This is a genomic window from Embleya sp. L77 (assembly GCF_055557415.1).
In genome coordinates this window covers 6,002,679-6,059,071 of sequence record NZ_CM145709.1, presented here as the reverse complement: position 1 = coordinate 6,059,071, position 56,393 = coordinate 6,002,679, and the positions used below count along the sequence as shown (strand labels likewise).

Sequence of the window (56,393 nt, the reverse complement as noted above, 5' to 3'; positions counted from 1 at the left end):
CGTCGGTGGCCAGAAGCCGTTCAACGACCCCGCCCGGGCCAGCGAGCAGACCGCGTCGCTCAAGGCCAAGGACGTCGACCAGATCATGGGCGCCGCCTCCGCCGCGGGCAACCTCGGCGTGTTCAACGCGGCCAAGGCGGCCGGCGTGCAGGCGTACGGCGTCGACGTCAACCAGTGCTCGGCGGCGCCCGGCACGGTCGTGGACAACGTGATCAAGCGCACCGACATCGCGGTCGAGAAGGGCGTCGAGCAGATCTCCGGCGGCAAGCCCGGCGGCGTCACCTCGTACGGCCTCAAGGAGGGCGGCATCACGCTCACCGGCATGGAGCCCGGCGTGGAGACCTCGCAGTGCCTGATCGCCCAGCACCCGGACGTGCTCAAGACCGTGCTCGGTCTGCGCGACCAGATCGTCGCCGGCAGCGTCACCGTGGCCGACCCGGCCACCGCCAAGTAGCGCCCCGCCCGGCGACGTTCACCGCGTCGCCGGGCCGCCCGGCACCGGACCGGGCCCACGCTGCGCCGGTGTCGTGGTCCACAAAAGTCCACGGACGCCCACGGACGCCCTACAAAAGTCCACGGACGCCCTACAGAGGTCCACGAACGCCCACAGACCCGACCCCGGCGAACGCCCGCCCGCCCCAGCCCCCTTCGACCGGAGAGACGCCCGATGAACGATCAGCACGCCGCCGCCCCCGGTGACATCGCCGAGGTCGAGATGCGCGGCATCGTCCGGCGCTTCCCGGGCGTGCTGGCCAACGACCGGGTCGACCTGCGGGTCGCGTCCGGCGAGATCCACGCGGTGATGGGCGAGAACGGCGCGGGCAAGTCGACGCTGATGTCGATCCTGTACGGCCTGCAACGGCCCGACGCCGGCCGCATCCTGCTGCGCGGCACCGAGCATTCCTTCGGCTCGCCCGTGCAGGCGATCGCGGCCGGACTGGGCATGGTCCACCAGGGCTTCAAGCTCTTCCCGTCGCTGACCGTCACGGAGAACGTGGTCTACGGCAGCGAACCCACCCGGCGCGGCCTGGTGGATCGGGCCGCCGCGCGGGCCCGGGTCGCCGAACTGGTCGACACGCACGGCCTGCACGTGCCGCCGGACGCCCGGGTCGCGGACCTGCCGGTCGGGGTGCAGCAGCGGGTGGAGATCCTCAAGCTGCTCTACCGCGACGCGCGCGTGTTGATCCTGGACGAGCCCACCGCCGTGCTGACCCCGGCCGAGGCGGACCGCCTGCTGGACGTCATCCGCGGCCTGGCCCGCTCCGGCCGCACGATCCTGCTGGTCACCCACAAGCTGGGCGAGGTGATGGCGGTCAGCGACCGGGTCACCGTGCTGCGCGACGGCCGGGTCACCGCCCGGCTCGCCACCGCCGAGACCACGCCGGCCGAGATCGCGCTCGCGATGACCGGCCGCCGGATCGATCTGGACCGCACCCACCCGGCCGGCACCCCCGCCGCCGACGTGCTCGACGTGCGCGGCCTGACCGTGTCCGCCGGGCGCGGCGCCAAGCCGCTGGTCGAGGACGTGTCGCTGACCGTGCGCGCGGGCGAGATCGTCGGCGTCGCGGGCGTGGCCGGCAACGGGCAGAGCGAACTGGTCGAGGCGCTGGCCGGGTTGCGCCCGATCGCCGCGGGCCGGGTGCTCGTGGCCGGGCAGGACGTCGGCGGCGCCTCGGTACAGCGGCGCCGCGGCGCGGGCCTGGCCTACGTGCCCGAGGACCGGGCCACCGTCGGCGCCGCCCGCGACGCCTCGCTGGCCGACAACCTCGCGATGGGCTTCCACCGCACCCCGCCGCTGGCCGGCCGGGGCGGCTTCCTGCGGCGTACGGCGATCCGCGAGCACGCCGCGCGCGTGATCGAGCGCTTCGGAGTCAAGGCCGCGTCCTCCGCCGTGACCATCGGCACGCTGTCCGGCGGCAACCAGCAAAAGGCCATCCTCGGCCGGGAGATCACCCACGACGCGCCGCTGCTGCTGGTCGAGCAGCCCACCCGCGGCGTGGACATCGGCTCGATCGAGAACATCCACGCGCGGCTGGTCGAGTATCGCGACGCCGGCCACGGCGTGCTGCTGGTCTCCGCCGAGTTGAGCGAGATCCTCGCGCTGTCGGATCGCATCCTGGTGATGTACGAGGGCCGGATCGTCGCCGAACTGCCGCGCGCCGAGGCGGATGTGCACGCCATCGGCCTGGCCATGGCGGGCGGCAACCCGGCCCGTTCGGCCGCCGCGGCCGACCCCGATTCCGGCGCCGACGCCTCCCCCACCGCACCGACCACCGCCCACCAGGCCTGACGGGTTATCAGATATGACTGCCAGCAAGGCCGGTACGGCCACCGAGCATCCATCCGGTCCGGTCGCACGAGTGGCACTGCGGGTGCGCGGCGCCGTGTTCTCCCCGGTCACCGTGTCCATCGTGGCCGCGCTGATCCTGGGCGCGATCATCCTGGCCGGCACCGGCGCCGACCCGCTGACCGCGTACCGCTCGGTGCTCACCGGGGCGTTCGGCTCCGAGGGCATCGGCGACACGCTCGGCGAGTGCATCCCCATTGTCGGCCTCGCCCTGGCCCTGGCCATCCCGCTGCGCGCGGGCCTGGTCAACCTCGGCGGCGACGGCCAACTCGTGCTGGGCGGTCTGGCCGCCGTCTCGGTCGGCCTGTACTCGCCCTTCCCCAGTGCGATCACCGTGGTCCTGGCCCTGCTCGCGGGCATGCTCGCGGGTGGCCTGTGGGCCGCGCTCGCCGCCGTCCTGGAGACGCGCTGCGGCGTCCCGCTGCTGGTCAGCAGCCTGCTGCTGAGCTATCCGGCGATGTCGTTCGTGTCCTACATGGTGCGCTTCCCGCTGCTCCAGAAGGGCTCCGGGATCCCGCAGACCGAGCGGCTGCCCGAGGGCGTCAAGCTGCCCGAGTTCGCCGCCGGATCCGGCGCGGGCACCGGGGTCAGCGTGGGCATCGTGCTGATCGTGCTGGCCGCGGTGGTCTACTTCGTGGTCGACCATCGCACCGCCGCCGGCTACGAGGTGCGGATGACCGGCCTGGGCGCGCGCTTCGCCGGCTACGCCGGGGTGGACCGGTCCCGGCTCACCCTGCGGCTGATGTTCGCGTCCGGATCGCTGGCCGGCCTGGTCGGCGCGATCACCGTGCTCGGCTTCCCGTACCGCATGGTCGACGGCGCGCTGACCACGCCCGGCTACACCTGGACCGGCCTGCTCGCCGCGCTGCTGGCCGCCGCGTCCCCGCTGGGCACGGTCGCCGCCGGGTTCTTCTTCGCCGCGCTGACCATCGGCGGCTTCGGCATGGAGCAGGAGACCGCGGTGCCGCAGCAGCTCACCGCCGTGCTCCAGGCCGTGGTGATCCTCTTCCTCGCGGTCCGCGGCGGCGTGTTCCGCAAGGGCGGTTGGTCGCGCCGATTCGGCCGAGGACCCGACACCACGGCCCACCCACCGCCGGATCTCGAAGCCGGCGCCCTGGCGACCGGTGCCCCCACGACCGGCGGGCCCGACACCGGTGCCCCCACGACCGGCGGGCCCGCGACCGGCGCACTCGACACCCGCGCACTCGACACCGGCGTCGCCGGACCGCCCGCCCCCGCGCGCGGCGACGGAGGTAAGTGACCATGTCCTTCGACGCCGAACTGATCTTCTCCGCGCTGCGCGCGCTCACCCCGATCCTGTTCGCCGCCCTCGGCGGCGCGCTGTGCGAACGCGCCGGCGTGTTCAACGTGTCGCTGGAAGGCACCATGCTGATCGGCTGCTTCGCGGCCGTCACCGGCAGCTGGTTCGGCGGCAGCGTGTGGGTCGGCGTGATCTCGGCGGTGCTCGCCGCGATGGTCTTCTCCCTGCTGCTGGCGATCGGCGCGGTCACGCTGGGCGCGGACGCGGTGGTGTTGTGCATCGCGCTGAACCTGCTCGCCGTCGGGCTGACCGGCTTCCTCCTGCGTACCGTCTTCGGCAAGCAGGGCACCTTCGGCGACCCGGACCTCGAGGGCCTGCAACCGGTCGACATCCCCGGCCTGGAGTCGATGCCCTTCCTGGGCCGCGCGCTGTCCGGCCACTCCCCGCTGGTGTACCTGTCCTGGGTCGCCGTCGTGGTGATCGCCGTACTGCTGTCCCGGCACCCGTGGGGCGTGCGGCTGCGCGGCGTGGGCGAGGCCCCGGAGGCCGCCCAGTCGCTCGGCGTCAGCGTCGCCCGCTACCGCTATGCCGCGATCCTGACCTCGGGCGCCCTGTGCGGCCTGGCCGGCGCACAGCTCGCGCTCGGCAACGTGACGCTGTTCTCCGAGAACATGACCGCCGGTCGCGGCTGGATCGCGGTGGTCGCGGTGATGCTCGGACGCGCGCTGCCGATCGGCGTCCTGCTCGCGGGCATCCTGTTCGGCCTGGTCGAGGCGGTCGGCTTCCGCCTCCAGGGCGAAGGCATGCCGCAGCAGGCCGCCGACGCCGCGCCGTACGTGATGACCCTGGTCGCGCTGTTCCTGGCCACCCGCTCGCGCGCCCGCCGCGGCGCCGCGCCCCCGGGCCGGCTCACCGGCCGCATCCCCCGTCCTCGCCGATTCGCCCGCACCACCTCGGAGTCGCAGCCATGAGCAGCACCACCCGCCCGGCCATACTGCCGATCACCAAGATCCCCAGCAGCGGCCTGCCCGCGCACGCGCTGGTCGTCGGCGACCCGGCGCGCGCCGCACTGGTCGCCGAACGGCTGGACGACGCACGGCAGATCGGCGCCAACCGCGAGTACGTCAGCTACGCGGGCAGCTGGCGCGGCGTGCCGATCGTGGTGTCCTCGCACGGCGTGGGCGGCCCCGGCGCGGTGTGCCTGTTCGGTGAACTGGCCGAGGCGGGCGTGCGTACCTTCATCCGACTCGGCACCGCGGGCGCGATGGCGCGCGGCGTGGGTGACGGCGATCTGGTGGTGGCCACCGGTGCGGTCCGCGACGACGGGGTGACCCAGCAGTTGGTCCCGGCCGAGTTCCCGGCCTTCTCCACCCCCGAGGTGGTGCTCGCGCTGGACACCGCGGCCCGCGCGCACGCCGCGCCGCACCACCGGGGCATCGTGTGGACCCGGGCCGCGTTCATGCCGGGCGTGCTGGAGTTGCCGATGAAGCCGTACCAGGCGGCCGGGGTGCTCGCGATCGAGATGGAGCTGTCCGCGCTGCTGGTGTTCGCCGCGCTGGGCGGACACCGGGCCGGCGGCGTGCTGGTCGTGGACGGGATCGCGGCCGACGACCTGGTCGACGAGTCCGGCGGCTCGACATACGACCCGCACCGCCGGGTGGTCGCCGAGGGCGTCGAGCGCGGCGTCGTGGTGGCGCTGGACGCGCTGTACCGGCTGGCCCTGGACGAGGCCGGCGAGGCGGCGGAGCGGGCGTGATCGACCTGCTCGTCACCGGCGGCGCGGTGCTCACCGCGGACGCCTCCGACACGTACGTACCCGACGGCGCGGTGGCGATCGAGGCCGGCCGGATCGTCGCGGTCGGCTCGGCGACCGAGACGGCCGCCCGGTATCCGGGGGCACCGACCCTGGACGCGCGCGGGTGCCTGGTGTTGCCCGGCCTGGTCAACGCGCACGCGCACTCGGCGATGACGCTGTTCCGGGGCCGGGCCGACGACGTCGACCTCCAGGTGTTCCTGGAGCGGCTGGTGGCCGCCGAGAGCGCGGTGCTGACCGCCGAGGTCGTGCGTGTCGCGGTCCGCCTCGCCCTGGCCGAGTCGATCCGGGCGGGGGTGACCACCGCGATGGACATGTACTGGTTCCCCGAGGCGGGGCTCGCGGCCGCCGCCGAGGCGGGCTTTCGGCTGGTCACCGGGCCGACCTTCATGGACGTGCCCGGGCCGCCGGACGGGCTCGACTTCGCCGCGCGGCTGCGCCTGGCGCCAGCGTTGCTCGGCCGCTCGGCGGGTGACCGCGCGTCCGCCGGCACCGCGCCCGCCCGCTGCGTGACCCCGCACAGCACCTACACGCTGAACCCGGAGCAATTGCTCGCGGTCGGCGAACTGGCCCGCGAACACCACGCGTTGCTGCACATCCACGCGGCGGAGAACGCGGCCGAGGTGGCCACCGTGCGCGAGCGGTACGGCCGCCGTCCGGTGGAACTCCTGCACGATCTCGGGCTGTTGCGCCCGGGAACGCTGCTGGCGCACGCGGTCTGCCTTACCGACGAGGAGATCGCGCTGATCGCGGCGTCCGGCGCGGGTGTGGCGCACTGCCCGGTCTCCAACCTCAAGCTGGCCTCCGGCGTGGCCCGGCTGCCCGAACTGCTGGCCGCCGGCGTTCCGGTGGGCCTGGGCACCGACGGCGCGGTCAGTGCCAACGCGCTCGACCTGTTCGGCCCGATCCGCGCCGCCGCGACGCTGCACCGGGTCACCCCGGGCGGCACGCCCGATCCGACCCTGATCGGGGCCCGCACCGCGGTCCGGATGGCCACCGCGGACGGCGCCCGGGCGATCGGGATCGGCGCGCTGACCGGTTCGATCGAGGTCGGCAAGGCGGCCGACCTGGTCGTGCTGGACCTGAACCGGCCGCACCTGACGCCCCGGCACGACCCGTGGTCGATGCTCGCCTACGCGGCCGGCCCCGCCGACGTGCGGGACACGGTGATCGACGGCCGGGTCGTGATGCGCGATCGTCGACTGCTTACGATCGACGAAGGCGCGGCGATCGAGGACCTGAACGCACTGGCCGCCACGCTGCCGAACCCGTCCGGGCGACCGGGTAAGAGCCATGGGCTCTCGGACGAGTCGGAACGTCTCGACGTGAGTCGGAAGGTCTCGACATGAGTCAGGAGGTCTCGACATGAGTTCCACCACGCGCGGCTTCGTCGGTCGGCACACGGCCGCGGAACGCGACCCGCGATTGCCTCCGGGCCAGTACGACGCACGCCACGACTTCCCCGTGCTCTCCGCCGAGGTCACCCCCGAACTCGCGCCGGCCGACTGGTCGTTCCGGATCGACGGACTGGTCGACCGGCCGCGCGCGTGGGACTGGGAACAGGCGCACGAGTTGCCCCGCGAGACCTACGACGGGCCGATCCACTGCGTCACCTCGTGGTCCAAGCTGAGCACCGACTTCTCCGGCATCCCGCTGGACGCGTTCCTGGCCGAGGCGGGCCCGCAGTCCACGGCCACCCACGCGGTGGCCTACTCGCACACCGGGTACACCACCAACCTCACGCTCGCCGACCTGACCGGTGGCCGGGCCTGGATCGCGTTCGACTTCGAGGGCGCGCCGCTGACCCCCGCGCACGGCGGGCCCGCGCGGCTGCTGGTGCCGCACCTGTACTTCTGGAAGAGCGTCAAGTGGATCGCGGGCCTGCGCCTGCTCGACCACGACGAACCGGGCTTCTGGGAGGTCAACGGCTATCACCATCGTGGTGATCCGTGGGCGGAGGAGAGGTATTCCGGTGACTGAGGCGACGGTGTCGACGAGCGGACGCAGCGGACCGGTCGGGGCCGGCGGGCCGAACGGGGCCGGCGGGCCGCGCCGGCCGGGCCTGCCGCCGATTCCCGCCTTCGCCGCGCCCGGCCGCGCCGCGCCGAGTCTGCGCGGGAAGGTGGACTGGCAGGCGGCAACCGTGGTCGAGGTGCGCCGCGAGACGCCCAACGCGGTCACGGTACGGCTCGCGCTGCCGGTGTGGCACCCGCACGTCGCGGGCCAGCACTACATGCTGCGGCTGACCGCCGCCGACGGGTACACCGCGCAGCGGCACTACTCGGTCGGCTCGGCGCCGGACGACGAGGGGCACATCGAGTTCACCGTCGACCGTTTGCCCGGCGGTGAGGTGTCCGGCTTCGTGCACGACGTGGCCCGGGTCGGCGACGTCCTGGAGGTACGCGGCCCGCTCGGCGGGTTCTTCGCCTGGCCCGGCGACCGGCCGGCACTGCTGGTGGCCGGCGGTTCCGGACTGGTCCCGCTGATGGCGATGGTCCGGCACCGCCGCCGGCGCGGGTTGACCGTGCCGCTGCGCCTGGTGGCCTGCGCACGTACGCCGGAAGACCTGTTGTACGCGCGGGAGTTGGCCCCGCTGCCGGGCGAGGAGCACACCGTGCTGTACAGCCGGGCGGCGCCCGCCGGGTATCCGCATCCGGTGGGCCGGCTCGGCGCGGAGACGATCGCACCGCATGCCGCGGCGGTGCTCGCGGACGAGCGCTACGAGGTGTTCGTCTGCGGCTCGACCGGCTTCGCGGAGCATGCGGGGCGGTTGCTCACCGCGGCGGGGGTGCCGACCACACGCATCCGGGTGGAGCGGTTCGGCTGAGGGAATGCCGGCAGCGCGGGCGGGGGCTGCTGTCGTCTGGACGGGCCGGGCGGCCGGCGGTACGAACTTCCGTGCCACCGGCCGCTTTTCGCTGCCCACTCGGGCTCACGCCATCCGCTCGGGCTGAGGGCTCAGGACTCGGCGCTGAGGGCTGAGGATTCAGGGCTCGCGCAGGATCGGGCGGTCGCCGGTCAGGTCAAGACGGGCGAAGGTCGCCGTCTCCGGGTGGTCGCCCACGCCCCGGTCGTAGTACGGCTCGTCCGCGTCGGGCCGGCGCACGCCGATCGTCCACCAACCGGCCTCGCGCGCCGCGTCCAACTCCTCGACCAGGTCGGAGAGGAAGACCAGGCGTTCCGGTCGCGGCTCGCCGATCATCGCCGCGATCGTCCGGTACGAGTCGGCCACCCGCTTGGGGCCCGCGTTCTCGGTGTCGAAGTGGCCGGAGAACAGCGGCAACAACGAACCCTCCGGCGAACTGCCGAACCACGCGCGCTGCGCGGCGACCGAGCCGGACGAGAAGATGTACAGCCGATGCCCGGCCGCGTGCCAGGCGCGCAGCGCGGGGATCGCATCCGGGTAGAAGTGCGAGGTCAGTTCGCCGGACGCGAAGCCCTCGGCCCAGATCAGGCCCTGGAGGGCCTTGAGCGGGGTGACCTTCTCGTCCCGGTCGAGCCAGCCGTTGAGCGCCTCGACGATCCGCCTGGTGTCCGCGTCCGGCTCGCCGATCAGTGCGCGTACGCCGTCGGCCGCACGCACGACGTCCGGGTGGTCGCCGTGTTCGTCCAACCAACGGGCGAAGTGCGCACGGGAGTACGGGTAGAGCTGCTCCGTGATGAAGCCGGTGGCGCTGGTGGTGCCCTCGATGTCGACGACGACCGTCAGCGGTGTGGTGGTGCCGTCGCTCACGCCGCGTACCCGGCCCAGATCTCGTCGAAGTCCGGGAAGCGGGAGGAGATCGGGTCGCCGGTGAAGTCGCCGATCCAACCGTCCTCGTCGTGGAAGAACCGGATCGCGGCGACCGAGGGTTCGACGCCCATGTCGAACCAGTGGGTGATGCCCTTGGGCACCGAGAGCAGGTCGCCCGCCTCGCACAGCACGGCGTGCACGCGGCCGGCGATGTGCAGGTAGAAGATGCCCGCGCCCTCGACGAAGAAGCGCACCTCGTCGTCGTCGTGGGTGTGCTCGGTGAGGAACTTGGCCCGCGCCCCGGCGGCCTTGGCCGGCCACTCCGGGTCGTCCGAGGGCTGGAGCCGGATCACGTCGACCTGGATGTAGCCCTCGGCGGCGGTGATCCGGTCCACCTCGGTCCGGTACGCCGCGATCACCTCGTCCTGCGTCGCGCCGTCCGGCAGCTCCACGTCGGCCGTCCAGCGCTCGAACCGCACACCGATCGGCTCCAGCGCGGCGGCGATCTCGACGGGGTCGGAGGTACGCAGGATCTCCTCGGCGGCGTCGGTCTCTGGCCAAACGGTCAGCAAGGACATGACGTCCCTCCTTGGCAACTCAATCGGGGCGGACCCCCCAAGCAACGGATCACCCCCAAAACTACCGTCTCCCCCCAACCCACCCACCCCCAAGCCCACCCCCCGAGACACCCACCCCGCCACCCGGCCCGCGCAACCATCCAGCCCGTCCGGCGCCGGAGGACAACCCAGGCCGCGAGCCGGCGCTCAAAACCCACCGCACCAATCCAGCCCACCCGGCCACCCAGTGCTCCGGCCACCCAGCCGGTCCGGCACTTGAGGGGACGCGCCAGGCCGCAGGCCGACACCCACAACCCACCCAGCCATCCAGCCCACGCTGCGATCCAGCCCATCCGGCGCTTGAGGACTACCAGACGCCAAGTCAGCCCTACAGCCCACCCGAACAATCCAGCCCGTCCGGGGCGCGCGCTTGAGGACACACCAGGCCACCGGCCGGCACGCACAACCCACCCAACCACCGGACCCGCCCGGCCATCCAGCCCGTCCGGCGTTTGAGGACAATCCGGGCCGCAAGCCGAGCGCGTGCGTTCACAGCCGGCCCATCCGGCGTTTGAGGACGGCCCGGCAGGCCGCTCAGGCAACTACGCGGCCATCCGCCACCGCCTACGGCAAGTGCCCACCCGCACGCGCCGCAACAACCGCTTCGACCCGATTGTGCGCCCCCAATTTCCGCATCGCGGCCCGCAGGTAGCTCTTGACCGTCTCCGCCCCCAGCCCGAGCGCCTGCCCCACCTCCGCATTGGTCCGCCCCACCGCAACCAACGCCAGCACATCCGTCTCCCGAGGCGTCAACCGCACGCTCCGCACCCCGCGGCCCTCATCGGCAGGTTCGCCGGCGGCACTCGCACCCGCCGTCCGCGCCAACCGCCCGCAGACCTCCCGCAACCGCTCCCCCAGCCCGGGATCCGTCGCGGCCCCGGCCAGCGCCAGCAAATCCGCGTACGCCAGCCGAATCTCCAAGGCCGCCCATCCCGGCAACTCCGCCGCCTGCGCCATCCGTTGCTCGACCTCGCGGGCAACCGCGATCTCGCGCCCGGCGTCCCGCGCGGCGTCACAGGCCGAGGTCAGGATCCCGTCGCCGAAGTCCGACGGCCGCCGCAGCGCCCCGTACAGCACCGCCGCCACCCCGCGCCCCGCGAGCACCGGCACCGCGAACACCGCACGCACGCCCTCCGTGGTGACCGCGCGGTCGTACTCGTGGCTGATCGCCGACGCCGCGACGTAGTCGACCACCCGAACCGGCCGCCGCGTGGTGATCGCCTTGCCGCCGACCCCGGTCCCCGCCACCACCGTGAGCCCCGCGAGCACGCGCGTCGAGGTCCCGCTCAGATACGAGATCACCAGCCGATCCCCCGCGCCGGGACACGGGCCGGCGAAGGCGACGTCCACCCCGGTCCGCGCCCGAAACCGCTCGACCGCCCGACCCACCGAATCGCCGACCGAGCCCGCGTACCCGCTCATGCTTCCTCCGTACGTCCGGCCTGCACCGGTCTGCACCCGGCCTGGGACCGGCCCGGGACCGACCCGCGTTCGACCCGCCACGAGCCCCACGCCCCCGGCGCAAGGGCAACGTACTGCCGAGCCCCGCATCGCATCACCCCCATTCGGGGGTACACCACTCGCCGCCCCCACCCACCCCCGCCTACCGTCCCCGACAACAACGCAGAACCACAGAAACCGTCGCACCACAGCCCCACAGCCCCACAGCCCCACAGCCGCAAGGCACCAAGCACCAAGCACCAAGACGCCACAGCACCCCAGCAGCCCAACACCGCAACACCACCCCTCGCGCCCACGGCACCCCCCATCCCGACCAGGCAGGTGACCCGCGATGACCGCTCCCCCGCCCCCGCCCCCGCAGCCCTCGGACGCCCCCGCCCCGAATCGCCTCGCCACCCGCCAGGGCGAACGTACGCCGCCGCTCCCGAACGAGACCATCGGCGCCAACCTGGCCCGGATCGCCGTCACGTACCCCGACCACGACGCCCTCGTCGAGTGCGCGAGCGGCCGGCGCTGGACGTACGCCGAGTTCGACGCCGCCGTCGACGACCTCGCCCGCGCCCTGATCGGCATCGGCATCGAGACGGGCGACCGGGTCGGCATCTGGTCGCCCAACTGCGCCGAGTGGACCCTCGTCCAGTACGCCTCCGCCCGGGTGGGCGCGATCCTGGTCAACCTCAACCCGGCCTACCGGGTGCACGAGATCCAATACGCGCTGGCCCAATCCGGCACCAGGCTGCTGGTCGCCGCGTCGCGCATCAAGACCAGCGACTATCCGGCGATGGTCACCGAGGTCCGCCCCGCCTGCCCGGACCTGGAGCGCGTCGTACACATCGACACCCCGGACTGGCCGGCCCTGCTCGCCGAAGGCGCCACGGTCTCGGTGGAGCGGTTGCGCGCCCGCGAGGCCACGCTGCGTCCCGAGGATCCGATCAACATCCAGTACACCTCCGGCACCACCGGCTTCCCCAAGGGCGCCACCCTCTCGCACCGCAACATCCTGGGCAACGGCTTCCAGGTCGCCGAGATCCAGGGCTGGACGGCGGCCGACCGGGTGTGCCTGCCGGTGCCCTTCTACCACTGCTTCGGCATGGTGATGGGCAATCTCGGCGCAAGCAGCCACGGCGCGTGCATGGTGATCCCCGCCGCCCTGTTCGACCCGGCCGCCACGCTGCGCGCCGTGCACGAGGAGCGCTGCACGGTCCTGTACGGCGTCCCGACGATGTTCATCGCCGAACTCGCGCTGCCCGACCTCGAGGCGGGCAAGTACGACCTGTCCACGCTGCGCACCGGCGTGATGGCGGGCTCACCGTGCCCGGTCGAGGTGATGAAGCGGGTGATCGACCGGATGGGCATGACCGAGGTGACCATCTGCTACGGCATGACCGAGACCTCGCCGGTGTCCACCCAGACCCGCCGCGACGACTCGCTGGAACGCCGCGTGGGCACGGTCGGCCGAGTGCACCCGCACCTGGAGATCAAGGTGATCGACCCGACCACCGGCGCAACCGTGCCCGAGGGCACCCCCGGCGAGTTCTGCACCCGGGGCTACTCGGTGATGCTCGGCTACTGGCGCGATCCCGAGCGCACCGCCGAGGTGATCGACGCGGACGGCTGGATGCACACCGGCGACCTGGCCACGATGGACGCCGACGGCTACGTCTCGATCGTCGGCCGGATCAAGGACATGGTGATCCGTGGCGGCGAGAACGTCTATCCGCGCGAGATCGAGGAATTCCTGTACGGCCACCCCGACATCGAGGACGTCCAGGTCGTCGGCGTGCCCGACGAACGCTACGGCGAGGAACTGATGGCCTGGATCAAACTCCGCCCCGGCGCCCCCGAACTCACCGCAACCCGACTCCGCGAGTTCTGCACCGGCCGCCTGGCCCACTACAAAATCCCGCGCTACGTACACCTCGTGGACACGTTCCCCATGACGGTGACCGGCAAAATCCGCAAAATCGAGATGCGCGAACGCTCCATCCAACTCCTGCACCAACAACCGACCTGACCACCTCCCCGGCACCAACCTTCCGGCGACGCCGGGCAGGCGAAGGCGAGAGTCGGCGACGCAAGACAAGCGCGCAGAGCGCGTCGGCGGAGCCGGTCGGCGGCACGGCTCGGCGAAGGTCCCGACCTCCCCCGCGCCCACCCTCAACGCAGCCGCTCGACCGCCTCGCCGATCAGATGCGGGTTCCGCGCATAGTGACCGTCGTACGCAGCACACGTGTCGCGATACGCGGCCACGATCCGCGCCGCCTCGACAAGGTCGCAGGTCCCGTGGCCGACCACCTCGCGGTACACCACCGCAGCCGCGTCCAGGTGCCACGAGTCCGCGCCGAGCCGGGCCAACAGGACCTGTGGCCGTTCCCGCAGCGGACCGTACCGGGCGATCCACGGAGCGAGCCGCAGTACAGCCAGGTGATATCCACTCGCGCCGACCCCCGCCGCTGCCGCAAGGGTCGGCGCGAGTGCACGAAGCAGTCGTGCCTCCAGATCCGTCCCGGGCAACTCCGGGTACTCCTTGTGGAACTCGCGAAGATCCACACGGACCGCGAGCAAGTCTGCGGTGAACGGCCGGCCTCCATGGCTGGGATCACCTGCCATGAAGGTCTCCCGCAACAACGGCACGCCCAGCGAGGTGTTCTCCGCAAGCAGGACCGCGTCGTAGAGGTCCTTGCCCTGCGGATGGATGTCGTCGACCAGCCACAACAGCTTCCACGCCAGGGACTGTTCCGGTGTGGCCCCGAGCAGCAGGTGCGACCCGCTCGCGTCCGAGCGGGGAATCTCGGTCGGCTCGGGTTCGGAGGGCAGATGTTCACCGAACACGAAGTCCAGTTGCACCGTTCCCGCCGGCACGCCCTCGGCCCGCCACGGCAGCACCAGTCGCCGCCCCGGCACCCGATCGTAGGTCCAGATCTCGTCGCTCAACGCGAGTGTCGACACGACTCGCACGTCCTCGGGTCCGCCCCCGACTCCGGACAACCGCTCGGCCCGCCGCGCGATGTCGGCGAACATCCGCTCGGTCCGGCCGTCGCTGACGCTCCATCCGCTCGACGTCACCACGAAGTCCAGGTCACCGGGCTCGCGGGCGGCCGACCCGTACCACGCCTTCAGCAACACACTGCCGCGCAAGACGAGATCGTCCACCCAGCAGGACCCGGCAACCGCCTCCAGCACATGGTCCACGGCCGCCCGGCGTGCCCGATGCCAACGTGCCTCCGCGGCCGCGTCCTCGAATCGAGGCTCACCGGCGCGCACCGCCCGCGCGTAGTGCGTGAGTGCGGGGTCGAACACGGGATTCTGCGCGATCCCGGCGCCGGGTACGACGGCGAGCGAGCGCGGCAGTTCCAGGTGCGCCCGACGGGCCTCGCTCGGCGTGGCCTGCGGCAGGCGCTCGCCGACGGGCCAGGGTCCGCGCGGGAAGGCGGCCCAGGCGGCGTCCGTTTCGGCGGCGTCCGAAACTGCGGCGACCGATCGGCGAGGTGGCACGGCGGCAGCGGGCATGGTCCGATCATCCCGTGTTGTGGGCCCTGCACGTGAGCCGAAACGCGCACCGGCCCTGAGGCCACACGGCCGGCATCAGCCGGTACCGCCCGACTGCCCGCCCACCGGCCCGTCCGTCAGCCTGCTCGCCGGCCCGCCGCCGGCGAGGACGACGGCGGGTCCGCCATACCGTCGGCGTGGCACGGCAGTTCGTCGCCGACGGTTCGATCCGGTACCGGCCGTCCGTCAGGATGAACCAGCCCCATCAAGGGGAGTCCGCACCCCAGGTCGGACCGCCGACACCGGACGCAGCACGAACCGAAAGCGCACCATCCGGCGAGTCTCCCAGGCCCGCAGCCCCCGTCACCCGGGCGCCCCGGTGCCGAAATGCCGGACGCCGAACGTCGGATGCGGAATGCCGAACGCAGGATGCCGTCGACGGCCGCCCGAGCGCACCCTCTCATCGACTTCCGCCGACCCCGGCACCGCCCCTGCCCTCAAAAACGGCTGGCTCCCCCGCGACGCCACCGGCCTATGGGTGATCAACAGCATCACCCACATCACCCACGCCGGCCGCCCCCTCCTGATCGCCGTCCTCTCCGACAACCAAATCTCCGTGCCCGACGGCATAACCCAACTCGAAACAGCAGCCCGGGCAACCGCCGTGGCGGTCGCCAACGCCGCGAATGCCGCGAACTGGGGCCGCCGACCCGCACATCGGCGAGACAATCGCGGTCAGTGCGTCAGTGCGTTCGCGATGGCTGCCACCTCGGCCAGTACGTGGGGCGGATCCTGTTCCAGATCCAGGGCGTGCTGAGTGATCACCGTGCCTGCGCCGCGGACGACGTGTACGGTCTCCGTTTCGTTGCCCTTGGCATAGACGAGATGACCGGCCGGAAGTTCCAGTGCGGTGCAGTAGGCAAGCATCTGATAGAGGTCGGCACCCGGAAAACGTTTGACGTTGTCGGCTTTGTATTTGGCATCGACCACGGCACGAGGCCGGTCCGACCCGTCGTACCAAAGCAGGTCGGGGCGCAGCCCGACCATGCCTCGCTCGTCCAGGCACTCGTTGCGGCACTGGACTTCGATGCGCCCCCCGCGCCCGGCCAAAACGCGGGCCAGGGCCGCGCAGACGAAGTCCTCGAAAACCTTGTCCATGTTGAACAGGAAGCCGGTGACCCGCACGTTTCCCGAGGTGTGTTCCACCGAGGTGTCCCGCAGGATCAATTCGCTCAGGCGCAGCGCGTGGTGATATCGCGCGTTGAGCCGGGTCGGTTGCCACGTGGGATGCGCCAGGCCCGGCGTGTGCGGTGACACCTGCATCAACCGCGCCCGCTGCCGCTGTAGGCGGCGACGCACGGTGTCCGGTACGCCCGGCAGTCGGACCAGCCGCTCCACCGCCGCCCGCAACAATCGGTTCTCCGGGATGTCGACGTCGCACTCGTCGTAGCCGACCTCGACGGGTACCGACGCGCCGTAGCGGTGCCGAATCTGCTCCGCTTCGCGGATGCGCCCTCGGACCACCCAGGCGGTTTCCTCGCTGTGGTGATAGCCCCGGAGCAACCCGTGGGCGAGCGCCCGCTCGGTATGCCGGACGAAGGCATGCGACAACGCGGGCAGCAGCGTGGTGTGTTCCGCGAGATCGGCGTCATCGGCCCGCCACCCCTTGGGGTCGAGGGCGTAGCCCAACAGGAAGAAGAGCCGCTTGATCTGCACCTTCGGGACGATGCGCAGGACCACCGTGCTCACACCCGGCGCCGCGACGGTGATCACGCCGACCCGGCTGCCGGCCTTGAGCCGCCAGATTCCCGACAGGTACGGGTCCGGGGAGGCGGAGACGATACCGCTGCCGGCGAGTGCCCTCCCGACCGCGTCTTCCAGTCGGTGTTCCGTCGCCGGCGCGTATTCCCGCAGTTCGATCTCGATGGTCACGATGCGGTGTCGCCCGCGCCGGCCTGTTGCGTGGAGGTGCGACGGGCGATGGCTCGGCGCAGGGCGGGCAGGCCGTAGCGGGCTTCGACGTCGAGGTCCTCGCCGTAGTGGTGCTCCGCCAACAGCGGCAGAATCTTGGTGCGCCAGGTGCGTTCCAGGCCGCCGTCGCGGTAGACGCCCGGCTTCATCAGGTAGGCGGGGCCGATCCGGAAATCCTCGCTCATGATCCGGGAGTTGAGCTCGTCCAGCAGGGCGGCCGGTTCGCTGTCCCGGCCTTCCGCGGCCAACCAGCGGCGCAGCAGCCCCTCGGTGGGCTCGATCCGCGGAGACAGTTCGATGAAGGCGAAGCGCCGACGCATCGCGGCGTCCACCAGGGCGATCGAGCGGTCGGTCGTGTTCATCGTGCCGATGACAAAGATGTTCGGTGGCAGTGCGAAGTCTTCCGCGGAGTAGGTCAGTCGCACCGACCGGTTCCGGTACTCCAGGAGGAAATACAACTCGCCGAACACCTTGGCGAGATTCGCACGGTTGAGTTCGTCGATGATCAGGAAGTACGGGACGTGCCGATTTCCCTCGCGCGAGGCCAGGTCGGCGAGTTCCCGCAGCGGGCCGGCGGTCAGCCGGAAGGCGACCTCACCGGTCCGCGGGTCCTCGCGAGGGCGGAATCCTTCGAAGAAGTCCTCGTAGGAGTAGGAGGGGTGGAACTGGACCAACTTGACCTGTTCCCGGCCGCCACCCAGGAACTCGGCGATCCGCTGGGCAAGGTGGGTCTTGCCGGTGCCGGGCGGACCGTGGAGCACCACCTGGCGCTCGTCCCACAGCAGATCGCGGACCTCGCTCAGCCAGCCGACGTCGTGAACGAGGAGATCCCGAGCGAGGTCCTCGGTGGGGTCGGGCAGCGCCAACTCGCGGCGCACGGGCAGCGCCGAGACCACGACACTGGGGTCACGCTCGGCTTCCTCCAGGTCGTCGGCGACTTCCTCGTCACTGAGGCCGAGTGCGTTGAGTTCCCCGGCGACACTGCTCATGTCGATGACATCGTGCTGGCCGGACAACTTTTGCTGGATCTCCTCGGGGAGCTGCGCATAATCGAATCCCCGGTCCTGCCACTCCACCGGTCGACGCAGATTGGATCGGCCGTCCTCGGAAGCCAATTGCTCGGCCGGCCCGGTGACTTCGCCGAGGTAGAGTTTCCCCCCGGAAAGCGTGCACACGGTGTCGCCGGGTTTCATCCGGGACAGGAAGGCGTGGAATTCCTCGACCAGGTCCGCCTTTTGACTATAGGTCGCGGTCGAGTCGTAATCCTCTTCGACGTAACCGCGCAAGGTCTCCTTGCTGATTCCCTGCGCCACTCCGGGCCGCAGGCGCGCGGCCTGCAAGGAGACCCGCCCCTCCGGCAACCACATTCGTTGCACCAGGTCTTCGCCCGATACGTTCGCGCCACGCACCAGCCAGGGCCGATTGGGGCCCATCCAGACGCCGGCCATGAAGTCGGAGAGCGGGCGCCCGTCGGCGGTCTCCCACGACGTCCACCCGTTCGTGTTGCGCCCCTTCAGGATGTCGCCGGCTGCACTCGGCGAACCGCACACGATGTCCTCGGTCGCCTCGTACCAACCCGGCCAGCGCTCGGAAGGCCTCAATTTCCCGTCGGCGATGAGCTCCTCCCGCCTTCGGTAGGAGGACGCGGCGCGCGTCTTCATCGATGGGACCGCCTCCGCACGCGCCGGTGACCCCGCGAGTACCAGGAACTGCTGGCTGCCGTTGCTGCCCCGGCTGGCCAGCAATCGCCCACGGGCAAGCGGTCCGCCATTCGGCAGGCTCAGCTGGAAGTCGGGATAGTCATCGGACATCGCATCTCCTTGGGACATCGACCGGCTGGCCATTATGGGCGCCGGGTCGGACAGCCCGTGCTCGATCGCTCCGACGGAGCCCGGCTCCTGAGGCTGCCCGGTGTTCACGCATCGCGGCGGGTGAAGGTCACGGTTGCCAGGAGTAGGGCCGCCGCCGTGTAGCCGGCGAGGAGGGTGGTGCCGGGCCAGGGGGCTATGGGGAGTCGGTCGAGGTTGTGGGTGGTGGTGATGGCCAGGCCGGCGGTCATGGGTGGGAGCTTTTCGAGGCGGTCGTGCCAGGTGGGGTCGGTGATGGTTTGTACGAGGAGGGGGAGGATGTAGAGGAGGGTCAGGAGCACGGTGACGGCGCCGGCCGTGTCGCGGATCGTGATGGTGACGCCGAGGGACAGCAGGGCGATCAGGATCAGGTAGAGGACGGTGCCTGCGGCTGCGCGCAGGGTCGGGCCGTCGGTCGGGGACAGGGTGGGGTAGCCGTGTTCGGGAGTGAAGCCGTTGCCGGCCAGGATCGTGCGCCCCGCCCACAGCGACCCGAGCACCGCGAGCGTGCCCGCGACCGCGACCATCGCCACCAGCAGCAGTGCCTTGCCCGCGAGCAGCGTGCAGCGGCGTGGAAGCGCGGTCAGGGACGTGTGGATCATCCCGGTGCCGTATTCGTTGCCGATCATTGACACCGCGAGCAGGACGACCGCGATCTGGCCGACCCGAATGCCGATCAGGCTGTCCTTGGTGGTGTCCTCGAAGCAGCCGGTCGGCGTCGGGCAGTGCGAGGTGTGCATGGCCGAGGTGCTCAGCACGCTCACCAGCACGGTGACCGTGATCAGGCCGAGCAGCAGCCAGGCGGTCGAGCGCACCGTGCGCAGCTTGGTCCATTCGGCGTGCACGGCGTTTCTCATGTGTCCCGCCGGTGCAACCGCCATCCGGCGAAGACCAGGGCCACCACCGCGTAGCCGCACAGCACGCCCAGCCCGGTCCACGGCCCGATCGTGCTGTCGTAGCGGTCGAACGTGCGCTGGATGGCGAACCCGGCCGCGGGGGTGAGCCGTTCCAGCCAGGTCGCGGTGGAGACCGACAGGCCGCTGCCGATGATGCGCGGGAGCAGGAGCAGCGCGAGTACCACGGCGATCGCGGGTGCGGCTCGGCGCAGGATCGTACCGATCGCCAGTGCGAGCATCGCAACCAGCGCGAGCAACGCGGCCGTCCCGATCAACGCACGCAGCACGTTCGGGTCGGAAAGGCCGGCCGGTATGCGGTCCTTCGAACGTTCCACCGGGCCGGTGATCAGGAACGCGCCGAAGGTGCCGAGCAGTCCGACGACGAACGTGGCGGCGCCGAGCACGATCGCCTTGGCGGCGAGCACCCGCCCTCGACGGGGCACGGCGGCGAACGTGGTGCGGATCGTGTCCCGGTGGAATTCGGCGGTGATCGACAACACCCCGAGCGCCACCACCGCGATCATGCCGATCAGTACGCCGCCCAGGATCGTCTGGGTGCCGTCGTCGCCGAACCGGTCCAGGCCGATGTCGCCGGTGCCGATCACCGTGAACGTGCCATTGGTCTCGGTAAAGCCCGGCGGCGGGCCGGCGTCGGGGCGGTCGACGGCCGGGCCGGAGGGGCCCGTCGAGCCGTCCGGTCCGACCCGGTTGCGCCAGGGCCCGGTCGGCTGTTGCGGCTGCGCGGGCGTCAGGCTCACGTGGTCGAAGGTGGCCTTGCCGGTGGTGGTCTGCCCGGAGATGCCCTCGCTGCCGAACTGCCGCTCGACCTCGACGGCGTCCGGCGAACCGACGTACAGCCCGATCCGGGCGGTCTGCGGGAGCTTGCCCGGATCGACCCGGCCGACCCGGCGCCAGGCGGTGCCGTCGCTCGACTCGTACGCGGTGATCGTCCCACCGGCCCGGACCAGCTTGAGCCAGCGCGGGGCGGGTCCTCCGCCACCCGCCTGGTCGCGGCCGTATCCGCTCTGCAACCGGACCCCGTGGTCGGGGGTGACCACCACCGCCGCGTACGCCGCGCCGCGCGCGTCGCTCGCCCGGATCATCAGGCCCGCCTTGGCCCGACCGGCGCTGCGTTCCTGCGTCGTCACGCGCGCGACCAGCTCGCCGTCGCCGGTCAGCTCGCGCTCGACGAACTGCCCGCCGTCCATGAAGTGCTCGGCCAGGTCGACCTTGCCGCCCGCACCATCGCTCGCCACCTCCCGGCTGCCACCGGTGCCGCTCGCGATCAGCAAACCGACCAGCACGGTCAGCACGGCCGCCGAGACCAGCGTGAGCAGCCAGCGGCGGACCGACCTGAGCTTGGTCCACTCGGCGAGCAGCAACCGGCCGAACGTGTCCCGCCCGCCGGTCAGCGTGCTGCGGTACGGCGTGGTCGTGGGGACGCTCATGCCCGCTCCTCGACGTTGCCGGGGGCGCGGAAGTCGACCGCGTCCCGGGTGAGTTCCATATAGGCCTCTTCGAGCGAGGCGCGGTGCTCGGCGATCCCGGAGAACGGCACGCCGTGCTCGGTGAGCAGCCCGATGATGCGCTCGGCGGACAGACCGGTGACGGTCAGCGCGTCGCGCTCGGTCGCGGCGACGGTCGCGCCGACGCCGGTCAGCACGGTCATCGCCTCGCGGCGCTGTGCGGTACGGAGCACGATCCGGCCGCCGGACGCGACCGCGAGCAGTTCGCCGATGCTCGTGTCGGCGATCAGCCGGCCGCGACCGATCACCACGAGGTGGTCGGCGCTGTCCTCCAGTTCGCTCATCAAGTGGCTGGACACCAGCACCGCGCGCCCCTCCGCGGCCAGCGAGCGCAGCAGCCCCCGGATCCACACCACGCCCTCGGGGTCGAGGCCGTTGACCGGTTCGTCGAGCATCAGCATCGGCGGGTCGCCGAGCAGCGCGCCGGCTATGCCAAGGCGCTGCCGCATGCCGAGCGAGAAGCCACCCGCGGGCCGGCGGGCCGCCGACGTCAGGCCCACGGTCTCCAGTACGTCGTCCACCCGGCGTGCGGGCAGGCCGTTGGAGTGCGCCATCCACAACAGGTGGTCGCGGGCCGGGCGGGCCGGGTGTAGCGCCGCCGCGTCCAGCAGCGATCCCAGTTCGCGCAGTGGCGTGCGCAGCGTGCGGTACGGCCGGCCGCCGACCAGCGCTGTGCCGTCGTCGGGGCGATCCAGGCCGAGGACGATCCGCATCGTCGTGGACTTGCCGGCGCCGTTGGGTCCGACGAAGCCGGTGACCTGGCCCGGCTCGACGGTGAACGACAGCCCGTCGACGGCGGTATGCGGACCGTAGCTCTTGCGCAGGCCGCGCACTTCGATGGTTGCTTCCATGTCCGAGAGGCTATGAATTCGGCCGGCCTCGGGGCATCACGCATGCGAGCCAACTTGGTTTCCCCGTGCGGGGGGGGGGAAGCTACGGCCGACCTCCCCGATACGGGGGAGGCGGATTCCCCGGCCCGGGGGAAGCGGGCCCGGTGGCCCGACCGAGACAATGGCGCCATGAAGCACAGCGATCCGGTCCCGGGCCGCGCCCCCGAACCCGGTCGGTGGCGCGGCAGATCGCTGTGGCGCCCGAAACCGTGGCAAACACAAGGGTGGCGCGCACGGGCGTGGCGACCACGAGAGTGGCGACTAGGACCGTGGCGCAGGGAACCGCTGTGGTGTTCCTTCGGGGCCGGGGTGGCGCTCGGCCTGTTCTCGCTGCCCGAGACGGTGGTGCGCACCGCACTTCGTTCCGGCCAGGCGGCGGGCATGTTGTCGGTTGCGCTGATCCTGGGCCTGTGCGCGACGGTGCCGTTGGTGTTCGCGCCGCGCCGCCCGGCGACGGTCGCGATGACGGTGACCGCGGCGGCGGTGCCCACCGGGGTGCTCTACCAGGGTGTCCCGATCGCCGCGTCGATCGCGATGCTCGCCGCGTGGGTGGCGCTGGTGCGGATACGGGTGCGCGGCGCCCGCGCCCGCACCGCCGAGCGGGACGCCTCTCGGCACGCGATCGAGAGCACCCTGCTGGAGTTCACCGCGCGCGGCGAACGAGCCAGGATCGCCCGTGAGTTGCACGACGTGGTCGCCCACCACATCTCGATGATCTCGGTGCAGGCCGAGACCGCCCGCCTGACCACTCCGGGCATGCCCGAGCAGGGCGCCGAACGGCTGCTCGCAATCGGCGACACGGCCCGCACCGCGCTGACCGAGATGCGCCGCCTGCTCGGGGTGCTGCGCGAGGACGCGGGCGCCGAGCGGACCCGCCAGCCGCAGCCGGGCCTCCAGCAACTGCTCGATCTGATCGACGAGTCCCGGGACTTCGCCGGCGCGGGCATGCGGCTGATCGTGCGCGGGCGGATCGCCGTGCTCGACCCGGGCGTCGAGCTGGCGGCCTACCGCATCGTCCAGGAGTCGTTGACCAACGCTCGCCGCCACGCACCCGGAGCCGCCGTGGACGTACTGCTCGACTACTCCGACGAAGACCTGCTGCTGGTGCGCGTACGCGACAACGGGCCCGGCCCGCACACCGATCCGCGCGCCGGCACCGGTCCGGGCGGGCACGGCCTGCTGGGCATGCGTGAGCGCGCGGCGAGCGTGGGCGGCGAGGTGCGCGCCGGGGCCACGCCGATGGGCGGCTTCGTGGTCGAGGCCACGCTCCCGGCCCCCCGAGTCGCGGGCACGGGTGGACCGGCGGACACCGGCGGCATACCCGGCGCCCGGGGCACGGCCGGCAGCGCGGGGCTTGCCTGCTCCGGGAGCACGGGATGAACGGGCAGGCGACGTTGCGGATCGTGGTGGCCGACGACCAGGAGGTGGTCCGGGCCGGCTTCGCCGCACTCCTCGACACCCAACCGGACTTCACCGTGGTCGGCACCGCCGCGGACGGTGCGGAGGCGATCCTGCACTGCCGCGAGCAGCGCCCCGACGTCGTGGTGATGGACGTGCGCATGCCGGTGATGGACGGCATCGAGGCGACCCGCCGCATCCGCGCCGGCGGCGTCGACGGCGAGCCGCCCCGGATCCTCATGCTGACCACGTTCGACCTCGACGAGCACGTCTACGACGCACTGGTCGCGGGCGCGGGCGGCTTCCTGATCAAGGACGTGACCGCCGAACGCCTCTTCGACGCGGTCCGCGTGGTGGCGGCCGGCGAGGCACTCCTCGCGCCGAGCGTCACCCGGCGACTGATCGGCGAATTCACCCGCCTGCGACCACGCCCGGCCCCACCCGGTCTGGCCGACCTCACCCCACGGGAGGTGGACGTACTGCGCCTGGTCGCCGAGGGCCTGTCGAACGCCGAGATCGCCACGCGGCTGGTGGTCGGCGAGGAAACGATCAAGTCACACGTAAGCCGAGTACTACGCCGACTCGGCCTGCGCGACCGAGTCCAGGCAGTGGTGATCGCCTACGAATCAGGCCTGGTCGTCCCACGCACGGGCAGCCACTGACCCCCCGGCGCCTGGCACCTCGGCCCCGCCCCACGTCGAACCCGACTCGGCGATGCCGGCGTCGACGGGGCCGTCGACACCGACGAAGCGAAGCGGCCGTGGCGGCCGTGGCGACGGAACGGAGACGGCAGCGGCAGCGGCGGGCGCATGGGCGGCGGCCACCGTGCGGTGGCGAGCCGGTGGTGGCCGGCAACAGCGGCTGCGGCACTCCCGTGGCGGGAGCGACGACGACAGTGGCGTGGTGGCGGCAGCGGCAGTGACGGAACCGCGGCGGCGGTGCGGATGACCGGGACGGCCGTGGCGACGAAGCGGCGGTGGCGGGAGCAGTGGCCGTAACGACGCCGGTGGCGCCGGCGGCAATGACGCAGCAGCGGCAACGACGGTAGCCATGGCGGCGGGACGGCGACGGGCCGTGGCGACGGCAGCGGCAGTGGCCGTGGCGGCGCTGGTGGCGCCGGTGACAATGACGCAGCAGCGGCAACGACGGTAGCCGTAGCGGCGTCGGCAATGGCCGCTGTGGTGGCAACGGCGGTGGCGGTGGCGGGACGGCGACGGTCGTTGCGGCCGTGGCGGCGGCAGCGGCGGTAACCGTGGTGGCGCCGGTGGCGCCGGTGACAATGACGCAGCAGCGGCAACGACGATAGCCATGGCGGCATGGGCAATGGCCGCTGTGGTGGCAACGGCGGCGGTGGCGGGAGGGCGGCGGCCGTGGCGCCAACGGCAGTCACCGGCGACACCGGTAGCAGTGGCGGCAGTGGCGGCAGCGACAGCAGCGGTTGCGGCAGGTTGCGGCAGCTGCGTCGGCGGCGGGCGGAGACGGGATGCCGCGGCGGGGGGGCGGGAGAGGTAGCGGCGGAGCGGCGGGATCCGGCGAGTCCGAGTGCGTCTCCGGCGCCCACCGGGAGATCATCGAAGGATGAATACGACAGTGCACCTCGCCCAGCAGGCCGAGGCGGACGAATTGCTCGGGCGCAGTGCGTTGGCGGCGCTGGTCGGCATGCTCCTGGATCAGCAGATCCCGATGGAATGGGCCTTCGCCGGCCCCTACACGATCGCCCAACGCCTGGGCCGCACCGACCTGGACGCGCACGAGATCGCCGAGTACGACCCGGACGGGTTCGCCGAACTCCTGTCCACCAAGCCCGCCGTGCACCGCTATCCCGGGTCGATGGCGAACCGCGTGCAGCAGTTGTGCCGGTATCTGGTCGAGCACTACGACGGCGAGGCAAGCGCGGTGTGGGCCGACGCGACGACCGGCACGGAGTTGCTCAAGCGGCTCCAGGAGTTGCCCGGCTTCGGGAAACAGAAGGCGCAGATCTTCCTGGCCCTGCTCGGCAAGCAGTACGGCGTGACTCCGGACGGTTGGCGCGAGGCGGCCGGCGGCTACGGCGAGGTCGGCTCGCACAGGTCGGTCGCCGACATCACCGGCCCCGAGTCGCTGGCCAAGGTCCGCGCGCACAAGCAGGAGGCCAAGCGCGCGGCCAAGGCCGCCAAGGCCACAAAGGAATCCTGACCGACCCGATGTCACGGCCGGCCCCCCTCCACCGGTCGCCCCGGCCGCAACACCACGCCGAGCCGTGGGCGGCAAACCCCTCACCGCCACCGAGATGGGCCGCCCACAAACCCACACCCCCGCACCCCCGCACCCCCGCACCAACACGCGCCCACAGCCGACCACACACATCCGGCTCCGAACCGGACCCGCAACGAGCCCGCAGCCGATAACCCTCCCGACCCCGAAGTCGGACCCTGCACGCAGCCCCGTACCGGGCTCTGAAACGGCCCCGCCACCGCCGACGGCCCCGGCCTCTGACCCTGTGCCGCAAGCCCTCACAACCCGGCATCGCCCCCGCCATCACACCCGAATCCCGCACCAAACCCTCTAGCTAAAGCCCCTGCCGCCCCGCCACTCCCCCACCCCGGTCGCGAACTCCGCACCGCAAACCATCGCAACCCGCGTCACCCTGCCCTCGCGCCGCCGAATCCCGCACCGGACCCTCCAAAGCCCCGGCCGCCCCGCCGCTCCCCACCGCCCGGGTCGCGCACTCACACCGCAAGCCGACACAACCCCGTCGCCACCCCGCCTCCGGGCGGCGCCGAAGCCCCAGCCGCCCCGCCACTCCCCCGCCCCGGTCGCGAACTCCACACCCCAAGCCGACACAACCCGGCCCCGCCCCCGCAGCCGTCGCCGCACCCCGCGCTGAGCCCCCCCCCGTTACCTTTTCCGTGGCCCTGAAACGGGGCTCCTGGCCTCCGGGTCCGGCATGACTTCTACCCCCTGTCGAACGCATGACCTGGGGGGTGGTGTCACCGGATCCGGAGCACCGTTTGACCGCTGATGAGAGGCCTGACCACCGCCCGGCCGAGCGCAACGCCCGGCCTCCGAAGGGCGGTTGGTCTGCGTAACGTGGATGCGCGCGTGCGGTGCGAAGGCGTGAGGCCGGGACCGGAACGACCACCCTCGGAGGGGTGCGGTGCTCGACACCGGCGACATCAAGGTCTTTCTCGGCCTGGACGTGGGCAAGACCGACCACCACGGCCACGGCCTCACCACCGGCGGCAAGACCGTCTACGACAAGAGGCTGCCCAACAGCGAACCGAAGCTGCGGGCCGTCTTCGACAAGCTCCGGGCGAAGTTCGGCACCGTACTGGTGATCGTCGACCAGCCCGCCTCGATCGGCGCCCTCCCGTTGACCGTCGCCCGGGACGCCGGCTGCGAGGTCGCCTACCTCCCTGGCCTCGCCATGCGGCGGATCGCCGATCTCTACCCGGGCGAGGCCAAGACCGACGCCCGCGACGCCCACGTGATCGCCGACGCCGCCCGCACCATGCCCCACACCCTGCGCGCCCTCGAGGTCGCCGACGAGGCCATCGCCCAGCTCACGGTGCTGACGGGCTTCGACCAGGACCTCGCCGGCGAGGCCACCCGCACCAGCAACCGCATCCGCGGCCTCCTGACCCAGTTCCACCCCTCCCTCGAACGCGTCCTCGGACCCCACCTGGACCATCCGGCCGTCACCCACCTCCTGGAGCGACACGGCTCGCCCGCCGCCCTGCGCAGGGCCGGCCGCCGCAGACTCGTGGCCCTGATACGCCCGAAGGCCCCGCGCATGGCCGAACGCCTCGTGAACGACATCTTCGACGCACTCGACGAACAGACCGTCGTCGTCCCCGGCACCACCACCCTCGACACGGTCGTGCCCTCCCTGGCCCGCTCGCTCGCCGCCGTCCACGAACAACGACGCGCCGTCGAGACGCAGATCGGCGAGCTCCTGGAGGCCCACCCTCTTTCCCAGGTCCTGACCTCGATGCCCGGAGTCGGAGTCAGGACCGCAGCCACCCTCCTGGTCACCATCGGCGACGGGTCGTCCTTCCCCACCGCCGCCCACCTGGCCTCCTACGCGGGCCTGGCCCCCACGACGAAGTCCTCCGGATCCTCCATCCACGGCGAACACGCCCCCAGGACAGGCAATCGGCTGCTGAAACGGGCGATGTTCCTCTCCTCGTTCGCCGCCCTGCACGACCCCGCCTCCCGCACCTACTACGACCGCTGCAGAACCCGCGGCAAGACCCACACCCAGGCCCTCCTCCGCCTCGCCCGACAACGCATCAGCGTCCTGTTCGCCATGCTCAGAGACGGCACGTTCTACGAATCCCGCCCGGCCGAACCGGTCGCCGCATGACCCGCTCACGCTTGACGAAAGACATAGAGGCACCCCCCCGAAGCCCCCCTCCCCCTGCCCCCACCCAATCCAGCACCGCAAACCATCACGACCCCGGCGCCGCTCCCACCCTCGCCCCAACCTCCGCAGGGCCCGCCGCATCCCGCGCCGAGCCCCCGAAGCCCCCTCCCCTCAGCCGCAGCCCCCACCCAACCCCGCCCCGCAAACCATCACGACCCCGGCGCTGCTCCCGCTCCCGCCCCCGCAGCCGTCGCCGCATCCCGCACCGAGCCACCCGAAGCCCCCGCTCCCGCCGTCGAACCCCGCACCGCATCCGCCAAAGCTCCCGAACCCCCCGAACCCCCCGAACCCTCAGAACCCTCCGAGCCCCCCACGCCCGAACCCCCCGCCCCCGCGTCCCGCCCCTGCCGCGGCAGGAACAAGGCCGCCGTCGCCGTGAGCAGAGTCGCCCCGCCGAGGAGGTACCAGGCCCGGTCGTACCCGTCGAGCGTGGCCGGTGCGCCCACCGCTGCGACGAATACCGCGACGCCGAGCGCCGATCCGACCTGGCGCAGCATCGTGATCACTCCCGAGCCGGTGGCGAACCGGTCCGGCGTCAGTGCGCCGGTTGCGGTGGCGATCAACGTGGGCAGGATCAGGCCGACGCCGATACCGGTGAGGATCGAACCGGGCAGCAGGTCGCTCGCGTAGTGCGCGTGTGGTTCGAGCCGGACGATCCACCACCCCAGACCCGCACCGAACGAGAGCCCGCCGACCACGACCAGCGGCCCGGGTCCGAAGCGGGCCACATAGCGCCCGGCCAGAATGCTCACGAACGGCACACACAGCGGTCCGGGCACGGTGCCCAGCCCGGTGCGCAGCGCGCTCCAGCCCCACACGGTCTGCATCCACATCGAGCCGGAGATCAACATCCCGGCGAACGCGACCCCGAACAGGGTGTTGGCGATCCCCGAGACCGCGTAGGTCCGGTTGCGCACCAGTGCACCCTCGACGACCGGGCGCGGATGGCGCGCGTTGCGCAGCAGGAAGCCGGCCGCGAACAGCAGCGTGAGCACCCAGACGCCCACCGTACGACCGGCCGACCAGCCCCAGTCCGGCGCGCGGACCACGCCCAGCGACAGCGCGCCGATCGCCGCGGTCAACAACGCGGCGCCGAGCAGGTCGGGCAGCGGACCGCGGTCGGTGGGTGCCGGGTCGGGCAGCCGACGCGCGCCGAGTACCAGCGTGAACACGCCGATCGGCAGGTTGACCAGGAAGACCCAGCGCCAACCGGGTTCGAGGAGCAGCCCGCCCAGGACCGGACCGAGGGCGGCGGCGAGTCCGCCGATCGCGGCCCACGTACGGATCACCGTGCCGCGCCGCTCGGGCGGATAGGAGGTGAGCAGCAGGCCGAGCGACGCGGGCATCAGCAGTGCGGCCCCGACCGCCTGGATCAGCCGGGCGATCACCAGCACCGCGAGCGTGGGCGACGCGGCGCACAGCGCGGACGCCACGGTGAACACGGCGATCCCGGCCAGAAACGCACGCCGGTGGCCGATCCGGTCGGAGAGTCGGCCGGCCGGTACCAGGAGCGCGGCGAAGACCACGGTGTAGGCGTTGAGCACCCAGGACAGGTCGGCGAGCGAGGCGTCGGACCAGGTATCGGCCAGCGACGGCATCGCCACGTTGACGATGAACAGGTCGAGATTGACGAGTACGACACCCGCGCAGACCAGGACTGCGGCAAGCGCGCGGGGCGGGTGATCCGGATCGGTACTGGCCATGAAGGCGCGGCCCCCTAGGTCGAGTTCTATGACGCAACTCAAGGTAGGACCAGTAAGTTCTATAATGCAACTCACTGAGTTCCATGAAAGGACTCGCCGGCTAGAATGGGGCCATGCGTCGGAAGAGTTTCCAGGAGATGTCCTGCTCGGTCGCCCAGTTCCTGGAGGTGGCCGGCGAGTGGTGGACGATGCTGATCGTGCGGGACGCCTTCCTGGGCGTGACCCGCTTCGACGACTTCCACGAGCGGCTGGGCATCTCCCGCAATGTGCTCACCCAGCGGCTGGAACACCTGATCGAACACGGTGTCCTGACCCGCGAGGCGTACCAGGACAAGCCGGCGCGCTACGACTACCGGCTCACTGACAAGGGCCGCGCGTTGTGGCCAGTTCTCAACGCGATGCGTCAGTGGGGCGACCAGTGGGCCGCGCCGGACGGCCCGCCGCTGATCGTCACGCACACCAACTGCGGCCAACCCACCACCGCCGTGCACGTCTGCTCACACTGCGGCGAACCGCTGACCTCGCACGATCTGCGCGCCTCGGCCGGCCCGGGCGCCCGAGACGGCCTCCTCGACGGCCTGCCCCGCCAGGCAACGCCCAGCGCCTGAAACGACGCCCGACGCCCCCGAGGCCCAATACCTGCGGCCCGCGGCCCGCGCCCGACATCCCAGGCCCCGCGCCCGGCGCCCCAGGCCGCCCCCGAGCAACCGGCACGCGCCGGCCGAGCACACAGCCCGGCCGGCATTCGAACCGAAAGACCTACAGGTCAACAACCCCACAGGATCAAGGACCCCACAGGGTCAAGGACCCCGCAGGGTCAACAACCCGACAGGGTCAACGACCCCACAGGGCCAAAGACCCGACAGGGTCGAAGCCCTCGAAGGGCCAAAGCCCGCGAAGGACCAAAGCCCCCGAAGGCCCCGAACCCCCGAAGGATCACAACTCCGGCGGAGCCGGCGGAGCCGGCGGCAGGACGGTGAATCCGAGCTTCGTGAGCGCCCGCGAGACCTCCGCCGCGCTGAAATCACGCGGAAGTTGTCCCGTGATCACCGATCCCACCTGCTTGACCGGATAGGTACGGCGCCCGATACGGACCGATTCGCCGGTGATCGGGTCGGGCTTGACCCCGCTCATCGCGCGCTCCACCTCGTTCATCTGCAGGTGGAAGGACTGGCCAGCGATCGTGCAGCGCATATTGCCTCAGCAAAGGAAGGGGTGAGTGCTACCGGTGTGGCAAGTCTTGCGCAGTCCCGGCCGCAAGCACAGTCCAGGACCGCCGTCCGGGGTCCAGCCGGGTAATGCGGGGTGATATGTCACATCGTGTCAGGTCGGGTTCCGGCCCCGTACACCCATCGGGCACCCGTCCGGCAAAAGCGGAATGGCTCGTTCCACCGCAGACAACGCCTACCGCCGTCTGTCACCCTGCTCCGGGCAGTGACCAACCGTCGACCATCCGGAGTTACCTCGGGGAGGACGAACGTGAACAGGCTCCCGAACGCGCCCGTCACCACAAAGGTCGCGTCCCCACCGCTAAAGGTCGCGTCTACACCGTTGTGGGCGGAGTTCGGCCGCACGCTGCGGACCCGGCGCCGCCTCGCGGGAATGACGCAGCAGCAGCTGGGGCTACGCGTCGGCTACCACCACAGCCTGATCAGCAAGCTGGAGGCCGGTCTGCGTGAACCCCCCGCCGGCCTACCGCGCCGACTCGACGATCTCCTGGACACCGGCGGGGACCTGTCCGCGCTGTTGACGAGCCGATCGATTCCGCCGCCCGCCCTGCATCGCACCCACTTCTCGGTGATCCCCGGCGGCGAGGCACCCGCCGGTCTGGCGCCGCTGGCCGACCGGTTCTGGCCCGATCGGCTGCCGTACCACGGGCTGCCCTGCCCGCTGCACGGCAAGGACGGTTCTCACGAGTGCGAGGTGCCGCCGTACGCCGACGCGCTCACCATCCTGGGCGACATCGACGGGACCAACCCCGCCGGTGTCGACCCCGACGTCGTCCACGTGCTCACCGCCCTGCTCGGCGGCTACACCCAGGCCGGTCTGCACGGCTCCACCACCGGGCTGGTCGGCTCGGTCGAGTACGTGCTGCGCCGGATCGTCAGTTGGGCCGAATCGCTCAACGCGCACGGCCGTTCCCCGCACGCCCAGCTGCGCCTGGCCGCCGACTACGCCCAGCTGGCCGGTCGGTTCCGGATGCAGCAGGGGCAGAGCGTGATCGGCATGGCCTGGTACGACCGCGGCCTCAACTGGGCCGACGTGTGCGAGAGCCCGGGCGCGCGCGCGTCGCTGCTCGGCGACGTGTGCTCGCTGGCCCGCCTGGACGGTGACGCGGCGGCGGCCCTGGCCTACGCCCGCGCGCTGGAGGCGGTGGACGCAGGCCGGGCCTGGATCACCACGCTGGCCCAGCTGTACCAGGCGCGCGGACACGCGCTCGGCGGCGACATCGCCGAGTGTCGGCAGCGCATCGCCACCGCACATCGACACGTGAGTCGCTTCGACGAACGCGACCGGGCCGAGGCGCCGTGGTTGACCGGGCTGGCCGGTCGGCTGCGGATGGAGGCCACCATCGGCGGCGCGTTGCGCGATCTGGCGGCGCGTACCGGCGACCTGGCCTCGGCCCGCTCCGCCGTCAAGTCGGTACAGGCGGCGCTCGACCTGCTGCCGGTGCCGATGCAACCGGCGCGGGTGTTGCTCACGGTGCGCCTGGCGGACGCGCTCGCGTGCGCCGGCCAGCCGGACGCGGCGGTGCTCGCCGCCGCGCCGGTGGTGCACGAGGCGGCGGGACTGGGCACGGCCACCACCAATCGGGAACTACTGAGCCTGCGTCGGCGTCTGACCCGGCACTGGAGCGATCTGCCCGAGGTCCGCGACCTGTTGGAGCAGATGCCCGGTCACTGAGAGGCGGATCGGCGCAGGTCCCGGGGTCGTCGGAGCAGCCCCGGAACAGGCACCGAAATCAGCGAACGGCCGCCCGATCGGTTGACCCGGCACTCCCGCGACTCCCGGGGTCTGCTTGGTGTTTGCCAGAATTTGCCGGCCGTTGCCGATCACTTCACCAAGTCCCCACACCCGTGTGAGTGTTTCGCTCGCTCGGGCACGAACCCGGCCTGCACGGTCGCCCGCGTCGCTCACGAGGCGTACGCGGCGCATGCCGGCGACGTGGTCGAGGTCTGCCTTCCACCCAAGGAGCCTCGATGAATCGCAGAACGACCACGGCCGGGACCGTCCTGGCCATGCTCGCCGGTTTGGCGATCGGCGCGGCCGGACCCTCGGCCGCCGCCGACCCGTCCCCTCCCCCCGCCAACCCCCAGGCACTCGCGGTATCCGCCGCCGACCGGGCGGCCGCAAGCGGCCTGGACAGTCTCGCCAAGGGGCCCGACGAGCAGTACGAACGCCAGGTCGTGACCCCGTGGGTCAACGACCTGTTCTCGGTCGCGTACCAGCGCACCTACCGCGGCCTCCCGGTCGTCGGTGGGGACGCCGTGGTACTGGCCGATGGGAAGGGCCGGGTGCGGGCGACCCAGTCCTCCACCGACGCGCGCATATCGGTCACCACCCAGCCGACCGTCACGGCCGGCGCCGCCGAGGCCACGTCCAAGGCCAAGCTCCCGGTCGTGGACAAGGTCGAATCGCACCGTCTGGTCGTCCGGGTCAAGGACGACAAGACCGCGCTGGCCTGGGAGACCGTGCTGATCGGTCGTACCGACACCGCGCCCAGCCGGTTGCACGTGTTCGTCGACGCGAGCACCGGGGCGGTGCTCGACAGTTACGACGACGTCCGGGCCGGCAGCGGCAACAGCCAGTGGAACGGCCCGAATCCGCTCACCATCGACACCACCGGCTCGGGCAGCTCCTTCTCCCTGCGCGACCCGAACCGCCCCGGTCTGACCTGCGCGGACTACTCCACCGGCCAGGTCTTCACGAAGTCCACCGACTCGTGGGGCAACGGCCAGGCGTCCAGCAAGGAGACCGGCTGCGTCGACGTCATGTGGGCGGCGCAGAAGGAATGGAACATGCTCCGCGACTGGCTCGGTCGCAACGGGCACAACGGCAACGGCGGGAGCTGGCCGGTCAAGGTCGGCCTCAACGACGTCAACGCCTACTGGGACGGCTCGTCGGTGTCCATCGGGCACAACCAGTCGAACCAGTGGATCGCCTCGATGGACGTGGTGGGCCACGAATTCGGGCACGGCATCGACCAGTTCACCCCCGGCGGCGCCGGCAGCGAGGCCGGACTCGGCGAGGGCACCGGCGACATCTTCGGCGCACTGACCGAGGCGTACACCAACGAGCCCTCCCCGTACGACACCCCCGACTACACCGTCGGCGAGACCGTGAACCTGGTCGGCCAGGGCCCGATCCGCTACATGTACAAGCCCTCCACCAACGGCGACCCGGACTGCTACAGCTCCTCCATCCCCAGCACCGAGGTCCACAAGGCCGCCGGCCCGCTCAACCACTGGTTCTACCTCCTCGCCGAGGGCACCAGCCCCGGCGGCGGCAAACCCAACAGCCCCACCTGCAACAACACCACCCTCACCGGCGTCGGCATCCAACAGGCCGGGAAGATCTTCTACGGCGGCATGCTCCTCAAGACCAGCGGCATGACCTACAAGAAGTACCGCACCACCACGCTGACTTCGGCCAAGACCCTCGACCCCACCTGCGCCCTGTTCAACAAGACCAAGGCCGCCTGGGACGCCGTCAGCCTGCCCGCACAGCCCAACGACCCCACGTGCGTCGGCAACCCGGGCCCCGACTTCACCATCGGTGTCAGCCCGACCAGCGGCAGCGTGGCGCCCGGTGGCACCGCGACCACGACCGTGACGACCACCGTCACCCAGGGCGCGGCGCAGAACATCACCCTGTCGGCGGGTCCGCTGCCGTCCGGTGTGACCGCCTCGTTCAACCCGGCGACCGTGCAGGCGGGTGGCACCTCGGTGCTGACCCTGACGGCGAGCACCTCGGCGCCGTCGAGCACCACCGCGATCACCGTGACCGGTGCGGGTACGAGCGCCACACACACCGCGCAGTACAACCTGACCGTCTCCAGCGGGCCCGGCAACCCGAGCGACCCGCCGGACATCAGTGTGGCCAACGTCCAGGCGCACCTGTCCCAGCTCAACACGATCGCGTCGCAGAACGGCGGCAACCGCCGCGCGGGCAGCGCGGGTTACACCGCCTCCGTGGCATACGTGAAGAGCAAGCTCCAGGCGGCCGGCTACACCGTCACCGAGCAGACCTGCACCTCCTGCACCTACCGATCCAACAACCTGATCGCCGACTGGCCCGGCGGCCCCGCCGACTCCGTCGTGATGTTCGGCGCCCACCTCGACAGCGTCTCGGCCGGCCCCGGCATCAACGACAACGGCTCCGGCTCCGCCACCCTCCTGGAGAACGCACTCGCCCTCGCCCAGGCCAACCCCACCCTCACCAAGCACGTCCGCTTCGGCTGGTGGGCCGGCGAGGAACAGGGCCTCCAGGGCTCTCAGTTCTACGTGGGCCAGCTCGGCTCCACGCAGCGTGCCGCGATCAAGGGCTACTACAACTTCGACATGGTCGGCTCGCGCAACGCGGGCTACTTCATCAACAACATCACCTCCGCCACCGCCGGACCGCTGAAGGCGTACTGGGACACGTTGAACCTGCGTCCCGAGGAGAACGTCGAGGGCCAGGGCCGCTCCGACGACTACTCCTTCCAGCAGGCCGGCATCCCGACCTCCGGCTACGCGGCCGGTGCCAGCGCCACCAAGACGCAGGCACAGGCCACGAAGTGGGGCGGCACGGCGGGCGCCTCGTACGACTCCTGCTACCACTCCGCGTGTGACACCACGTCCAACGTCGACGCCACGGTCCTCAACCGCAGCGCCGACGGCATCGCCTACGCGATCTGGAAGACCGCGGTCGGCGGCACCACGCCCGGCCCCGACTTCTCCATCACGACCGTCCCGGCGGCCGGCACCATCCAGCTCGGCGGCCAGGGCACCGCGACGGTGAACACCACCACCGTGAGCGGCACGGCGCAGACCGTGACGCTCACCGCAAGCGGCGCCCCGAACGGCGTCGGCGTGAGCATCAACCCGACGTCCGTGCAGTCCGGCTCGTCGGCCACCGCGACCATCACGGTCGCCGCGAACACCACTCCGGGCACCTACCCGATCACCATCACCGGCACCGGCTCCGTCGTGCACTCGACGACGTACACGCTGACCGTCGGCAGTGGTCCGGGCAGTTGCACCGCGCCCGCGTGGGACGCGAACTCGATCTACACCAACGGCAGTGTGGTCTCGTACAACGGCCACACCTACCGCGCCAAGTGGTGGACCCAGGGCGAGGAACCCGGGACCACCGGTCAGTGGGGAGTGTGGGTCGACCTCGGCGCCTGCTGAGTTGATCCGCACGTAAGTTGGTCCCCGACTTCCCCGATTGTGATGCCCGGTAGGCCGCGGGATGGCCTGCCGGGCATCACACCGTGCGGGGCCGGCCGGTCGGCCGTGGCCGATCGCGCGGGGTGCCGCCGCCGGCTTCGCGGGCCGGTGCCGGCAGGATGCCGGAATGACCACGAACCCCGACCATTGCGACTTCGCCGGGTCCGGGGGTGGGCTCGACTCCGGGCCCGAGTCCGGGTCCCGGTCCGCGTCCGGCTCCGGCTCCCGATCCGGGCCCGCGTCCGCGTGCGTCCCCTGGCCGGCATCGCTTCCCGCCGACCTGCTCGCGGCGAAGGCCCTGGTCTACGACCCGAACGCCTTCGTGTGCTCGACGCCGGTGGCCGAGCCGGAGAGCGCGGAGTACGGGGCGCACGTGTTCACCGTCGACGGTGCCGAGGTCCGTTTCCGGATCGCCGGGACCACACCGACCAAGGTCGGCCAGTTCGTCACCCTGTGGCAGCGCTCGGCGGCCGGCCCGATCGCGCCGCTCGCCGCCGAGGATCGACTCGACCTGGTGGTGATCAGCTCCCGGCAGGGCGAACACTTCGGGCAGTTCGTCTTCCCGAAGGCCGTCCTGCGCGAGCGCGGCATCCTCTCGGTGCGGGGCAGTGGCGGCAAGCGCGGCTTCCGCGTCTACCCGCCGTGGGTGAGCACCACCAACCGGCAGGCCGACCGGACCCGGGCCTGGCAGCTCGAACACTTCCTCACCATCACGGCCGGGGCGTCGCCGGATCCGGCCCGCTGCCGGGCCCTGTACCACCCGTACGCGGCGCGGTAGCCGTCCCCGACCCCCGGCGGGTCAGGGGGCTCCTCCGCACGCGGCCCTGAGCCGGACCAGCGTCGTGCGCATGCCGTGGCGATTGCGCGCGGCACGCTGCGCGGGCGGGGTGCCGGTGAAGACCAGGCCGAGCACCTCGGCGACCCGACGGCGCCACCCGTCGCGGCGAAGATCGTTCCAGTACTCGGTCACCACCGTCCCCTCCTCCGCCGGCGTCAGGCGGTAGCCCCAGCGGGCGATCGGCAGGCCGAAGGAGGTGACGTCGAAGGCGAACTCCCGGCCCGGGTCGGCCGTCACGATCCGGCACGTGGTGAACCAGACCCACGGGCCCCGGCGGTTGAAGCCGACGAAGCTTCGGCCACGGGGCCAAATCGCAAAGACTTCCGGGCTCCACTCCTTCATCCGCCGCACATCGGCGACCACCGCATAGACCGCCTCCGGCGGAAGCGGCACGGTCAACGACTCCTCGATCTCCCAGACGCGCCCACTCGTCGCCGGCGGGCCGGATTCGTGCTCCTGAGGCTCCATGTCCGCCACGCTACACCGAACACAACGCAACGTCGCGTTGTATTTCGAGGTAATCTCCCGGCATGAAGAACGAGCAGCACACGGCGGACCCCGCTGCCACAAGTCCCGCCGCCACGGGCGGCGACGGTTCGGCCGGGCAAGGCACAGGTGACGCCAACCGCGGGAGCGGCGTACGCACCGGAAGCGGTGGGCCACGCAAGTCCCGGGAGATCTTCGACGCCACCCTCGACCTGCTCGCGGACAAGGGGTACGAGGGCCTGACCATCGAGGGCGTCGCCGAACGATCCGGCGTCAACAAGACCACGATCTACCGCTGGTGGCCGTCCAAGGGCGCCCTGCTCGGCGCCGCCCTCACCGGCGCCGGTCGGCTCGACTTCCCGCTGCCCGACACCGGCAGCCTCCGCGGCGACCTGATCGCCCTCACCAACGGGATCGTCGGGCTGCTGACCGCCCCACCCACCGCCGACATCGCCGTCGCCGCCCTCGGCGCGGTCACCCACAGCCCCGAACTCGCCGAGCACACAAGGGCGTTCTTCGCCGACCGACTGTCCCGCGAACAACTCCTCTTCGAACGCGCCATCGCCCGAGGCGAACTCGCCCCCGACGCCGACCCGATGCTCCTGATGGACCTCCTGGCGGGCGCCGCCTGGCTGCACCTGGTCTTCCGCCGCCTCCCGGCCGACCCGGACTTCGCGTCCCGCACGGTGGACATCGTCCTCGACGGCGCCGCCACCGCCCCGGCCGCGCGTCGTCCCGCATCGAAAGTGCCCCGGTAGTCGGGATTGTGGGACGTGACTGCCGCAACCGCGTACACCACGTCGGATTTATCCAATACCGGACAGCCACGGCGACAGGAGGATCGGATCGCTTCGGGGGAACGGCGGCGTCGGTGACGTTGTCGCGAGGCATCACCTTCCCTCCACGGGCACGAGCCCGTACCCAAGCAGAGAAGAGATGAGACTCATGGCGAAGAACCGAGCACGCCGCCGCGCGCTCCTGGCGGTTGCGGCCGCGGGCATCGGCGCGTCCACCCTGGCTGTCGCGCCCGGTGTCGCGAGCGCAACGCCCGGTGGGTACTGCGGAACGTACAAGGCCGGGCTGAGCAGCCAGCCGACCAACGTCAAGACCGTGTTCACCAAGCAGCCGCCCGGCTGCAACGACTTCAACCTGACGTGGGTGGACCACTCGGCGTCCTACGGCGCGGCCTACTGGGACAGTTGGGGCAACCCGCACATGTCCAACACCCGGGCCCAGTGGCACAACGCGAACTCGAACTGGTGCCAGCCGATCATGACCAACGTGTCGACCGGCACGAACATGATCGTCATCAGTGGTGACGGCGGCGCCGGGTACAACGTCCACGTCAACCTGTAGGCGTCCCGCGCACATGCCGACCCACCTCCTGCGCAGGGGGCTCCGGTTGGTCGGAGCGGCCGCGGCTCTGGGCTTGCTCGGCGCCTGCGGTCCGTCCGGCGCCGACGGCCCGTCGGCCGACCCGACCTTCTCCCCCGACGCCGTCATCGGCGTCCAAGCGCTGCACAGCCTCTTCCCCGCCAGTTCCGCCCAGTTCAACGACGGCGTGCGGTACACCCGGCTGCGGCAGGCCCTGCAGTCGACGGCCCTCGCACGCTGCATGACCGAGGCGGGCTTCACGCCGGACCCGGCCTCCGGGTACGACGTGCTGATGACCGTCAACACCGTCGACTTCCCCGACCTGGACCGGATCGCCGCCACGAAGGCGTTCGTGCCGCCGATATCCATCGACTTTCCCGGCAAGGCGGAGGACCCCCTGCGAACGGCGGCCCGCGACAGGTGCCGGCCGGTCGCCACCGCCCTGTTCAAGGTGCCGGGGACGTCCACCGACCTGGCCGACCAGTGGTGGTCGGGCATGCGCACGATCCAGGCCTCCTCGGAAGTACGGGCCACCCTGCCCGGGTTCCGCGACTGCATGGTCGAAGCCGGCGCGCCCGCCGAGCAGATACCCGTGACGTCCTCACTCGACGCGTTCGGAAAATTCCTGGCCTGGGAGGACGGGATGAACACCCACGCCGCCTCCCCCGCCGCGATCACCGAGAACAACGAGCGCTGGGCACCGGTCTTCGCCGAGTGCGCACGGCCGGTGATGGCCGTCCTGGAACCGCTGGCCCTGGAGAGCCAGAAGGTTTTCCTCCGAAGGAACGGCAAGCGGATCGAGCAATTGGTCAGCCGGTCGGACGCCGAGGTGAAGGCGGCGCAGCGCACCTACGGCGCTCAGGCCCCGCTCTCCGGCTGACCGGGCGTCCCTGGTGGGGTGGCACGTCTCGTTGCTCGCCGTCGACAACCCGATACTGCTCTACGACTGCCGAGAAGGGGTCGCGATTCGGGGTACGCCGCTTGAGTCTCCAGTGGCTTGAGACAGGAGGGTGGGGGGCATGGACGGTGCGACTCTCTACTCGATCGGGGAGCTTTCCCGGCGGACCGGCTTGTCGGTCACGACGATTCGGTTCTACTCCGATTCGGGCGTGGTGGTACCGACCGACCGAACTCCCGCCGGATATCGGCTCTACGACCTCGACGCCCTGCTGCGACTGGAACTCGTCCGCACGTTGCGCGAGTTGGGCATGGATCTCGCCACGGTACGGCAGGTGCTGAACCGCGAACGCGCGGTGGCGGACGTCGCCGCGGCGCATGCCGACGCGGTGGATGTGCAGATTCGCATCCTGCAACTGCGTCGGAGTGTCCTGCGAGTCGTGGCCACGCGCGGGTCCAGTCCCGAGGAGACCAATCTCATGCACCGACTCACGCACTTGTCGGGCGACGAACGCCGCCGCCTGATCGACGATTTCCTGAACGACACGTTCGGCACGGGGGCGGTGGGCGCCGACCCGGTGGTCGAGGCGATGGTCCGCTCCGCCACGCCCGACCTCCCCGACGACCCCTCCCCCGAACAGGTCGCCGCATGGGTGGAGATCGCCGAACTGGTCGGCGACGCGGACTTCCAGGCCCGGATGCGGCGGGCGGCCCCCTACCAGGCAGGCCGAAGCACGCTCGACATCGAAACCGAGGCCGGCGACGAATTGATGGAATTCACCCGCCGAAAGGTCGCCGAGGCCAGGGAGGCGGGCATCGACCCGGCCGGCGAACAGGCCGCACCCGTCGTCGACGACCTGGTACGCCGATTCGCCGAGGCTCTCGGCCGAACCCCCGACCACGCCTTCCGCACCTGGCTGGCCCGGCAGTTCGAGCCCGCCCAGGACCCCTTGGTGAACCGCTACTGGCGGCTCGTATGGATCGTCAGGGGTTGGCAACTGATCCCGGCCCTGCTCCCGATCCATCCATGGCTCATCGAGGCCCTGCACAGCAGCCGCGCACCGCAAAGCAGCCACGACGCGTGACCACCCCCGGCCGGCCCGACCTCGTCGTGGACGGGCCGGCCGGGGCCGTCACGGCTGCGCGCCGCGATGCACCCGGCCCGCTGCGACGCGAACCCGAGCGAGGCGGCGCACGCCGTGCGTCGGGTTGCGACCGAGGCGTGACGGGCGTGTGCTGGAAGAGCGGTCACCCGTGCCCTTCGACGGCCGGCTCCTCGGCTGCGGGGCGCTCGCGCGAAAGGTAGCCCGGCCATGGTCCAGCAGTGCTTCACGCCTTCGCAGGCAGGCGTCCACATCCGCCTCACGCAGGTGTTCGGGCGAATCGCCGAGTGGTTCATCAGGCAGGAGTACTGCCTGGCCAAAGGCGGATGCAGCGAATTCCTCACGCTGCCCGGTGGGCCGCAGACGGACTTCTTCGACGAGAACGCCGGCACCACCCGCTGCCGCTACCTCGCCGCCTTCCTGAAGTTCCACCACCCTGCGCTGGACGAGATCTTCGTGGCGCAGACGTGCGAGATCCGCAAGCGCGATGACGACGACGAAGGGGAGAAGTTCCCGGTACCGGACATCATCACGCACGATCCGGCCGCCGGACGGCGGGAGTTCTACGAGGTGAAGCCGAACTCCCAGTCGAGCAAGAGCAAGGGCCGGGTCAAACTGAATGCCTTCCAGGCCATGGTGGACTTCCTGCGCACCACCTCGGTGCCGACCATGAAGTACGACCGCGGCACACTCTTCGACCCGGACCGGAGCATCCTCCTGTGGGACGGCACCTGGTTCGGCTCGCCGGTGCAGGTCTTCTTCCACTTCTTCCGCGAAGAGGAAGGGCTGCTCGTCTACGAGGTCTGCGTGAAGGTCACCGGCCAACTCCTGGCCGAGGTCTTCGTCAAAGCACTCATCAAGTTGGCCGTGCTCGCGGTACTGAGCCTGTTCGTCCCGGTCGCGGGCGGCGTCGTCGTTCTGGCCGAGAACTCGCCGCTGGAAGACAGCGTCGGCAACGGAGGCGGCAACGGCACTCAGGACACGCGCTACGTCCAGGCGCTGCTCAACGACTGGCGTGGCAACAACGGCCGCAGCCTCATCGGTCTCGACGGCCTGGTCGGCAACGAGACGATCGGTGCCATCACCGACTTCCAGACCACGGTGACCCACATCGTCGACGGCCGCGTCGACGTCGGCGGGGCGGCGATGACCGCCCTGGAACAGGCCCACGTCGACCACGCCTTGGTCGGGGCCGACCGTACCGAGATGGACCAGGTCGGCACGGACGGGCTCACCGCGTACATCCTCAAGCCGGACCCCGACGGCCTCGCCGAAGGCCACGTCGAGACCGACCTCGTCACCGCGGCCGGCCAAGCGGTGGCCCAGTACTTCACCGAACTCCACGCCGAAGCATGAGCCCCCGGCGCGGCCGTGGAGCACTGCACCTGCCAAGGCCGTTGCGACGTCTCAGCTGCGACATCTCAGCTCAGGAGGCCGACCGCGCCGGCCAACGCTGCCGCCGATCCGCAGGTAAGCATCAACCAGCCGCACCCGCGAAGAAAGAAATCGAAGCCCTCCGGGGTCTGGGCGGTGCCGCTCATATCGAGTGTCATCGAACTCGTCCGCCGCCATCTCTCGACGGTTCGGCTTCGCCAACCTCCCACGTCGAACGCGATACGCACGCCGAACGCCCCACCCACAACGCCGAAAAGCAGCACAAAGATCGCGCCCGCCAGAGCCGGGTCGTCCGATGCCATCACAGCCGAATCGATCACACCGGCCACAATGCCACACCGGTCCCCCGTCTCCCCCATCGATATGACGCTGCATCAGGAACAGTGCCGAGGAGGGCATCCGGCAACCGCGTGGCCCCTCGACAGCGCACGCTGCACATTGCAAGCCCGGCGGCCGGAGCGACGTGGCCGGCGGTTTCGGTCCTCGTCAGCGCTGCTCGCCGAGGTCCTCCCCTTCCAAGCCATCGCGCGTTCGGTGCCTGCGGGGTGGCCTATCGCTTGGCGTAGTCGCCGAAGCCGGCCCAGTCGAGCACCACGCACGGCTCGTCACCGACGACCCACGCGTCGTGTCCGGGTGGGCAGACCATCAGGTCTCCGGCTCCGAACTCCATCTCCTCACCGTCGTCCATGACGATGTGCATCCGTCCGGAGAGCGTCAAGCCGACGTGCGACGCCTGGCAACTGTCGGTCCCGGCGATCGGCTTCACGTGCTCCGACCAACGCCAGCCCGGTTCGAACGTGCCCCGACCCACCGGAATGGCATTCAGGGAAACGAGATCGACCTTGCCCTTGTCCGCTTCGAACGGACGTGTTTCCTCGGGCGCTTCGAAATTCTTACGGACGAGACCAGTCATGGTCTCCTCCTCCACTCGGGAGGCATCCATCGCGGCCGAGCGTCGAACCATCAACCGCCGACGCCTCGCAGATATGTGAAATCTCCCCCGCACCCCCAACGCTACGTCCCTCCGGAGAACCAGGCGACCTTTCCACGGGCGGAACGGCCAGATGGCGGCGCCGTGGAGAGGAAGCATCGATCCTGGGCACGCCCAGGATCGTCGCACGAAACACGATCATCTCGAGCAGGGAACCGAGCGCGCTCGTCCGCACCTGGTCGGGCACTTCACGGAGTAGGCCGACACATGTGCCGGGCGAGACAACAAAGACCCCTCGCCCGGTGTCCTTGCCGTCCGGTCAGCGCTGGGCAGCTGCGGAGTGGCACGGGAGACCGGCGGCTTGCCCTACAGGCCGTCCCGCAAAGCACCAGGAGTCCCGGGGTACCTCACTCGCCGGTTTCGCCATCAATGAGCTCACGGGCGATGTAGAAAGGACCGACATGGCGGGCGTACGCCCGGAGCAGATGGGATCCGGCCGAGTGAGGGCTTGTCGGGCGCCTTGAAGCGGTTCCCGAGGCGTTCCCTTTGTCACTCGAGACGGCGGCCGCCGCAAGCAATTTCGCAGTGGACACCTCCGTTTGGCAGGCGGCCATATCCTGCACGGCGGAGATGTCGGCGGCGACCGTCCAGTCCTCGGCGTCTCCAGCGCGGGCAGGGAGTCGGCGGGGGCGGACCACGAGGGTGATGAAGAAGCGTTGGATCTCGTTGCAGGTCAGCCGCACGAGGCCGTCCGGCGCGAGGTGGTGTGAGTGTTCATCAGCGCCGAACCTCCGGGCGCCAGTGGTGACTTCGTGCGAGCGGGCCATCGTGAGGACGTAGCCGGTGCCGCGTTCCTCCAGCGTGGCGCGCAGGTTCGGGTTGCCGCCGTAGACCTGCCCGCGACCCAAGGTGCCCGGTGGCCGTCCAGGAACGGGTGACCATGCGGGCGGCCAGTTCCGGTTTGGTGGCAAAGGCGGTCTCCTCGCCGAGTCCGGCGGCACGGTAGCGGTCGGGGTCGGTGGTCCAGGAACGCGGAACGTACAGTTCCCGGTCTACCGCGGCGTGCCCGCGCCGTCCCGCGTAGACCAGGTAAACGGCAACCTGGGCATTTTCGATTCTGCCTGCGGTGCCGGTGTACTGGCGCTGGACGCCGGTGCCTTCTTGACGTCGCCGGTCTCGTCGACCACCAGCACCGCCCGTTCGTCGTGCGGGTGCTCCACCACGTAGTCCCGTAGGTCGTCGCGGACGGCATCGGCATCCCACTTGGCCCGGCTGAGCAGGTGCTGCATGGCGTCCGGGGTGGACTCTCCGGTCCACTCGGCGATCGTCCAGCAGCTTTCGTGGCACGTCTGACAGGAGCCCGAGCACCAGCCGCCGCTCGGCGCCGCGGCTCCACCCGGGCGAAGCGGCCCGCGATTCGGCCTGTCAGGACCTCGAAGGACTCCCGACAACGAGCGGGGTCCGCGCTGTGACCTGCGGTCACCGTGTGATGTTCAGTCTTCACACGCCGATGATCAACGGTGGCTGCCGTGGGCTCCGCACCTGCCCCATCGTCAAGACCACGCGATGAGGCAGGGGGTCAGCAAGGCCGGCGCCAAGGCATGAGATCGAGTCCGGGATACCGCAGCGCCATGCCGGCGAGCGTCTCCGGGGTCCAGTAGGAATGTCCTGGCGGAGGAAACCCGAATGCCTGGAGTTGGCGCGGTGTGGCCCGCTCGACGAATGTGGACCAGTCCTCCTGGACCGCGGAGTAGGCCCAGCCCCGGCGCTGACCCCACTGGGCTGCGGCGGAGCGGAAGTTCAGGTGCATGGTGAAGCGGGCACCGCGCGGCGCGGTCATGGCTGTTCCGCGATGGATGGTGCCGATCTCGAAGGCGACCACTGTCCCGGCAGGACCGGCTGCGGACACCTCCGCTTCGTACAGCTGCGGGCTTCCCCCGGCGTCCTGGAAGCGGTTCTTGCTTTCGAGGCCGGGCCGCAGATACCGGGTGGGCACGGCGGGGAGGTCGGCCGTGTGCTTCCGCGAGACAAGGTGCGCCGGGCCGAGCTCCTCGGGCACGTCCGCCAGGTATACGAACATCTCCAGCTGGCGGAAGCCGGGCGCGGTGCTGGGCACCAGAAGGGTATGGCCCGGATAGTCGCGGTGCAGGTCCTGGTCGTAGTCGCAGGCGCCGACGTACTTCGCCCAGGCTTCCGCCCCGGAGATCTGGATGTCGTCTTCCAGCAGCGTCTCGGCGAGTGCCAGGATCCGGTGGTGCACGGCCAGCAGACTGATCTCCACGCCGGCGAACGGGAAGTAGTCGATCCCGGCGAACTGGTCGCCGATGAAACGCTCGCGTCGCGCATCGGTCGCGTCGTGGAACCCCTCGGCGGACGGGAAGAGCAGATCCAGTTCACCCGCCGCGGGCTTCAGCTCATCGGGCGGGATGAAACCAGGGAGGATTACGAAGCCGTCTTCACGCCACGCCTGCGCCGCTACTGTGAGGTCCATCGGGCCAGGATGATTACGGCGAGTGCCGCAGACAACCTGTTTTCCGGCATGAAATCCGCCTGTGGGGCGAACAGTTGGCCAATCCGGACCCGAGCTGAAACCACCGTGGCGCGAAGCCCGACGGGCTGACAGGCAGCAAGATCACCATTTACAGCTGGAGTGCTAGACCTTGTTCAAGGTCTGTCCCGTAGGTGGTGGCAGGTCTGATTCCGGGTGACTCGCGCGAAACCCGCATCGCGGGCGGCCCGGCCTCGGTCCTTGCAGAGTTGCCGGGCCTCGTCGACGAATGGCGACAGGCAGGAGCGGGGCCTGGGCCGCCTGCCCGGCCGTATCCGGCCTCCGGCCTCCACTGCTGCTGCGTGCAGGGCGCACCCGCGCGGCGTTCGCCGTCCTCTAGCCGAGGGTGAGCATCGCCTCGGTGACCTCGTCGATCGCGGCTTCGGGGATCGCGGTGGCGGCCTTGTCGAGGACGAGCAGCCGTGCGCCGGGGATTTCGCGCGCGATCGCCTCGCCGTTGCCGACGGGGAAGAACGGGTCGCGGCGGCCGTGGACGACGAGGGTGGGGACCTCGATCTCGGGCAGGCGCTCGCGCCAGCGGGGTTTGCAGTCGAGCCCGGCAAACACCATGCCCATCTGGTTGGCCATCTGGACCGGTGGTGCGGTGCCGGGCGTGCGGTCCCAGATGCGCGCGGCGATTGCGCGCGCGGCGACGGGGTCGTTGCCGAGGATCTCCGCGCCGGCGGCGGCGAATTCCGCAACCGCCTCGCGGTCGCTCCAATCGGGCATCGGACGCGCGAACAACCGGCTCATCGTCGCCTGGTCGTGGTCGAGGAGGTCGTCGTCGGGCGGGCCGGGGGCAACCGCGCGGGTGCCGACCAGGGTGAGCGCCGAGAACGCGCCCGGATGGTCGAGCACGGCCACCTGGGCGACCATCCCGCCGACGCCGATTCCCGCGAGGTGCGCAGGTCCCCCGCCGAGCGCACCGGCAAGGGCCGCCGCGTCGGCAGCGAGGCTGCGCAGGGTGTAGGCGGGCGCCTGTGGGTCCGTCGTGGTCGACTCCCCGCTGTCGCGCAGGTCGTAGCGCACCACACGGCGCCCGCCGGCGGCGAGGCGCTCGCACAGCGCGTCGGGCCAGGAAAGCATCGTCGTCCCGCCCGCGAGCAGGACGAGTGGCGCGTCTTCGTCGCCGAACGACTCGATGCCCAAGGCGATGTCATTGGCGTTGACAGTGGTCATCGGATCACCCGGAGACGTCGTAGGTCAGGTGGGTCGCGGTCGATGTCGAGATCACGCTCCGCTGCACCAGCGTGCGCGGCACTCCGCCGGTGAACAGTGGTGTCCCGGCGCCCAGCACGACGGGCGCCAGGTGCAGCGTCAGCGCGTCGACCAGCCCGGCGTCGAACGCCGAGCCGATCGTGGCGCCGCCGCCCATGAGGACGACATCGAGGTCCTTGCCGCCGGCCGACGACGCCGCCTCGGCCCGCTTGCACGCGGCGGTGACGGCGTCGGGCAGACCGGTGGTGACGAACGTCCAGTCGAGGTCGGATGTCCGCACCGACTCCGGCGGCGAGCTCGTCACCACGACGAACGCGGGCCTGCCGACCTCGCCGGCGCCGTAACCGCACGTGTCGTCCCAGCCGTCCGGCCCGTCGACCAAGTCGAAGAGCCGGCGGCCGAGGACGACGGCGCCCGAACGGCCGGTCCCCTCGCGCAGGACCCGGCGGTCGTCGGGGTCGTCGGAGAACGCCCACGTGTGCAGGGCCTCGCCGCCGGTACCCAGACCGTTGTCCGGGCCGGGGTCGGGCCCGGTGACGAAGCCGTCGAGAGAGACCGAGATGTCGGCGATGATTCGAGTCATACCAAGGCAGACCCGATCCGCCGCCCAAACTCATCGCTCAAGCGTGAAGCGGGTGACGGAGGCGAACTCGATGTCCGCTGCCACCGGACGGCCCCGGTGCGGTGGCGGTGGCAGTGGCCCCGAGCATCGGGGGGCGGATAGCGGCCGCGATGTCGGTAGCGAAGGTGGACAGCGCGGTGGAGCGGCCCTGCTCGGGCAAGGGCGACGACGCCATAGCCGTCGGCGACATCGCCCAGGGCGCCGGGATCACCCGCGGCGCCCTGCTTCGCAGGAGTCCCGCCCGCGGGAAGTTCCGGAAGGCATCAGCCACTTGCGAACACATCTGGCTGCTCGGCGCCGGCCTGACCACTTGAGACATCCGGCATGGACGTGACGCGGTAACGGCCGTCGAATGCCCGCTCAGGAGAGCGGCCAGTTGCGCAGGGCGGCGTCGGCCATCTCCTGGAGTTCGTCGCGGCCGATACCGCTCGCGGCTTGTACGGCGATGCCGAATGCCAAGGTGGTGACGTAGCGGGCCAGGAGGCCCGGATCGGTTCCCGGGGGCAGGTCGCCGTCTTCGACGGCTCGCTGGAACCGCTCCCGGATGCAGGAGCAGCCGTTGTTACGCCACGCGACGAGTAGTTCACGGACCTCTCGCCCCGACTCACCGGCGGCCAGTGCGCCCTGGACGCCCAGACACCCGTGAGGGTGAGCCGGACGGGTGGTGGTACGCACGGTGCCGGCCAGGATCGCGGTGGCGACGTCGAGGGCGGTCGGCTCCTCCAGGGCCCGGGCCAGGTAGGCGCTCGGGCCCTCGGTGTAGCGCTCCAGAGCCTTGCGGAACAGCTTCTCCTTGTTGCCGAAGGCCGCGTACATGCTGGTGGTGGAGATACCCATCGCGTCGGTCAGGGTGGCCAGGCTGGCCCCCTCGTAGCCGTGCTCCCAGAAGACCAGCATGGCGCGCTCGAGTGCTTCGTCGACGTCGAACCCTCGCGGCCGGCCGATCGCGCCGTTCTGTTTCGTCTCCACCCCGGCAGCCTACCTCTTCCGCAATGATCGCTACAGAAGTGCTACGTTCGACTTCCGCATCGATCGATGCGGAAGTCGAAGGGGCGGCCCACCTCCGCAACGGACGCTTCGCGCACATGACCGCCCTGCACGACACCGGCGAACTTCTCCGGCAGCCGACCGGCTGACCTCCGGGATCAGCGCCTGCGACTCGAAGAACAGTCCGAACATCACTCATGGCCGGCTCGGGCCACAGAACTCGTGAGGTATGTATGACCACCACCTTGATCACCGGGGCCAATAAGGGCATCGGCTTCGAGACGGCCAGACAGCTTCTGGCATTGGGCCACGTTGTCTACATAGGCGCCCGTGACGTCGAGCGAGGCGAGAAGGCCGCGGCGGCACTCGGCGCACGATTCGTGCAACTCGACGTGACCGACGACGCATCGGTGCGCAGCGCGATGGCGACGATCGACTCGGCCGAGGGCCGACTCGACGTCCTGGTGAACAACGCGGGCATCCTGGGGCACGGGGCAACCGACGGTCCCACGGCTCTCCGGGCCTTCGACACCAACGCGGTGGGAATCGTGCGCGTCACGGAGGCGGCACTTCCCCTGCTGCGCAAATCCCCGAACCCGACCGTGGTCACCGTGTCGAGCAGTGCCGGGTCCTTCTGGGCAGTGACCAACCCGGACCGGCCCGAGTTCCACTTGCCGCTGGCGCTTTACTCTGCGTCCAAGGCCGCCGCCACCATGCTCACGGTCCAGTACGCCAAGTCCCAGCCGGGCATCAAGTTCAACGCGGTCGAGCCCGGCACCACCGCGACCGACCTGACCGCAGCATTCGGAATCGGAAGGGCGCCGGAGGAGAGCGCCAGGGTCGTCGTGCGGCTCGCAACTCTCGACGCGGACGGTCCGACAGGAACCTTCCAGGACGAAAACGGGGAAGTGCCCTGGTAACCCTGCGGGAAGGGTCGGAGGGAAGCCCGCCTGGGCTTCCCCCCGACTCGACGTGTCGACCGAATCAGCGCTTGAGCGCTTCCGTCAGCCGGGCCCAGGAGTGGTTGGGGACATCGAAGTTGCCGACGATGAGGTCCTTGCTGTCCCGCACGGCCACGGCCGTGGCGGTCGGGGCGGTCTCGACGCAGTCACCGTCGTTGTGGCTGTACGAACTCTTCCTCCAGGCGAGGCAGACCTCAGGCTGAGCGTGCCGCAGACTCATGTCAGACCCTTCTGATCGTGGCCGCCAGTTCGCGGCCATCCTCCCGGTTCAGCGCATGCCCGACCGCTCCCGGTTGCGCCGAAGGACGGCCCCGATGCCACTCGGTAAGCGAATCAGCGCTTGAGCGCTTCCGTCAGCCGGGCCCAGGAGTGGTTGGGGACATCGAAGTTGCCGACGATGAGGTCCTTGCTGTCCCGCACGGCGACAGCCGTGGCGGTCGGGGCGGTCTCGACGCAGTCATCGTTTCCGGCGCTGAACGTGCTCTTCCGCCACGCCAGAGAGGCTTTGGTGTCGGTAGCCAGATTCATGAAGTGTCCTTCTTGATGACTGTGACCAGTGCACGGATATCTTCCAAGCTCAGGGCGCGCCTGCACAGGGAAGTGAACAACCTCTCAAAGCGCCGCACTTCGCGAGGCTCGTTCATGAACGTACTTCCCGCCCCGCTCTGACCGAACACGATGTCGGGCTGCCCACCGGCCGGCCACCACGATGTCGCACGCGTCCTCCGCGGAGCGCCGCGCGGAGCGCCCCGTGGCGGAGCTGCCGGCAAATGCCCGCCCAGGACCACTCTTTCGAGTGGCACAACTGCGCCGTTGTCGATCTCGCTCGGGCACATCGCTACAACAGGAGCGGACCTGTCACGGCGACTCTGGGGCAAACGCGATGATGCACACGGGAATCACGGTGGGACGTCGGACGGCCTCGCTGCTGGTGGCGGCAACGAGCGTGGGCGCACTGCTGTTCGCGCCGGTGACGAACGCGGCGGGGGCACCCGTCCGGCCCGCGCAGACGACGGGCACGACGGAAGCCGGCGTGCGGATTCCGCTCCGGGACGCGATCGCGGGTCTGCGGGTGGCCGACGAGGATCGGTCCGGCTACGACCGGGACGCGTTCCGGCACTGGGTCGACGCGGACCGGGACGGGTGTTCGACGCGCGCCGAGGTACTCATCGAGGAGGCCGTCAGCCCGCCCGAGATCGGCGCCAAGTGCGCACTCGCCGGCGGTCGTTGGTACTCGTACTACGAGGACGCCTACGTCGACGGCGCCTCCGGCCTGGACATCGACCACATGGTGCCGTTGGCCGAGGCGTGGGACTCGGGCGCGTCCGGATGGACGTCCAAGGAGCGTGAGCAGTACGCGAACGATCTCGACCAGCCTCGGGCGCTGGTCGCGGTGACCGCCAAGTACAACCGCTCGAAGGCCGATCAGGATCCGGGCACTTGGCTGCCGCCGTACGAGGGGGCGCGGTGTGCGTACCTGACGGACTGGGTGACGGTGAAGACGAAGTACGACCTGACGGTGGACGCCACCGAACTCGGCACGCTCGAGCGGCTGGGCGCGCAGTGCCCCAACGTGCCGATCTCGCCCGGGACGCGATAGGGCCTCGGCGGCCCGGTCCTGATGCTGTCCGACCTGCGACTCGGGTGGCCTCAAACGCCGGCCGGGCTGAAGTCGGCGGATTCGTCCTCGCGCCGCCGGCCGGCCTGCGGCCCGCTTTGTCTCAACGCCGGCCGGGCTGAAAGTCGGCCTACTTTGCCTCCAGGTGCCGGAGACGCCTAAGTCGGCCGACCTTCCCCCCATAGCCCGACGGGCCGAACTTGCTGCCGTGCTCCCGAGGCCCGGACCGGCGCGGTAACCGAGCGGTCGTCAGCGTTCCCGGTTGCGCCAGCGTTCCATGATTCCGACGAACTCCGCCTGGAGGAAGGCGAAGAACTCGGCTGATTCCTGGGCCCGGATGCCTGCCGGGGTGGTCGGGCCGAGGGCCTGTGCGCCCTCGCGGAGGACGACCTCGAAGCGGGCCAGGAGTTTGTCGCGTTCGCTGTAGGTCTCGTACCAGAGTTCGTTGTGCAACCGGTAGCGGTCCCGGCGCGAGCCGGGTTCGCGTTCGCGGTGGACCATCCTGATCTGCGACAGGTAGGCGATCGCCGACGACACCGCGGCCGGACTGATCTGCAACGACTCGGCGAGTTCGGCGGAGGTCATGCTCGCCGAGTCGGCCGCGAGCAGCGCGACGAACACCCGTGCGGCCATCCGTTGCATGCCGGCGTCGGCCAACTCGCCCGCGAAGCGCTCGATGTACCGCGCGACCTCGGCCTCGTCGCGCACCGCCCCCTCGTCCCGCACGGACCCGGCGTCCCGCACCGACCCCGCGTCCCGCACCGGCCCGTCCTCTCCCGCCCGCCCGCCGTCGTCCCGCATTCGGGTCGTCACCTTCCGCTCAGCCCCTTCCCGGCACCCGCGATCCATGATTCTCGATCTTTCCAAACTTCACAACTTCCTGAACGAAGCGTATGTTCTGAAACATGAATACGGCGATCAGCGTCTCCGGTCTGCACAAGTCCTTCGGGCGCACCCACGCCCTCGACGGCCTCGACCTGCACGTCACGGTCGGCGAGGTACACGGCTTCCTCGGCCCCAACGGCGCCGGGAAGTCCACCACCATCCGCGTCCTGCTCGGCCTGATCCGCGCCGACCGCGGCGACGTCGCCCTCCTCGGCGGCGACCCGTGGCGCGACGCCGTCGCCCTGCATCGCCGGGTCGCCTACGTGCCCGGCGACGTCACGCTGTGGCGCAACCTCAGCGGCGGCGAGGTGATCGACCTGTACGGCCGGCTGCGCGGCGGCCTGGACCCGGCCCGGCGCGCCGACCTGCTGAACCGGTTCGAGCTCGACCCGACCAAGAAGGGCCGCGCCTACTCCAAGGGCAACCGGCAGAAGGTGGCCCTGGTCGCCGCGTTCGCCTCCGACGTGGACCTGCTGATCCTGGACGAGCCCACGTCCGGCCTGGACCCGCTGATGGAGGACGTGTTCCGGGACTGTGTGCGCGAGGAGCGCGAGCGCGGCCGGACCGTGCTGCTGTCCAGCCACATCCTGGCCGAGGTCGAGGCGCTGTGCGATCGGGTCAGCATCATCCGCGACGGCCGCACCGTCGAGTCGGGTTCGCTGGCCGACCTGCGGCACCTGAGCCGGACCACGGTGCGCGCCGAACTGCGCGGCCCGGGCGATGGCCTGGCCGAACTCCCGGGCGTGCACGACGTGGCGGCGAGCGAGGACCACGTCGTACTCCAGGTGGACAACGAACATCTGAACCCGGTGCTGAGCCGGCTCGCCGAGATCGGCGTACGCGGCCTGACCAGCAGCCCACCCACCCTGGAGGAGCTGTTCCTGCGGCACTACCGCGACCGGGACAGCGACGCCCCGCTGGTGGCCTCGCGATGACCGCCGCCGTCCTCCCGCTGCCGCGCGGCGGCTCCGCGCACCATCTGACCGGCACCGGCGCCCTGATCCGCCTCGCCCTGCGCCGCGACCGGGTGCTGATCCCGGTCTGGGTGCTGGTCGTGGCCGCCGCCGTGTCCGGCGTCGAACGCTCCCTGGAGAGCCTCTACGGCACCGGCGCCGAACGGGCGAAGCTCGCCGCCGACATGAACGCCAACGGCTCGCTCCGGGCCCTGTACGGCGCGGTCTTCGGCGACTCGTACGGAGCCCTCACCACATGGCGGATCGGCGGCTACGCCGCCCTGCTGGCCGGTCTGATGAGCCTGCTCATCGTGATCCGGCACTCCCGCGAGGAGGAGGAGACGGGCCGTCAGGAGGCGCTGTCCGCGGCGATGGTGGGCCGCCGGGCGCCGCTCACCTCGGCCCTGGCCACCGCCGCGCTGGCCGATGCGCTGCTCCTGGTGTCGTGCACGGCGATCCTGCTCGGCGCGGGCCAACCGGCGGCCGGCTCGCTCGCGTTCGGCCTCGCCGTCGCGCTGTCCGGGCTGATGTTCGGCGCCGTCGCCGCGGTCGCCGCGCAGCTCACCGAGAACGCCCGACTCGCCAAGGGCATCGCCGGCGCCGTCCTGGGCGCCGCCTTCGTGCTGCGCGCGTCCGGCGACGCGGCCCGGGAGGCGGCCTCGGCCGGCAGCCACCCGATGGTCTGGGTGTCGCCGCTGGGCTGGGCCGAGAACGTTCGGCCGTTCGCCGGCGACCGCTGGTGGGTGCTGCTCCTGCCGGTCGGCCTGATCGCCGGGTGCGTCGCGCTCGCGTACACCCTCGCGGGTCGGCGCGACCTGGGCGCCGGCTTCGTGCGACCACGCCCGGGACCGGCTCACGCGCCCGCGTCGCTGGCCGGCGCGTACGGCCTGGCCTGGCGTCTGCAACGCGGCACGCTGCTTGCCTGGGCGGTCGGCTTCGCGTTCGCCGGCGCGGTGTTCGGCGGCATCGCCGACGGCGCGCAGGACATCGTCGGCGACAACACCGGGACCCGCGACCTGATCCGCCGCATGGGCGGCCATGTCGCGCTGACCGACGCGTTCCTGTCCACGCTGGTGGGCATGCTCGGCCTGGTCTGCGTGGTGTTCACCGCCGGTTCCGTACTGCGGCTGCGCGACGAGGAGACGAACGGCCGGGCCGAACCGCTGCTGGCGAACACCGTCGGCCGGTTGCGCTGGGCGGGCGGGCACCTGGTGATCGCGTACGCCGGCCCGGTGCTGATCCTGGCTGCGGGCGGTCTCGCGATGGGCCTGTCGTACGGGATCACCGTCGGCGACGTGTCCGGCGAACTGCCGCGCATCCTGCTCGCCGCACTCGCCCAGCTCCCGGCCGTGTGGGTGCTGACCGGGCTCGCCGTACTGGTCGTCGGTGCGTTGCCGCGGCTGAGCGCGGCGGTGTGGGGGCTGGTCGGGTTGGTGATCGCGCTCGGCTGGCTGGGGCCGGTGTTCGAGCTGCCGCAGGCGGTGCTGGACGTGTCTCCGTTCGGCCACCTGCCGAAGCTGCCCGGCGCCGACGTCACGGCCACGCCGTACGTGTGGCTGCTCGCCCTGGCACTCGCGCTGCCGGCGGCGGGCCTGAGCACGCTCCGCAGGCGCGACCTGGACTGACTCCGACTCCGGGACACGACACCGGGACGCGACGCCGGGGCCGGCCCCGGACCCGAACCCGGGCCGCCGGCACGCCTGGACCGACACTGACCCCGGACCGGCACCAGTCCGAACCCGCATCGCACCTGGACCGGCACCAGCCCCGAACCCGCATCGCACCCGAACCGGCACCAGCCCCGACCCGGCGTCACACCCGAACCAACCCCGCCCCGTACCGACATCGCACCCCGCCGGCCGAGCCCCACCCGAGCCCGGCCGCCGCGGCCGGATTCAGCCCATCTCCCCCAGCGTCAGCCCATCTCCTCCAGCGTCTTGCCCTTCGTCTCCTTGACGAACTTGAGCACGAACGGGATGGACAACACCGCGAAGCACGCGTACATCACGTACGTCGCCGACAGGTTCCAGTCCGACAGGGTCGGGAACGTCACGGTGATCACCCAGTTGGCGATCCACTGCGCGGACGCGGCCACGCCCAGGGCCGCGGCGCGGATCCTGTTCGGGAACATCTCACCGAGGAAGACCCACACCACCACGCCCCACGACAGCGCGAAGAACAACACGAACGAGTGGGCCGCGATCAGCGCCACGGCGCCCTCGGTGTCCGGGAGCTTGATGTTCTTGCCCTTGCCGGTCCGGGCGGAGAAGGCCCACGCGACCAGGCCGAGCGAGATCGCCATGCCGGTGGATCCGACCAGCGCGAGCGGCCTGCGGCCCACCCGGTCGACCAGCGACATCGCGATGATCGTGCCGATGATGTTGATGATCGACGTGGTGAACGAGTACAGGAACGAGCTGTTCGGATCGATGCCCACCGACTGCCACAACGACGCCGAGTAATAGAAGATCACGTTGATGCCGACGAGCTGCTGGAACACCGAGAGTCCGATGCCGATCCACACGATCGGCAGGAACAGGAACCCGCCGCCGCCCAGCAGGTCCCGGAACGTGGACTTGTGCTCGCGGCGCATCGCCTCCTTGATCTCGGCGACGCGCGCGTCCAGGTCGACGTGGTCGCTCTCCACCTCGGCGAGCACCTTCTTGGCCTGATCCACCCGGCCGATCGAGATCAGATAGCGCGGTGACTCGGGGATGGTGAAGGTGAACAGGCCGTACAGCACGGCCGGGATCACCATCACGCCCAGCATCACCTGCCACGCCTCCAGGCCGAAGAGCAGCTTGCCGCGCTGGTCGTCGTCGGCGAGGTTGAGGATGCCCCAGTTGACCAGCTGCGAGACCGCGATGCCGGTGACGATCGCGGCCTGCTGGAACGAGCCCAGCCGACCGCGGTAGGCGGGCGGGGCGACCTCGGCGATGTAGGCCGGGCCGATCACCGAGGCCATCCCGATCGCCATCCCGCCGAGCACCCGCCACATGGCCAGATCCCACAGCGCGAACGGCAGCGCCGAGCCGACCGCGCTGACCGCGAACAAAACGGCGGCGATCTGCATCACCCGGATCCGGCCGATCCGGTCGGCGATCCGCCCGGCGATCGCCGCGCCGATCGCGCAGCCGACCAGCGCTGCGGCCACGACTTGGGCGAGCAGGCTGGATCCGGGCTCGAACTTGCCCCGGATGCCCTCGACCGCGCCGTTGATCACCGAGCTGTCGTAGCCGAAGAGGAACCCGCCCATCGCAGCGGCGGCGGTGATGAAGATGACGTGGCCGAGGTGCTCCGTATAGGTGTCGCCACCCGTCTGTCCGGTCGTCGATGTGCTGCCGGCCAACGCCGCCTCCTGCGATCCGTGCACTCGTCCCGATCCGGCGCGGTGCGTGCGGTGCCGTGGTCCAAAGAACTCGCCGGACTCAAAGAGTTGCCCGAGATCACCGCGCTAACCATGCCCGTGCGCCCGGATGGCGCCCTGATCGCGCCCCTCCGGACACCCACGCGCCCCGCCGTTCGCCGGTACAGTCCGCCGAATGGGTGGGGTGTGGTCCCGGTGGGGAGCGGTGCTGGTCGCATGCGTCGCCGCCGCGCCGTTCGTAGTGCTGCTCGCCCTGCGCCGGCCGCGCGTCGCGGTCGTCGCGGGGATGGTGCTCGGCACCCTCCCGTGGGTGTGGATGGTGCTGACCCCGGTCGGTTCCGGCCACGCGCTCAGCCTGCTGCCGCTGCACGACCTCGCGGCCGTCCTCGGCGGCGATCCGGTGACCGCGACGATCCAG

General features: G+C 71.0%; 51 protein-coding genes and 1 pseudogene (2 of these 52 cut by a window edge). 28 read left to right on the top strand and 24 right to left on the bottom strand.

Annotation, left to right across the window (positions count from 1 at the left end):
* The 8 genes from ACZOOI_RS25860 to ACZOOI_RS25825 form a co-directional block, all read left to right on the top strand.
* Positions 1-454: the 3' end of a BMP family ABC transporter substrate-binding protein gene (locus ACZOOI_RS25860; protein ID WP_465278077.1), read on the top strand. Its footprint begins 620 nt before the window's first position; 454 of the gene's 1,074 nt are visible here — the last part of the coding sequence; the start codon falls outside the window, past its left edge; its stop codon occupies positions 452-454.
* Positions 455-667: 213 nt separating this feature from the next.
* The gene (locus ACZOOI_RS25855; protein WP_465278076.1) at positions 668-2,290 is read left to right on the top strand and encodes an ABC transporter ATP-binding protein; all 1,623 of its coding nucleotides are present in this window, start codon (positions 668-670) and stop codon (positions 2,288-2,290) included.
* Between the two features lie 13 nt (positions 2,291-2,303).
* A complete protein-coding gene (locus ACZOOI_RS25850) occupies positions 2,304-3,608 on the top strand; it encodes an ABC transporter permease (RefSeq protein ID WP_465278075.1) in 1,305 nt (434 codons plus the stop codon).
* A gap of 2 nt (positions 3,609-3,610) precedes the next feature.
* Positions 3,611-4,579 carry an ABC transporter permease gene (locus ACZOOI_RS25845; RefSeq protein ID WP_465281290.1) on the top strand — a complete coding sequence of 323 codons (969 nt, stop codon included), beginning with the start codon at positions 3,611-3,613 and terminating at the stop codon, positions 4,577-4,579.
* The gene (locus ACZOOI_RS25840) at positions 4,576-5,364 is read left to right on the top strand and encodes a nucleoside phosphorylase (RefSeq protein WP_465278074.1); all 789 of its coding nucleotides are present in this window, start codon (positions 4,576-4,578) and stop codon (positions 5,362-5,364) included. The genes ACZOOI_RS25845 and ACZOOI_RS25840 overlap by 4 nt, the downstream gene beginning before the upstream one ends.
* The gene (locus ACZOOI_RS25835; protein WP_465278073.1) at positions 5,361-6,770 is read left to right on the top strand and encodes an amidohydrolase family protein; all 1,410 of its coding nucleotides are present in this window, start codon (positions 5,361-5,363) and stop codon (positions 6,768-6,770) included. Before ACZOOI_RS25840 ends, ACZOOI_RS25835 begins: the two co-directional genes overlap by 4 nt.
* 16 nt (positions 6,771-6,786) lie before the next feature.
* The gene (locus tag ACZOOI_RS25830; RefSeq protein WP_465278072.1) at positions 6,787-7,401 is read left to right on the top strand and encodes a sulfite oxidase-like oxidoreductase; all 615 of its coding nucleotides are present in this window, start codon (positions 6,787-6,789) and stop codon (positions 7,399-7,401) included.
* A gap of 82 nt (positions 7,402-7,483) precedes the next feature.
* Positions 7,484-8,248, top strand: coding sequence for a ferredoxin reductase (locus ACZOOI_RS25825; protein ID WP_465281289.1), 765 nt, complete (start codon positions 7,484-7,486; stop codon positions 8,246-8,248).
* A gap of 159 nt (positions 8,249-8,407) precedes the next feature.
* Here the strand turns inward: ACZOOI_RS25825 and mtnC are convergent, their stop codons facing one another.
* From mtnC to ACZOOI_RS25810, 3 genes are all read right to left on the bottom strand, one after another.
* A complete protein-coding gene (gene mtnC / locus ACZOOI_RS25820) occupies positions 8,408-9,154 on the bottom strand; it encodes an acireductone synthase (protein ID WP_396004592.1) in 747 nt (248 codons plus the stop codon).
* The gene (locus ACZOOI_RS25815) at positions 9,151-9,732 is read right to left on the bottom strand and encodes a 1,2-dihydroxy-3-keto-5-methylthiopentene dioxygenase (protein ID WP_396004591.1); all 582 of its coding nucleotides are present in this window, start codon (positions 9,730-9,732) and stop codon (positions 9,151-9,153) included. Before ACZOOI_RS25815 ends, mtnC begins: the two co-directional genes overlap by 4 nt.
* A gap of 603 nt (positions 9,733-10,335) precedes the next feature.
* The gene (locus tag ACZOOI_RS25810) at positions 10,336-11,193 is read right to left on the bottom strand and encodes a LuxR C-terminal-related transcriptional regulator (RefSeq protein ID WP_465278071.1); all 858 of its coding nucleotides are present in this window, start codon (positions 11,191-11,193) and stop codon (positions 10,336-10,338) included.
* A 370-nt stretch (positions 11,194-11,563) separates the two neighbouring features.
* Between ACZOOI_RS25810 and ACZOOI_RS25805 the strand changes: the two genes are divergently transcribed.
* A complete protein-coding gene (locus ACZOOI_RS25805; RefSeq protein ID WP_465278070.1) occupies positions 11,564-13,246 on the top strand; it encodes an AMP-binding protein in 1,683 nt (560 codons plus the stop codon).
* Between the two features lie 143 nt (positions 13,247-13,389).
* On the opposite strand, the gene ACZOOI_RS25800 is transcribed toward ACZOOI_RS25805, so the two are convergent.
* The 6 genes from ACZOOI_RS25800 to ACZOOI_RS25775 all read right to left on the bottom strand — a co-directional run bounded on the left by ACZOOI_RS25800 (position 13,390) and on the right by ACZOOI_RS25775 (position 21,812).
* Positions 13,390-14,742 carry a nucleotidyl transferase AbiEii/AbiGii toxin family protein gene (locus ACZOOI_RS25800; RefSeq protein WP_465278069.1) on the bottom strand — a complete coding sequence of 451 codons (1,353 nt, stop codon included), beginning with the start codon at positions 14,740-14,742 and terminating at the stop codon, positions 13,390-13,392.
* Positions 14,743-15,456: 714 nt separating this feature from the next.
* Positions 15,457-16,653, bottom strand: a complete 1,197-nt coding sequence (locus ACZOOI_RS25795) for an McrC family protein (protein ID WP_465278068.1) — start codon at positions 16,651-16,653, stop codon at positions 15,457-15,459.
* Complete coding sequence (locus tag ACZOOI_RS25790; RefSeq protein ID WP_465278067.1) at positions 16,650-18,503, bottom strand: DUF4357 domain-containing protein; 1,854 nt, start codon at positions 18,501-18,503, stop codon at positions 16,650-16,652. Before ACZOOI_RS25790 ends, ACZOOI_RS25795 begins: the two co-directional genes overlap by 4 nt.
* Before the next feature lie 104 nt (positions 18,504-18,607).
* Positions 18,608-19,396: an ABC transporter permease gene (locus ACZOOI_RS25785; RefSeq protein WP_465278066.1), complete on the bottom strand. Its 789-nt coding sequence runs from the start codon at positions 19,394-19,396 to the stop codon at positions 18,608-18,610.
* Positions 19,393-20,883: an ABC transporter permease subunit gene (locus tag ACZOOI_RS25780; protein ID WP_465278065.1), complete on the bottom strand. Its 1,491-nt coding sequence runs from the start codon at positions 20,881-20,883 to the stop codon at positions 19,393-19,395. Before ACZOOI_RS25780 ends, ACZOOI_RS25785 begins: the two co-directional genes overlap by 4 nt.
* Positions 20,880-21,812, bottom strand: coding sequence for an ABC transporter ATP-binding protein (locus tag ACZOOI_RS25775; RefSeq protein WP_465278064.1), 933 nt, complete (start codon positions 21,810-21,812; stop codon positions 20,880-20,882). Before ACZOOI_RS25775 ends, ACZOOI_RS25780 begins: the two co-directional genes overlap by 4 nt.
* Before the next feature lie 348 nt (positions 21,813-22,160).
* On the opposite strand from ACZOOI_RS25775, the gene ACZOOI_RS25770 reads away from it, so the two are divergent.
* The 4 genes from ACZOOI_RS25770 to ACZOOI_RS25755 all read left to right on the top strand — a co-directional run bounded on the left by ACZOOI_RS25770 (position 22,161) and on the right by ACZOOI_RS25755 (position 27,594).
* The gene (locus ACZOOI_RS25770) at positions 22,161-23,231 is read left to right on the top strand and encodes a sensor histidine kinase (RefSeq protein WP_465278063.1); all 1,071 of its coding nucleotides are present in this window, start codon (positions 22,161-22,163) and stop codon (positions 23,229-23,231) included.
* The gene (locus ACZOOI_RS25765) at positions 23,228-23,911 is read left to right on the top strand and encodes a response regulator (protein WP_465278062.1); all 684 of its coding nucleotides are present in this window, start codon (positions 23,228-23,230) and stop codon (positions 23,909-23,911) included. The genes ACZOOI_RS25770 and ACZOOI_RS25765 overlap by 4 nt, the downstream gene beginning before the upstream one ends.
* Before the next feature lie 916 nt (positions 23,912-24,827).
* Positions 24,828-25,424, top strand: a complete 597-nt coding sequence (locus ACZOOI_RS25760) for an HhH-GPD-type base excision DNA repair protein (protein ID WP_465278061.1) — start codon at positions 24,828-24,830, stop codon at positions 25,422-25,424.
* Between the two features lie 961 nt (positions 25,425-26,385).
* Entirely contained in the window at positions 26,386-27,594 is a 1,209-nt protein-coding gene (locus tag ACZOOI_RS25755) for an IS110 family RNA-guided transposase (protein ID WP_465278060.1), read from the top strand.
* A 209-nt stretch (positions 27,595-27,803) separates the two neighbouring features.
* On the opposite strand, the gene ACZOOI_RS25750 is transcribed toward ACZOOI_RS25755, so the two are convergent.
* Positions 27,804-29,357 (bottom strand): MFS transporter, encoded by a 1,554-nt coding sequence (locus tag ACZOOI_RS25750; RefSeq protein ID WP_465278059.1) that lies wholly within the window; start codon positions 29,355-29,357, stop codon positions 27,804-27,806.
* Between the two features lie 113 nt (positions 29,358-29,470).
* On the opposite strand from ACZOOI_RS25750, the gene ACZOOI_RS25745 reads away from it, so the two are divergent.
* Positions 29,471-29,965, top strand: a complete 495-nt coding sequence (locus ACZOOI_RS25745; RefSeq protein WP_391581797.1) for a winged helix-turn-helix transcriptional regulator — start codon at positions 29,471-29,473, stop codon at positions 29,963-29,965.
* Between the two features lie 328 nt (positions 29,966-30,293).
* On the opposite strand, the gene ACZOOI_RS25740 is transcribed toward ACZOOI_RS25745, so the two are convergent.
* Positions 30,294-30,551, bottom strand: a complete 258-nt coding sequence (locus ACZOOI_RS25740; RefSeq protein WP_465278058.1) for an SCO5918 family protein — start codon at positions 30,549-30,551, stop codon at positions 30,294-30,296.
* Positions 30,552-30,836: 285 nt separating this feature from the next.
* Between ACZOOI_RS25740 and ACZOOI_RS25735 the strand changes: the two genes are divergently transcribed.
* The 3 genes from ACZOOI_RS25735 to ACZOOI_RS25725 all read left to right on the top strand — a co-directional run bounded on the left by ACZOOI_RS25735 (position 30,837) and on the right by ACZOOI_RS25725 (position 36,569).
* The gene (locus ACZOOI_RS25735) at positions 30,837-32,261 is read left to right on the top strand and encodes a helix-turn-helix domain-containing protein (protein WP_465278057.1); all 1,425 of its coding nucleotides are present in this window, start codon (positions 30,837-30,839) and stop codon (positions 32,259-32,261) included.
* A gap of 296 nt (positions 32,262-32,557) precedes the next feature.
* Positions 32,558-35,752, top strand: a complete 3,195-nt coding sequence (locus ACZOOI_RS25730; RefSeq protein WP_465278056.1) for a M28 family peptidase — start codon at positions 32,558-32,560, stop codon at positions 35,750-35,752.
* A 166-nt stretch (positions 35,753-35,918) separates the two neighbouring features.
* On the top strand, positions 35,919-36,569 hold the full coding sequence (locus tag ACZOOI_RS25725) for a MepB family protein (protein WP_465278055.1): 651 nt from the start codon (positions 35,919-35,921) through the stop codon (positions 36,567-36,569).
* Between the two features lie 21 nt (positions 36,570-36,590).
* On the opposite strand, the gene ACZOOI_RS25720 is transcribed toward ACZOOI_RS25725, so the two are convergent.
* On the bottom strand, positions 36,591-37,097 hold the full coding sequence (locus tag ACZOOI_RS25720) for an SRPBCC family protein (RefSeq protein WP_465278054.1): 507 nt from the start codon (positions 37,095-37,097) through the stop codon (positions 36,591-36,593).
* Positions 37,098-37,159: 62 nt separating this feature from the next.
* Between ACZOOI_RS25720 and ACZOOI_RS25715 the strand changes: the two genes are divergently transcribed.
* The 5 genes from ACZOOI_RS25715 to ACZOOI_RS25695 all read left to right on the top strand — a co-directional run bounded on the left by ACZOOI_RS25715 (position 37,160) and on the right by ACZOOI_RS25695 (position 41,845).
* A complete protein-coding gene (locus ACZOOI_RS25715; RefSeq protein ID WP_465278053.1) occupies positions 37,160-37,873 on the top strand; it encodes a TetR/AcrR family transcriptional regulator in 714 nt (237 codons plus the stop codon).
* Positions 37,874-38,060: 187 nt separating this feature from the next.
* Positions 38,061-38,471: a hypothetical protein gene (locus ACZOOI_RS25710; RefSeq protein WP_391587855.1), complete on the top strand. Its 411-nt coding sequence runs from the start codon at positions 38,061-38,063 to the stop codon at positions 38,469-38,471.
* Positions 38,472-38,484: 13 nt separating this feature from the next.
* Positions 38,485-39,369 carry a hypothetical protein gene (locus ACZOOI_RS25705; protein WP_465278052.1) on the top strand — a complete coding sequence of 295 codons (885 nt, stop codon included), beginning with the start codon at positions 38,485-38,487 and terminating at the stop codon, positions 39,367-39,369.
* 139 nt (positions 39,370-39,508) lie between these two features.
* Positions 39,509-40,471 carry a MerR family transcriptional regulator gene (locus ACZOOI_RS25700; protein ID WP_465278051.1) on the top strand — a complete coding sequence of 321 codons (963 nt, stop codon included), beginning with the start codon at positions 39,509-39,511 and terminating at the stop codon, positions 40,469-40,471.
* A gap of 228 nt (positions 40,472-40,699) precedes the next feature.
* Complete coding sequence (locus ACZOOI_RS25695; protein WP_465278050.1) at positions 40,700-41,845, top strand: hypothetical protein; 1,146 nt, start codon at positions 40,700-40,702, stop codon at positions 41,843-41,845.
* Between the two features lie 65 nt (positions 41,846-41,910).
* On the opposite strand, the gene ACZOOI_RS25690 is transcribed toward ACZOOI_RS25695, so the two are convergent.
* From ACZOOI_RS25690 to ACZOOI_RS25665, 6 genes and pseudogenes are all read right to left on the bottom strand, one after another.
* On the bottom strand, positions 41,911-42,204 hold the full coding sequence (locus ACZOOI_RS25690) for a hypothetical protein (protein WP_465278049.1): 294 nt from the start codon (positions 42,202-42,204) through the stop codon (positions 41,911-41,913).
* Positions 42,205-42,434: 230 nt separating this feature from the next.
* Positions 42,435-42,797 carry a cupin domain-containing protein gene (locus tag ACZOOI_RS25685; protein ID WP_465281288.1) on the bottom strand — a complete coding sequence of 121 codons (363 nt, stop codon included), beginning with the start codon at positions 42,795-42,797 and terminating at the stop codon, positions 42,435-42,437.
* Between the two features lie 794 nt (positions 42,798-43,591).
* Positions 43,592-44,244: pseudogene (locus tag ACZOOI_RS25680) on the bottom strand (IS701 family transposase); the annotation flags it as partial.
* Positions 44,245-44,394: 150 nt separating this feature from the next.
* A complete protein-coding gene (locus ACZOOI_RS25675; protein WP_465278048.1) occupies positions 44,395-45,306 on the bottom strand; it encodes a phytanoyl-CoA dioxygenase family protein in 912 nt (303 codons plus the stop codon).
* 393 nt (positions 45,307-45,699) lie between these two features.
* Positions 45,700-46,542, bottom strand: a complete 843-nt coding sequence (locus ACZOOI_RS25670; RefSeq protein WP_465278047.1) for an alpha/beta fold hydrolase — start codon at positions 46,540-46,542, stop codon at positions 45,700-45,702.
* Between the two features lie 4 nt (positions 46,543-46,546).
* Positions 46,547-47,164: a dihydrofolate reductase family protein gene (locus ACZOOI_RS25665; protein ID WP_465278046.1), complete on the bottom strand. Its 618-nt coding sequence runs from the start codon at positions 47,162-47,164 to the stop codon at positions 46,547-46,549.
* Between the two features lie 149 nt (positions 47,165-47,313).
* Here ACZOOI_RS25665 and ACZOOI_RS25660 point away from each other — a divergent pair, with 149 nt between their 5' ends.
* A complete protein-coding gene (locus ACZOOI_RS25660) occupies positions 47,314-47,517 on the top strand; it encodes a hypothetical protein (protein WP_465278045.1) in 204 nt (67 codons plus the stop codon).
* Between the two features lie 46 nt (positions 47,518-47,563).
* Here ACZOOI_RS25660 and ACZOOI_RS25655 read toward each other — a convergent pair whose 3' ends face one another.
* The gene (locus ACZOOI_RS25655; RefSeq protein ID WP_465278044.1) at positions 47,564-48,172 is read right to left on the bottom strand and encodes a TetR/AcrR family transcriptional regulator; all 609 of its coding nucleotides are present in this window, start codon (positions 48,170-48,172) and stop codon (positions 47,564-47,566) included.
* Between the two features lie 251 nt (positions 48,173-48,423).
* Between ACZOOI_RS25655 and ACZOOI_RS25650 the strand changes: the two genes are divergently transcribed.
* On the top strand, positions 48,424-49,110 hold the full coding sequence (locus ACZOOI_RS25650; RefSeq protein WP_465278043.1) for an SDR family NAD(P)-dependent oxidoreductase: 687 nt from the start codon (positions 48,424-48,426) through the stop codon (positions 49,108-49,110).
* Between the two features lie 64 nt (positions 49,111-49,174).
* Here the strand turns inward: ACZOOI_RS25650 and ACZOOI_RS25645 are convergent, their stop codons facing one another.
* The 3 genes from ACZOOI_RS25645 to ACZOOI_RS25635 form a co-directional block, all read right to left on the bottom strand.
* On the bottom strand, positions 49,175-49,372 hold the full coding sequence (locus tag ACZOOI_RS25645; RefSeq protein WP_465278042.1) for a DUF397 domain-containing protein: 198 nt from the start codon (positions 49,370-49,372) through the stop codon (positions 49,175-49,177).
* A gap of 113 nt (positions 49,373-49,485) precedes the next feature.
* A complete protein-coding gene (locus ACZOOI_RS25640) occupies positions 49,486-49,680 on the bottom strand; it encodes a DUF397 domain-containing protein (protein ID WP_465278041.1) in 195 nt (64 codons plus the stop codon).
* Positions 49,677-49,988, bottom strand: a complete 312-nt coding sequence (locus ACZOOI_RS25635) for a Scr1 family TA system antitoxin-like transcriptional regulator (protein WP_465278040.1) — start codon at positions 49,986-49,988, stop codon at positions 49,677-49,679. The genes ACZOOI_RS25640 and ACZOOI_RS25635 overlap by 4 nt, the downstream gene beginning before the upstream one ends.
* 50 nt (positions 49,989-50,038) lie before the next feature.
* Between ACZOOI_RS25635 and ACZOOI_RS25630 the strand changes: the two genes are divergently transcribed.
* Complete coding sequence (locus tag ACZOOI_RS25630) at positions 50,039-50,752, top strand: HNH endonuclease family protein (protein WP_465281287.1); 714 nt, start codon at positions 50,039-50,041, stop codon at positions 50,750-50,752.
* Between the two features lie 267 nt (positions 50,753-51,019).
* Here the strand turns inward: ACZOOI_RS25630 and ACZOOI_RS25625 are convergent, their stop codons facing one another.
* Positions 51,020-51,571 (bottom strand): GbsR/MarR family transcriptional regulator, encoded by a 552-nt coding sequence (locus tag ACZOOI_RS25625; RefSeq protein WP_465278039.1) that lies wholly within the window; start codon positions 51,569-51,571, stop codon positions 51,020-51,022.
* Between the two features lie 104 nt (positions 51,572-51,675).
* Here ACZOOI_RS25625 and ACZOOI_RS25620 point away from each other — a divergent pair, with 104 nt between their 5' ends.
* Entirely contained in the window at positions 51,676-52,590 is a 915-nt protein-coding gene (locus ACZOOI_RS25620; RefSeq protein ID WP_465278038.1) for an ABC transporter ATP-binding protein, read from the top strand.
* Entirely contained in the window at positions 52,587-54,233 is a 1,647-nt protein-coding gene (locus ACZOOI_RS25615) for an ABC transporter permease (protein WP_465278037.1), read from the top strand. Before ACZOOI_RS25620 ends, ACZOOI_RS25615 begins: the two co-directional genes overlap by 4 nt.
* Before the next feature lie 290 nt (positions 54,234-54,523).
* Here ACZOOI_RS25615 and ACZOOI_RS25610 read toward each other — a convergent pair whose 3' ends face one another.
* Entirely contained in the window at positions 54,524-55,957 is a 1,434-nt protein-coding gene (locus ACZOOI_RS25610; RefSeq protein WP_465278036.1) for a sugar porter family MFS transporter, read from the bottom strand.
* Between the two features lie 193 nt (positions 55,958-56,150).
* On the opposite strand from ACZOOI_RS25610, the gene ACZOOI_RS25605 reads away from it, so the two are divergent.
* Positions 56,151-56,393, top strand: the 5' portion of a protein-coding gene (locus ACZOOI_RS25605) for a VanZ family protein (RefSeq protein WP_465278035.1). The gene runs 270 nt beyond the window's last position; only the first 243 of its 513 coding nucleotides appear in the window; its start codon is at positions 56,151-56,153; its stop codon lies off the right edge, out of view.

Excerpts from the sequence above, each read along its gene's own strand:
- ACZOOI_RS25855 (WP_465278076.1), top strand. The coding sequence starts at position 668 with ATGAACGATCAGCACGCCGCCGCCCCCGGTGACATCGCCGAGGTCGAG.
- ACZOOI_RS25850 (WP_465278075.1), top strand. The coding sequence starts at position 2,304 with ATGACTGCCAGCAAGGCCGGTACGGCCACCGAGCATCCATCCGGTCCG.
- ACZOOI_RS25845 (WP_465281290.1), top strand. The coding sequence starts at position 3,611 with ATGTCCTTCGACGCCGAACTGATCTTCTCCGCGCTGCGCGCGCTCACC.
- ACZOOI_RS25840 (WP_465278074.1), top strand. The coding sequence starts at position 4,576 with ATGAGCAGCACCACCCGCCCGGCCATACTGCCGATCACCAAGATCCCC.
- ACZOOI_RS25830 (WP_465278072.1), top strand. The coding sequence starts at position 6,787 with ATGAGTTCCACCACGCGCGGCTTCGTCGGTCGGCACACGGCCGCGGAA.
- ACZOOI_RS25815 (WP_396004591.1), bottom strand. The coding sequence starts at position 9,732 with ATGTCCTTGCTGACCGTTTGGCCAGAGACCGACGCCGCCGAGGAGATC.
- ACZOOI_RS25810 (WP_465278071.1), bottom strand. The coding sequence starts at position 11,193 with ATGAGCGGGTACGCGGGCTCGGTCGGCGATTCGGTGGGTCGGGCGGTC.
- ACZOOI_RS25805 (WP_465278070.1), top strand. The coding sequence starts at position 11,564 with ATGACCGCTCCCCCGCCCCCGCCCCCGCAGCCCTCGGACGCCCCCGCC.
- ACZOOI_RS25800 (WP_465278069.1), bottom strand. The coding sequence starts at position 14,742 with ATGCCCGCTGCCGCCGTGCCACCTCGCCGATCGGTCGCCGCAGTTTCG.
- ACZOOI_RS25790 (WP_465278067.1), bottom strand. The coding sequence starts at position 18,503 with ATGTCCGATGACTATCCCGACTTCCAGCTGAGCCTGCCGAATGGCGGA.
- ACZOOI_RS25785 (WP_465278066.1), bottom strand. The coding sequence starts at position 19,396 with ATGAGAAACGCCGTGCACGCCGAATGGACCAAGCTGCGCACGGTGCGC.
- ACZOOI_RS25780 (WP_465278065.1), bottom strand. The coding sequence starts at position 20,883 with ATGAGCGTCCCCACGACCACGCCGTACCGCAGCACGCTGACCGGCGGG.
- ACZOOI_RS25775 (WP_465278064.1), bottom strand. The coding sequence starts at position 21,812 with ATGGAAGCAACCATCGAAGTGCGCGGCCTGCGCAAGAGCTACGGTCCG.
- ACZOOI_RS25765 (WP_465278062.1), top strand. The coding sequence starts at position 23,228 with ATGAACGGGCAGGCGACGTTGCGGATCGTGGTGGCCGACGACCAGGAG.
- ACZOOI_RS25760 (WP_465278061.1), top strand. The coding sequence starts at position 24,828 with ATGAATACGACAGTGCACCTCGCCCAGCAGGCCGAGGCGGACGAATTG.
- ACZOOI_RS25750 (WP_465278059.1), bottom strand. The coding sequence starts at position 29,357 with ATGGCCAGTACCGATCCGGATCACCCGCCCCGCGCGCTTGCCGCAGTC.
- ACZOOI_RS25745 (WP_391581797.1), top strand. The coding sequence starts at position 29,471 with ATGCGTCGGAAGAGTTTCCAGGAGATGTCCTGCTCGGTCGCCCAGTTC.
- ACZOOI_RS25740 (WP_465278058.1), bottom strand. The coding sequence starts at position 30,551 with ATGCGCTGCACGATCGCTGGCCAGTCCTTCCACCTGCAGATGAACGAG.
- ACZOOI_RS25730 (WP_465278056.1), top strand. The coding sequence starts at position 32,558 with ATGAATCGCAGAACGACCACGGCCGGGACCGTCCTGGCCATGCTCGCC.
- ACZOOI_RS25725 (WP_465278055.1), top strand. The coding sequence starts at position 35,919 with ATGACCACGAACCCCGACCATTGCGACTTCGCCGGGTCCGGGGGTGGG.
- ACZOOI_RS25720 (WP_465278054.1), bottom strand. The coding sequence starts at position 37,097 with ATGGAGCCTCAGGAGCACGAATCCGGCCCGCCGGCGACGAGTGGGCGC.
- ACZOOI_RS25715 (WP_465278053.1), top strand. The coding sequence starts at position 37,160 with ATGAAGAACGAGCAGCACACGGCGGACCCCGCTGCCACAAGTCCCGCC.
- ACZOOI_RS25710 (WP_391587855.1), top strand. The coding sequence starts at position 38,061 with ATGGCGAAGAACCGAGCACGCCGCCGCGCGCTCCTGGCGGTTGCGGCC.
- ACZOOI_RS25705 (WP_465278052.1), top strand. The coding sequence starts at position 38,485 with ATGCCGACCCACCTCCTGCGCAGGGGGCTCCGGTTGGTCGGAGCGGCC.
- ACZOOI_RS25700 (WP_465278051.1), top strand. The coding sequence starts at position 39,509 with ATGGACGGTGCGACTCTCTACTCGATCGGGGAGCTTTCCCGGCGGACC.
- ACZOOI_RS25695 (WP_465278050.1), top strand. The coding sequence starts at position 40,700 with ATGGTCCAGCAGTGCTTCACGCCTTCGCAGGCAGGCGTCCACATCCGC.
- ACZOOI_RS25685 (WP_465281288.1), bottom strand. The coding sequence starts at position 42,797 with ATGACTGGTCTCGTCCGTAAGAATTTCGAAGCGCCCGAGGAAACACGT.
- ACZOOI_RS25675 (WP_465278048.1), bottom strand. The coding sequence starts at position 45,306 with ATGGACCTCACAGTAGCGGCGCAGGCGTGGCGTGAAGACGGCTTCGTA.
- ACZOOI_RS25670 (WP_465278047.1), bottom strand. The coding sequence starts at position 46,542 with ATGACCACTGTCAACGCCAATGACATCGCCTTGGGCATCGAGTCGTTC.
- ACZOOI_RS25665 (WP_465278046.1), bottom strand. The coding sequence starts at position 47,164 with ATGACTCGAATCATCGCCGACATCTCGGTCTCTCTCGACGGCTTCGTC.
- ACZOOI_RS25660 (WP_465278045.1), top strand. The coding sequence starts at position 47,314 with ATGTCGGTAGCGAAGGTGGACAGCGCGGTGGAGCGGCCCTGCTCGGGC.
- ACZOOI_RS25650 (WP_465278043.1), top strand. The coding sequence starts at position 48,424 with ATGACCACCACCTTGATCACCGGGGCCAATAAGGGCATCGGCTTCGAG.
- ACZOOI_RS25645 (WP_465278042.1), bottom strand. The coding sequence starts at position 49,372 with ATGAGTCTGCGGCACGCTCAGCCTGAGGTCTGCCTCGCCTGGAGGAAG.
- ACZOOI_RS25640 (WP_465278041.1), bottom strand. The coding sequence starts at position 49,680 with ATGAATCTGGCTACCGACACCAAAGCCTCTCTGGCGTGGCGGAAGAGC.
- ACZOOI_RS25635 (WP_465278040.1), bottom strand. The coding sequence starts at position 49,988 with ATGTGCCCGAGCGAGATCGACAACGGCGCAGTTGTGCCACTCGAAAGA.
- ACZOOI_RS25630 (WP_465281287.1), top strand. The coding sequence starts at position 50,039 with ATGCACACGGGAATCACGGTGGGACGTCGGACGGCCTCGCTGCTGGTG.
- ACZOOI_RS25625 (WP_465278039.1), bottom strand. The coding sequence starts at position 51,571 with ATGCGGGACGACGGCGGGCGGGCGGGAGAGGACGGGCCGGTGCGGGAC.
- ACZOOI_RS25620 (WP_465278038.1), top strand. The coding sequence starts at position 51,676 with ATGAATACGGCGATCAGCGTCTCCGGTCTGCACAAGTCCTTCGGGCGC.
- ACZOOI_RS25615 (WP_465278037.1), top strand. The coding sequence starts at position 52,587 with ATGACCGCCGCCGTCCTCCCGCTGCCGCGCGGCGGCTCCGCGCACCAT.